At 62.3% G+C, this 56,341-nt stretch carries 53 protein-coding genes and 2 pseudogenes (2 of these 55 running past the window's edge); 28 read left to right on the top strand and 27 right to left on the bottom strand.

Going from position 1 to position 56,341, the window contains the following annotated elements:
- Positions 1–642 carry the 5' portion of a polyamine aminopropyltransferase gene (speE, locus tag ACWPW0_RS10320; RefSeq protein WP_454255270.1) on the bottom strand. 219 nt of this gene lie to the left of the window's left edge, so 642 of the gene's 861 nt are visible here — the first part of the coding sequence; the start codon lies at positions 640–642; the stop codon falls past the left edge of the window.
- Positions 643–970: 328 nt separating this feature from the next.
- Here speE and ACWPW0_RS10315 point away from each other — a divergent pair, with 328 nt between their 5' ends.
- From ACWPW0_RS10315 to ACWPW0_RS10285, 7 genes are all read left to right on the top strand, one after another.
- Positions 971–1,237: a hypothetical protein gene (locus ACWPW0_RS10315; RefSeq protein WP_454255269.1), complete on the top strand. Its 267-nt coding sequence runs from the start codon at positions 971–973 to the stop codon at positions 1,235–1,237.
- A 192-nt stretch (positions 1,238–1,429) separates the two neighbouring features.
- Entirely contained in the window at positions 1,430–1,714 is a 285-nt protein-coding gene (locus ACWPW0_RS10310; protein ID WP_454255268.1) for a DUF1652 domain-containing protein, read from the top strand.
- A gap of 11 nt (positions 1,715–1,725) precedes the next feature.
- Complete coding sequence (locus tag ACWPW0_RS10305) at positions 1,726–2,418, top strand: DUF421 domain-containing protein (RefSeq protein WP_454255267.1); 693 nt, start codon at positions 1,726–1,728, stop codon at positions 2,416–2,418.
- Positions 2,415–3,503, top strand: a complete 1,089-nt coding sequence (locus tag ACWPW0_RS10300; RefSeq protein ID WP_454255266.1) for a DNA topoisomerase IB — start codon at positions 2,415–2,417, stop codon at positions 3,501–3,503. The genes ACWPW0_RS10305 and ACWPW0_RS10300 overlap by 4 nt, the downstream gene beginning before the upstream one ends.
- Before the next feature lie 84 nt (positions 3,504–3,587).
- Positions 3,588–4,607: a GlxA family transcriptional regulator gene (locus ACWPW0_RS10295; protein WP_454255265.1), complete on the top strand. Its 1,020-nt coding sequence runs from the start codon at positions 3,588–3,590 to the stop codon at positions 4,605–4,607.
- Complete coding sequence (locus tag ACWPW0_RS10290; RefSeq protein ID WP_454255264.1) at positions 4,600–4,842, top strand: DUF1272 domain-containing protein; 243 nt, start codon at positions 4,600–4,602, stop codon at positions 4,840–4,842. The genes ACWPW0_RS10295 and ACWPW0_RS10290 overlap by 8 nt, the downstream gene beginning before the upstream one ends.
- Before the next feature lie 327 nt (positions 4,843–5,169).
- Complete coding sequence (locus ACWPW0_RS10285; RefSeq protein ID WP_447592080.1) at positions 5,170–5,679, top strand: HPP family protein; 510 nt, start codon at positions 5,170–5,172, stop codon at positions 5,677–5,679.
- Between the two features lie 21 nt (positions 5,680–5,700).
- Here ACWPW0_RS10285 and ACWPW0_RS10280 read toward each other — a convergent pair whose 3' ends face one another.
- From ACWPW0_RS10280 to ACWPW0_RS10265, 4 genes are all read right to left on the bottom strand, one after another.
- Positions 5,701–6,657 carry a diguanylate cyclase gene (locus ACWPW0_RS10280; RefSeq protein ID WP_454255263.1) on the bottom strand — a complete coding sequence of 319 codons (957 nt, stop codon included), beginning with the start codon at positions 6,655–6,657 and terminating at the stop codon, positions 5,701–5,703.
- A gap of 3 nt (positions 6,658–6,660) precedes the next feature.
- A complete protein-coding gene (locus tag ACWPW0_RS10275) occupies positions 6,661–7,656 on the bottom strand; it encodes a response regulator (protein WP_454256723.1) in 996 nt (331 codons plus the stop codon).
- A 255-nt stretch (positions 7,657–7,911) separates the two neighbouring features.
- A complete protein-coding gene (gene nfuA / locus ACWPW0_RS10270) occupies positions 7,912–8,496 on the bottom strand; it encodes a Fe-S biogenesis protein NfuA (RefSeq protein WP_447592083.1) in 585 nt (194 codons plus the stop codon).
- 219 nt (positions 8,497–8,715) lie between these two features.
- Positions 8,716–10,995 carry a fatty acid cis/trans isomerase gene (locus ACWPW0_RS10265; protein WP_454255262.1) on the bottom strand — a complete coding sequence of 760 codons (2,280 nt, stop codon included), beginning with the start codon at positions 10,993–10,995 and terminating at the stop codon, positions 8,716–8,718.
- Positions 10,996–11,213: 218 nt separating this feature from the next.
- On the opposite strand from ACWPW0_RS10265, the gene metH reads away from it, so the two are divergent.
- From metH to ACWPW0_RS10245, 4 genes are all read left to right on the top strand, one after another.
- Entirely contained in the window at positions 11,214–14,924 is a 3,711-nt protein-coding gene (metH, locus tag ACWPW0_RS10260) for a methionine synthase (protein ID WP_447592084.1), read from the top strand.
- A gap of 142 nt (positions 14,925–15,066) precedes the next feature.
- Positions 15,067–15,630, top strand: a complete 564-nt coding sequence (gene pnuC / locus ACWPW0_RS10255) for a nicotinamide riboside transporter PnuC (protein ID WP_447592085.1) — start codon at positions 15,067–15,069, stop codon at positions 15,628–15,630.
- Positions 15,627–16,148: an AAA family ATPase gene (locus ACWPW0_RS10250; protein ID WP_454255261.1), complete on the top strand. Its 522-nt coding sequence runs from the start codon at positions 15,627–15,629 to the stop codon at positions 16,146–16,148. The genes pnuC and ACWPW0_RS10250 overlap by 4 nt, the downstream gene beginning before the upstream one ends.
- A 66-nt stretch (positions 16,149–16,214) precedes the next feature.
- Positions 16,215–16,868, top strand: a complete 654-nt coding sequence (locus ACWPW0_RS10245) for a potassium channel family protein (RefSeq protein ID WP_454255260.1) — start codon at positions 16,215–16,217, stop codon at positions 16,866–16,868.
- 155 nt (positions 16,869–17,023) lie between these two features.
- On the opposite strand, the gene ACWPW0_RS10240 is transcribed toward ACWPW0_RS10245, so the two are convergent.
- Entirely contained in the window at positions 17,024–17,563 is a 540-nt protein-coding gene (locus tag ACWPW0_RS10240; RefSeq protein ID WP_454255259.1) for a hypothetical protein, read from the bottom strand.
- Between the two features lie 273 nt (positions 17,564–17,836).
- On the opposite strand from ACWPW0_RS10240, the gene ACWPW0_RS10235 reads away from it, so the two are divergent.
- The 5 genes from ACWPW0_RS10235 to ACWPW0_RS10215 all read left to right on the top strand — a co-directional run bounded on the left by ACWPW0_RS10235 (position 17,837) and on the right by ACWPW0_RS10215 (position 20,549).
- Positions 17,837–17,983 carry a hypothetical protein gene (locus tag ACWPW0_RS10235; RefSeq protein WP_447592091.1) on the top strand — a complete coding sequence of 49 codons (147 nt, stop codon included), beginning with the start codon at positions 17,837–17,839 and terminating at the stop codon, positions 17,981–17,983.
- Positions 17,980–18,243, top strand: a complete 264-nt coding sequence (locus ACWPW0_RS10230; protein ID WP_447592092.1) for a hypothetical protein — start codon at positions 17,980–17,982, stop codon at positions 18,241–18,243. Before ACWPW0_RS10235 ends, ACWPW0_RS10230 begins: the two co-directional genes overlap by 4 nt.
- 188 nt (positions 18,244–18,431) lie before the next feature.
- Positions 18,432–18,992 carry a PQQ-dependent catabolism-associated CXXCW motif protein gene (locus ACWPW0_RS10225; protein WP_454255258.1) on the top strand — a complete coding sequence of 187 codons (561 nt, stop codon included), beginning with the start codon at positions 18,432–18,434 and terminating at the stop codon, positions 18,990–18,992.
- Between the two features lie 61 nt (positions 18,993–19,053).
- The gene (locus tag ACWPW0_RS10220) at positions 19,054–19,716 is read left to right on the top strand and encodes a response regulator (protein WP_447592094.1); all 663 of its coding nucleotides are present in this window, start codon (positions 19,054–19,056) and stop codon (positions 19,714–19,716) included.
- Positions 19,716–20,549, top strand: coding sequence for a DMT family transporter (locus ACWPW0_RS10215; protein ID WP_454255257.1), 834 nt, complete (start codon positions 19,716–19,718; stop codon positions 20,547–20,549). The genes ACWPW0_RS10220 and ACWPW0_RS10215 overlap by 1 nt, the downstream gene beginning before the upstream one ends.
- Positions 20,550–20,618: 69 nt before the next feature.
- Here the strand turns inward: ACWPW0_RS10215 and nahK are convergent, their stop codons facing one another.
- The 18 genes and pseudogenes from nahK to ACWPW0_RS10125 form a co-directional block, all read right to left on the bottom strand.
- Positions 20,619–23,255, bottom strand: a complete 2,637-nt coding sequence (gene nahK, locus ACWPW0_RS10210) for a hybrid sensor histidine kinase/response regulator NahK/ErcS' (RefSeq protein WP_447722265.1) — start codon at positions 23,253–23,255, stop codon at positions 20,619–20,621.
- A complete protein-coding gene (nosP, locus tag ACWPW0_RS10205) occupies positions 23,185–24,348 on the bottom strand; it encodes a nitric oxide-sensing protein NosP (RefSeq protein ID WP_447592096.1) in 1,164 nt (387 codons plus the stop codon). Before nosP ends, nahK begins: the two co-directional genes overlap by 71 nt.
- Before the next feature lie 119 nt (positions 24,349–24,467).
- Positions 24,468–25,064 (bottom strand): annotated as a pseudogene (locus ACWPW0_RS10200) (methyl-accepting chemotaxis protein); the annotation flags it as partial.
- A gap of 261 nt (positions 25,065–25,325) precedes the next feature.
- A pseudogene (locus tag ACWPW0_RS10195) lies at positions 25,326–25,973 on the bottom strand (cache domain-containing protein); the annotation flags it as partial.
- 385 nt (positions 25,974–26,358) lie between these two features.
- Positions 26,359–27,363, bottom strand: a complete 1,005-nt coding sequence (locus ACWPW0_RS10190) for a CDP-6-deoxy-delta-3,4-glucoseen reductase (RefSeq protein WP_454255256.1) — start codon at positions 27,361–27,363, stop codon at positions 26,359–26,361.
- A gap of 10 nt (positions 27,364–27,373) precedes the next feature.
- Entirely contained in the window at positions 27,374–27,814 is a 441-nt protein-coding gene (locus ACWPW0_RS10185) for a PaaI family thioesterase (RefSeq protein ID WP_454255255.1), read from the bottom strand.
- Positions 27,815–27,827: 13 nt separating this feature from the next.
- Positions 27,828–28,859 carry a 4-hydroxy-2-oxovalerate aldolase gene (dmpG, locus tag ACWPW0_RS10180; protein ID WP_454255254.1) on the bottom strand — a complete coding sequence of 344 codons (1,032 nt, stop codon included), beginning with the start codon at positions 28,857–28,859 and terminating at the stop codon, positions 27,828–27,830.
- Positions 28,856–29,821, bottom strand: a complete 966-nt coding sequence (locus tag ACWPW0_RS10175) for an acetaldehyde dehydrogenase (acetylating) (protein ID WP_454256722.1) — start codon at positions 29,819–29,821, stop codon at positions 28,856–28,858. The genes dmpG and ACWPW0_RS10175 overlap by 4 nt, the downstream gene beginning before the upstream one ends.
- Positions 29,814–31,688: a feruloyl-CoA synthase gene (locus tag ACWPW0_RS10170; protein WP_447592101.1), complete on the bottom strand. Its 1,875-nt coding sequence runs from the start codon at positions 31,686–31,688 to the stop codon at positions 29,814–29,816. Before ACWPW0_RS10170 ends, ACWPW0_RS10175 begins: the two co-directional genes overlap by 8 nt.
- Before the next feature lie 117 nt (positions 31,689–31,805).
- Complete coding sequence (locus ACWPW0_RS10165; protein ID WP_454255253.1) at positions 31,806–32,588, bottom strand: 2-keto-4-pentenoate hydratase; 783 nt, start codon at positions 32,586–32,588, stop codon at positions 31,806–31,808.
- A gap of 38 nt (positions 32,589–32,626) precedes the next feature.
- Complete coding sequence (locus ACWPW0_RS10160) at positions 32,627–33,604, bottom strand: NAD(P)H-dependent flavin oxidoreductase (protein WP_447592104.1); 978 nt, start codon at positions 33,602–33,604, stop codon at positions 32,627–32,629.
- A gap of 44 nt (positions 33,605–33,648) precedes the next feature.
- Positions 33,649–34,461 (bottom strand): 3-(cis-5,6-dihydroxycyclohexa-1,3-dien-1-yl)propanoate dehydrogenase, encoded by an 813-nt coding sequence (gene hcaB, locus ACWPW0_RS10155; protein ID WP_447592106.1) that lies wholly within the window; start codon positions 34,459–34,461, stop codon positions 33,649–33,651.
- Between the two features lie 10 nt (positions 34,462–34,471).
- On the bottom strand, positions 34,472–35,002 hold the full coding sequence (locus ACWPW0_RS10150) for a 3-phenylpropionate/cinnamic acid dioxygenase subunit beta (RefSeq protein ID WP_447592108.1): 531 nt from the start codon (positions 35,000–35,002) through the stop codon (positions 34,472–34,474).
- Between the two features lie 11 nt (positions 35,003–35,013).
- Positions 35,014–36,363, bottom strand: a complete 1,350-nt coding sequence (locus ACWPW0_RS10145; protein ID WP_447592109.1) for an SRPBCC family protein — start codon at positions 36,361–36,363, stop codon at positions 35,014–35,016.
- A gap of 48 nt (positions 36,364–36,411) precedes the next feature.
- Positions 36,412–36,768: a non-heme iron oxygenase ferredoxin subunit gene (locus tag ACWPW0_RS10140; RefSeq protein ID WP_447592111.1), complete on the bottom strand. Its 357-nt coding sequence runs from the start codon at positions 36,766–36,768 to the stop codon at positions 36,412–36,414.
- Entirely contained in the window at positions 36,768–37,619 is an 852-nt protein-coding gene (locus ACWPW0_RS10135) for a DODA-type extradiol aromatic ring-opening family dioxygenase (protein WP_447592113.1), read from the bottom strand. Before ACWPW0_RS10135 ends, ACWPW0_RS10140 begins: the two co-directional genes overlap by 1 nt.
- Before the next feature lie 4 nt (positions 37,620–37,623).
- Positions 37,624–37,920 (bottom strand): extradiol ring-cleavage dioxygenase, encoded by a 297-nt coding sequence (locus ACWPW0_RS10130; protein ID WP_447592115.1) that lies wholly within the window; start codon positions 37,918–37,920, stop codon positions 37,624–37,626.
- Positions 37,921–37,925: 5 nt separating this feature from the next.
- Positions 37,926–38,741 carry an alpha/beta fold hydrolase gene (locus tag ACWPW0_RS10125; RefSeq protein WP_454255252.1) on the bottom strand — a complete coding sequence of 272 codons (816 nt, stop codon included), beginning with the start codon at positions 38,739–38,741 and terminating at the stop codon, positions 37,926–37,928.
- A gap of 47 nt (positions 38,742–38,788) precedes the next feature.
- Between ACWPW0_RS10125 and ACWPW0_RS10120 the strand changes: the two genes are divergently transcribed.
- The 7 genes from ACWPW0_RS10120 to ACWPW0_RS10090 all read left to right on the top strand — a co-directional run bounded on the left by ACWPW0_RS10120 (position 38,789) and on the right by ACWPW0_RS10090 (position 46,625).
- On the top strand, positions 38,789–39,103 hold the full coding sequence (locus ACWPW0_RS10120; protein WP_454255251.1) for a hypothetical protein: 315 nt from the start codon (positions 38,789–38,791) through the stop codon (positions 39,101–39,103).
- A gap of 305 nt (positions 39,104–39,408) precedes the next feature.
- Positions 39,409–39,990, top strand: coding sequence for a TetR/AcrR family transcriptional regulator (locus ACWPW0_RS10115; RefSeq protein ID WP_447592117.1), 582 nt, complete (start codon positions 39,409–39,411; stop codon positions 39,988–39,990).
- A 542-nt stretch (positions 39,991–40,532) separates the two neighbouring features.
- Positions 40,533–41,570 carry a branched-chain amino acid ABC transporter permease gene (locus ACWPW0_RS10110; RefSeq protein WP_447592119.1) on the top strand — a complete coding sequence of 346 codons (1,038 nt, stop codon included), beginning with the start codon at positions 40,533–40,535 and terminating at the stop codon, positions 41,568–41,570.
- Positions 41,570–43,336 carry a branched-chain amino acid ABC transporter ATP-binding protein/permease gene (locus ACWPW0_RS10105; protein ID WP_454255250.1) on the top strand — a complete coding sequence of 589 codons (1,767 nt, stop codon included), beginning with the start codon at positions 41,570–41,572 and terminating at the stop codon, positions 43,334–43,336. Before ACWPW0_RS10110 ends, ACWPW0_RS10105 begins: the two co-directional genes overlap by 1 nt.
- Positions 43,333–44,085 (top strand): ABC transporter ATP-binding protein, encoded by a 753-nt coding sequence (locus tag ACWPW0_RS10100; RefSeq protein ID WP_454255249.1) that lies wholly within the window; start codon positions 43,333–43,335, stop codon positions 44,083–44,085. The genes ACWPW0_RS10105 and ACWPW0_RS10100 overlap by 4 nt, the downstream gene beginning before the upstream one ends.
- An 87-nt stretch (positions 44,086–44,172) precedes the next feature.
- Entirely contained in the window at positions 44,173–45,309 is a 1,137-nt protein-coding gene (locus tag ACWPW0_RS10095; protein WP_447592125.1) for an ABC transporter substrate-binding protein, read from the top strand.
- Between the two features lie 35 nt (positions 45,310–45,344).
- Positions 45,345–46,625 carry an OprD family porin gene (locus tag ACWPW0_RS10090; RefSeq protein WP_454255248.1) on the top strand — a complete coding sequence of 427 codons (1,281 nt, stop codon included), beginning with the start codon at positions 45,345–45,347 and terminating at the stop codon, positions 46,623–46,625.
- Positions 46,626–46,801: 176 nt separating this feature from the next.
- Here the strand turns inward: ACWPW0_RS10090 and ACWPW0_RS10085 are convergent, their stop codons facing one another.
- From ACWPW0_RS10085 to pqqF, 3 genes are all read right to left on the bottom strand, one after another.
- Positions 46,802–47,191 carry a hypothetical protein gene (locus tag ACWPW0_RS10085; RefSeq protein ID WP_447592128.1) on the bottom strand — a complete coding sequence of 130 codons (390 nt, stop codon included), beginning with the start codon at positions 47,189–47,191 and terminating at the stop codon, positions 46,802–46,804.
- A gap of 114 nt (positions 47,192–47,305) precedes the next feature.
- Entirely contained in the window at positions 47,306–48,502 is a 1,197-nt protein-coding gene (locus tag ACWPW0_RS10080; RefSeq protein WP_454255247.1) for a porin, read from the bottom strand.
- Between the two features lie 392 nt (positions 48,503–48,894).
- Positions 48,895–51,309: a pyrroloquinoline quinone biosynthesis protein PqqF gene (pqqF, locus tag ACWPW0_RS10075; protein WP_454255246.1), complete on the bottom strand. Its 2,415-nt coding sequence runs from the start codon at positions 51,307–51,309 to the stop codon at positions 48,895–48,897.
- A 219-nt stretch (positions 51,310–51,528) separates the two neighbouring features.
- On the opposite strand from pqqF, the gene ACWPW0_RS10070 reads away from it, so the two are divergent.
- From ACWPW0_RS10070 to tssC, 5 genes are all read left to right on the top strand, one after another.
- Entirely contained in the window at positions 51,529–51,759 is a 231-nt protein-coding gene (locus tag ACWPW0_RS10070; protein ID WP_447592134.1) for a hypothetical protein, read from the top strand.
- On the top strand, positions 51,759–52,463 hold the full coding sequence (locus tag ACWPW0_RS10065; RefSeq protein WP_454255245.1) for a YoaK family protein: 705 nt from the start codon (positions 51,759–51,761) through the stop codon (positions 52,461–52,463). The genes ACWPW0_RS10070 and ACWPW0_RS10065 overlap by 1 nt, the downstream gene beginning before the upstream one ends.
- A gap of 426 nt (positions 52,464–52,889) precedes the next feature.
- Positions 52,890–54,452 (top strand): type VI secretion system protein TssA, encoded by a 1,563-nt coding sequence (gene tssA, locus ACWPW0_RS10060; RefSeq protein ID WP_454255244.1) that lies wholly within the window; start codon positions 52,890–52,892, stop codon positions 54,450–54,452.
- Between the two features lie 80 nt (positions 54,453–54,532).
- Positions 54,533–55,039 carry a type VI secretion system contractile sheath small subunit gene (gene tssB / locus ACWPW0_RS10055; protein WP_447592139.1) on the top strand — a complete coding sequence of 169 codons (507 nt, stop codon included), beginning with the start codon at positions 54,533–54,535 and terminating at the stop codon, positions 55,037–55,039.
- A 25-nt stretch (positions 55,040–55,064) separates the two neighbouring features.
- On the top strand, positions 55,065–56,341 hold the 5' portion of the coding sequence (gene tssC, locus ACWPW0_RS10050) for a type VI secretion system contractile sheath large subunit (RefSeq protein ID WP_447592141.1). Its footprint extends 199 nt past the window's final position; only the first 1,277 of its 1,476 coding nucleotides appear in the window; its start codon is at positions 55,065–55,067; its stop codon lies beyond the right edge, outside the window.

Below are 56,341 nucleotides of genomic sequence, written 5' to 3'. Positions count from 1 at the left end.
GTGCCAGTCACAGAACAGGCCATCCATGCGGCTGGCGGTGGTCTGCACGTCATTCAACTGCATGAACGGCGTACCGTTCTGGGTCACCAGGATTCCGCCATCACTCAGGCAGCGGCGGCAGGCCTGGTAGAAGTTCTCCGAAAGCAGCCCCTCGCCCGCGCCGACCGGATCGGTGAAATCGGAGATGATCACATCGAAGGTCTCCGTGGTATGGGTCACGAAGTTCATACCGTCATCGATCAGCAGGTTCAGGCGCGGGTCATCGAACGCGCCGCAGGAATGGTTCGGCAGGAACTTCTTGCATATGTCGACGACCGCTCTGTCGATCCCGACCAGGGTAATGCTCTCGACAGTGTGATGACGACGTACTTCACGCAGGATGCCACCGTCCCCCCCGCCGATGATCAGCACGCGCTGGGCGTTGCCATGGGCAATGATCGGCACATGGGCCAGCATCTCGTGGTAGATGAACTCATCGGCCTCGGTGGTCTGGATAACGCCGTCCAGCGCCATGACGCGACCCATGCGGGCGTTCTCGAAAATAACCAGATGCTGATGTCCGTTACGCACCTCGTGCAGCAGCGTGTCCATGCGAAAGCGCTGGCCGTAGCCGTCGTAGAGCGTTTCCTCGTAATCGTTCATGGGTAGTCCCCCTGCGAGCTGGTGGCTTCGGACGGCGCAGCAAAGCCACCCGCCCATGAAGACTCGAATTGTAGAGGCACCCTCCAGGGGGCTCTAGCGTCTTGCTGCCACAGCATGTGTAGCGATACCGACAGGGCTTTCGATAAGCCGGGACTGTCCTGCACCATCGGCAAACATGAGGGAAAACGGTTACATGCGACATATTTCTATGTTTTTACGACAGGATGTGACTTTAAGGTCATGTTCCGTCATCAACGCTATACAGGCCACCGGTAGCGCGTTCTCTCGATGGCCAGATTGCCTATCGGGCCCCTTGGAGAATGACCCTATGAACACCCAGCTCCGCGAAAACGAAGCACTTATTATCGCCGGCCGCGCCTTTCAACCTTTTCAGTGCGTAGCCTGGTCCCAACAAGATGGCAGCGGCGAACTCAACCTCACCGTCATCGACCGCACCAGCACCCGTGTCGGCCAGACCCGTATCGCCAGCAGCGCCTACCGCGACCCCGCCCAACTGGCCACTGTGCTGCAACAATCGCGCGAACAGCTGAGCCAGCAAGGCTACAACCTCGAGCCGTGGAGCATGCCCGAATAAGGCATCTCCAGGCGCCCACGCCAGGCGGGTAGATCACTACCCGCCATGCGTTTCCCCGCATAGATCCTCGCGTTTCCTCCCTTTCGGTTCTTTTCCCGCCCGGCGTCGCCTCCGCGCCAGCAAAATCAGCAGCGAACCTATTGCCGCACCATCACGTCTATCCCATAGACCCCGATAGATGGAGGAGCAGGCATGAGCCTCACTTTGAGTCTCGACGAAGCGCTTGGCGTCATCCAACAGGCGTTCCTGCCGCATTGCTGCGAAACCACGGTGCACAACGACGACGCCAGTTTCGCCTTCCGCGTATTCGACGATAGCGACGTGGAGCTGCTCTCCCAGTGCCATGTCGCCCGCAGCCAGTACAGCGACGCCACACGCCTGGCCGGGCTGATCGAGCTGGCCCGCCTGGAGCTGAGCAAAGACGGTTACGAACTGACACCCTGGTCCATGCCCGGCAGCAACCCACAGCCCTTCTGAAGGAGCCCTGCATGGAAGCGTTCGACTGGCAGCGTATGCTCCTGGATGAGGTTCCCGCGGCCTTTCTCGGGGAAGTCGCAGTGCGTGTGCTGTTTGCCTACCTCGCTGTCTTCATCTTCCTGAAGATTTCCGGAAGGCGCGGTGTACGCCAGCTGTCGCTTTTCGAAGTCGTGGTGATCCTGACACTGGGCTCGGCTGCCGGTGATGTTGCCTTCTACGAAGACGTGCCGCTGCTGCCCATCGTGGTGGTATTCGCCACCCTGCTCCTGCTCTATCGCCTGACCACCACCCTGATGAAACGCAGCGCGCGTTTTGGTAGCTGGGTCGAAGGCCAGCCGGTGGTGATCATCCGCGATGGCGTCTATGAGCTGCCTGTGCTCGCCGAGCAGAACATCTCCAGCGACGAGTTCTACATGGAGCTGCGCCAGGCCGGTGTCGAGCACCTGGGTCAGGTGCGCCTGGGCATTCTCGAGGTCAACGGTGACGTCAGCCTGTATTTCCAGGATGCCGGCGACACCCGCCCAGGCCTCTCGGTGTTACCCGATCCCCTGCGTGCGACCTTCCACCTCCCCCCAACCAAAGGTCTGTATGCCTGCACACATTGTGGCAACACCCAGGTGCTGGTCGCCGGCCAGTCCGCCGCCTGTGTTCGCTGCCGCACTACCTTGTGGAGCGAAGCACTGGAGCGGGAGCGTAGCCGATGACTGCCAATGCACCACCGTTGGCCAAGGGCACTCGCCCCGTCCCCGAGAGCGAAGCGGGTGATACCGGCACCCTGCTCTGCCCCGCGTTGCCGCCTGACCTGCATTACGTTGACGACCGCCAGGCGGGCATTCGCAGGCGCAAGCTGCGTGGCACATTCGCCTACTTCAATACCGAGGGCGAGCGCATTCGTGACGAAGAGGAAATCCGCCGGATCAACCAGTTGGCTATTCCTCCGGCTTACAGCGACGTGTGGATCTGCGCCGACCCACAAGGTCATCTGCAAGCCGTGGGGCGCGATGCGCGCGGGCGCAAGCAGTACCGGTACCACCCACGCTGGCGGGAAATCCGCGACAGCGACAAGTACGAGCGCCTGCTGGATTTCGGCCGTGCGCTGCCCAAGCTGCGCGAACAGGTCGACCAGCATCTGCGTTTGCGCGATCACGGCCACGATAAAGTCATGGCCACGGTGGTCGCCCTGCTCGATTCGACACTGATTCGCGTCGGCAACCAGCAGTACGCGCGGGAGAACAAGTCCTTCGGCCTGACCACCCTGCGCAACCGCCATGTCGATGTGGCCGGCAATTCGATCCGCTTCCACTTTCGGGGCAAAAGCGGCATCGAACATGAGGTCAGCCTCAACCACCCTCGCCTGGCTCGCGTGGTCCGCCGCTGCATGGAGCTGCCCGGCCAGCACCTGTTCCAGTACCTCGATGACAATGGCGAACGCCGGGCGGTGAACTCTGCGGACGTCAATTCGTACCTGCAGACCCACACCGGCAGCGATTTCACGGCCAAGGACTACCGGACCTGGGCCGGTACGGCCCTGGCCCTGCAGCGCATGCATGAGGCAGCACTGGCATCTGGCGGCAACACCCGGCAGGAGGTGGTGGAGATCGTTAAACAGGTGGCCAAGCAACTGGGCAACACCCCGGCCATCTGCCGCAAGTGCTACATCCATCCCGCCGTGATCGAAGCCTTCCTTGCGGGCGAGCTGGCCGCTATCCGCGCAGGTGGCGTACGCAAGGGCCTGCGTGAAGAAGAAAGCATGCTGATGCGTTTTCTTGAACGGCTGAACGACGCCTGATTGGCAATATCTGTGGGCTTATTGTCCTTGTGACCATAGGGGACGACAGACACACTGCATCCATCCCCATGCCGAGCCTGCCTCATGGACGCCGCCAGAACCATTGCCAGCCTGATCTACCCCGATGTCATGAGCCTGGATGTCACCGGCCCCCTGCAGGTGTTCGCCTCGGCCAATGTCGAGTGCGAACGCCAAGGCTTACCGGCCGTCTACCGCTTGCGCCTGCTGGCCGATATGCCCGGCCCTGTCGCGACGTCCGCCGGCTTCCAACTGGTGGCCGAACAGGCCTGGAGCACAACGGACCCGGCCAGCCTGGACACCTTGCTGATTCCCGGCGGCATCGGTGAAGCCACGCAATGTGAAAATCAGCCGCTACTGGCCTGGTTGCGCAAGGCTGAACCGCAGATCCGGCGCTTTGGCTCGGTATGCTCCGGCGCGCTGATCCTCGCGTCCGCCGGCCTGCTCGCCGGGCGCCGTGTTACCACCCATTGGGCGGATACCGATGCATTGCGCAGCTACGCGGGAGTCAAGGTCGACGCCAACTGCCTGCACACCTACGACCCCGACGATCACGACGGTGATGGGCACGTCTTCACGTCTGCTGGCGTCACCGCCGGAATCGATCTCGCGCTGGCGCTGGTAGAAGCGGACCTTGGGCGTAGCATGGCCCTCGCCGTTGCCCGCCGGTTGGTGTTGTTCCTCCGTCGCCCAGGCGGGCAGGCGCAGTTCAGCGCACTGCTGGTACCGGAACCCAGCCGTACGCCGAAGCTGGCCACGCTGCTCGACTGGATTCCGGCGCACCTGGGGGAAGACCTGTCGCTGGAGGTACTGGCTGGCAAGGCCGGAATGTCACCGCGCAGCCTGTCGCGGGCGTTCACCCATGAACTGGGTGTCGGCCCGGGGCGCTATGTCGAGCGTGTCCGCCTGGAAGCCGCCCGGGCCTTGCTGCAGGACGCCCAGGCATCGATCAGTACCGTGGCGCGGCTGACTGGCTTCGGTCATCCGGAAAACCTGCGGCGCACCTTTCACAAGTACCTGTCCATCAGCCCTCAGGAATACGCCGAGCGCTTCGGCAACGCCTCGCAGGGGAAACGCCATGCTTGAACTGCGCCCGGGTTGCGAGTGCTGCGATTGTGATCTGCCTGCCGATTCGACCGAGGCGCTCATCTGCTCCTTCGAATGCACCTTCTGCCTCGCCTGCGCACAAGCCTTACAGCTGTGTTGCCCGAACTGCTCGGGCGAGTTGCTGCGCCGGCCCATACGCCCGCCCCATGAGCTCGTCGACAACCCTGCCTCCAAAGTGCGCACTCACAAGCCGGGTGGTTGTATGCATCAGTAGGCTCTGTTGACGTTTCGACATGGATGGCCGGAGCGAGGCAGTTGTGGACACTGAAGCTGGTGGGCTGAAGCCCACCCTACAGAGCCTGAACCCTACGTAGGGTGGGCTTTAGCCCACCAATTGGTGCGTCATGACACGGAAAAGTTGAATGTCCGCACCTGCCTCAAAGAGGCCCGTTTCAAGGGCTGTATCGGACTATATTTCTATCCGATTCAATGAGTTAAAGCGAAATATCAAAAGATTCCAACCATGCAGGATGTGCCGCGCAGACCATAGCCTGGGCGCCCCGCTGGCCTGCATCCCCGAACCATGCCCGGAGAACTTTCCATGCTGTTCCTAATACGCAAATTTCGCGGTGATGCCGTGGCTCTTCCACCTCGTGCCAGCCTGCGTCAGATCGCCCTGGCATGGCTCGGCGGTGCGCTGGCCATTGGCTGCGTCGCCAGTGCCGGGGATGCCCTGTCGATGACCCTGTTATTGGGGTCTTTCGGGGCTTCGTGCGTTCTGGTTTTCGGCTTTCCCGACCTGCCCTTTTCGCAGCCGCGCAATGTGATCGGCGGGCATGTGATCAGCTCGCTGGTGGGTCTGGTCTGCCTTCATGTCGGTGGCCCCCACGGCTGGGCCCTGGCATTGGCCGTTGGGAGTGCCATCGCCTTGATGATGCTGACCCGCACCGTGCATCCGCCAGCCGGCTCCAACCCGGTGATCATCTTCCTCGCTCAACCAGGCTGGAGCTTTCTGCTGTTCCCCACCTTGATCGGCGCGGCACTGCTGGTACTGGTCGCCCTGTTCTACAACAACGCTACGCGCAGTGGGCGTTACCCGAAATACTGGTAAACCGCCTCGCTTCAGGTCAGGTCAGCTGCCGTGCACGCTGACCTGGTTACGCCCATTGCGCTTGGCGTTGTACAGCGCGTGATCAGCTCTCTCGATCAGTTGCTTGTGGTCGGTGCAGTCAGGCGTCATCTCGGCAATACCCAGGCTGATGGTAAAGGGGATGACGTGCCCATCATGGCTGACCCGCTGCTCTTCGATCGCTACACGCAGGCGTTCGGCAAACAGGCGGGCCTTCTCGAGGCCACTGTCTGGTAGCAGGATGACGAACTCTTCGCCGCCATACCGACCGGCAATATCGGTATCGCGAATTTCATGGCGCACCACATCCGCCACCGTCTGAATCACCCGGTCACCTGCCTGGTGCCCGTAGGTATCGTTGACCTTCTTGAAATGGTCGATATCAAAGATCACCAGGGCCGCGGTATTGCCATAACGCAAGTGACGGGAATACTCGCGTTTGAGTTCCTCCTCCCAATGGCCACGGTTGTTCAGGCCGGTCAGGCGGTCGGTGCGCGACAGGTGCTTGAGCTGATTGTTGGCCGACTCCAGCTGGTGCTTGTTCACCGCCACATCGGTCACGTCATAGATGATCAGGCAAACGTGCTCGATCTGGCTGTTGGTCGCCTGCAGCGGCAGGATGGTGGTGTTCTGGTACATGAAATCTTCCTGGCCGGTAATCGGCTGGTAGTTCTTGAACCGCACCAGATAAGGCCGCTGCTCCCAGATGGTGAAAGCCGGCGTGCCCAGGGTGACGACGCTTTCCACCTTGTGCCGGAACCAGCGCTCTTCCACCTCGGGAAACAGGCTGAAGAATGACTTCTGCAAGGCATCCTCCGGTCGGCGCCCGGAGCGGTTTTCCATGAAGCTGTTCCAGACCTCCACGCGGTAATCACGGTCCAGCACCACCACGCCAACATCGATGCTCTGCACGATGGCCAGCAGCCAATGAAACTCGTTGAGATCCATATTCGTGGCCATGCATTACCCCATCAGGTAGGCGAGTTTGTGGGTCAGCAGCGGCACCGAGTCCTCGGTGAACAACAGCAGCAGGTCGAAGTGGATGTCATAGCCCTCGATGCTGTAGCTGATTTCCACGGCCAGGGTTTTCTGCCAGCGCTGCTGGTTGAGGCGGATCAGTTCATCGATCGAGGCATGCTCGCCGAGTATCTGCGGATGGCCCTGGGAGAACTTCACATTGATCTGCTCGGCGATGCCACTGAGGCACGCGCCGATCAGCACACTGGACATGTCCAGGAGCATCTCCATGGAGGAGTACTGATCGTCTTGCCAATGCATGAGCTTGGCCATGTCGGCCACTTCGGAGTCATGGAAGATCAGCAGAGCTTCGCCACAGATGCCACCGCCGATGTAGCCCTGACAGACCGCGGTCAGACCGTCGCCGACCTGGGCGTCGGCCAGCGCCATATGCAACTCGCCCACTTCGAGGATATTGACGTTGGGTAGCGGCAACTGCACGAACACGCCCAGTACGCGCGCCAGCAATGCCGCCGCACGCCCCATGGCGACATTGATGACCTCGCGGAAGGCATCTCGAAACGACACCATGGGCTCGCTGATTGCCCCACGTGCCTGGACCGCGCCACCGGGCGCCAGCAAGCCAAGCTGCAAAAGCGTCTGCTTCAGTTGCGCGGGGTCGGCAGGTTTCTTCAGGAAAGCCAACGCGCCCAGTTCCATGACGCGCCTGACGGCCTCCTCCTGGACATCCCCGGACACCACGATGACCTGGCACGGCAAGCCTTCTGCACGAATGGCCGCGAGCACACCATAGCCGTCGAGAACCGGCATGGTCAGGTCCAGCAGCAGAACGTCGAAGGTTCCCTGGCGCAGCAAGCCGAGCGCTTCCTGGCCATCAGCAGCCTGGGTAACGGTCACCGGCCATTCTGCAGGCAAGGCACGCAGCAGTTGTTTGCGTGCCATGTTCGAATCATCACAGACAAGCAGGGAAAGTGTGGACACCGCCAACCCCTCAAGACCTATCGACATGTAGCAGATTTTCCTGGTTTTTCTTGCTTTTACCCGCCCTTATCCAGGGCTGTCGGCACCTGGTGGATGGGTATCCGGACAGAGGCGCGGCACAAGAAACCACTTTTCACCCAATAGGAACATAGCAATATGCCATTACCGTATGGGTATATCGGCATTTTGCGAAGAAACGCAAGCTTCAGAAACGAACAAGGCGACCGAAGTCGCCTTGTTTTACGCCGTTACCACTCAGTAGTACGCGTTTTCGCGGTCACTGTGGTCAGTAACATCACGCACGCCCTTGAGCTCGGGAATACGTTCGAGCAAGGTCTTCTCGATGCCTTCCTTGAGCGTGACGTCAGCCTGGCCACAGCCCTGGCACCCCCCGCCGAACTTGAGCACGGCAATGCCTTCATCGACCACGTCGATCAGGCTGACCTGGCCGCCATGGCTGGCCAGACCGGGATTGATCTCGGTCTGCAGGTAATAGTTGATGCGCTCGTTGATCGGGCTGTCTTCGTTGACCATCGGAACCTTGGCATTCGGTGCCTTGATGGTCAGCTGGCCGCCCATGCGGTCAGTGGCGTAATCGACAACCGCATCCTCGAGAAACGGCTCGCTGACCGCATCGATCCAGGCTGTGAAACTGGGCAGTGACAACGCCGTGTCTTCGACCTTTTCCTCACCCGGCTTGCAGTAGGCGATGCAGGTTTCCGCATACTGGGTGCCTGGCTGGGTAATGAACACGCGAATGCCGATCCCGGTGGTGTTCTGCTTGCTCAGCAGGTCAGCCAGATAATCGTGGGCAGCAGGGGTAATGGTGATGGCGCTCATGGCAACTCCTCGCAAACATGGGCGCAGTGTACGCCAGTCAAGGGCATGGATAAAGTCCTAGTAATTTAGTAGGAATAATCCTCAACTGCGTTGGATCACCGCTCAAGTGATCCAGCGCAGCTCTGCCCTTAGGGCCTGTCACGATCTTCTGAATTAGAACCAGACAAGGTTGGTTTTAACGCGGTATGCGCCGACAGTCAGAAGATCGTAAACAGGTTCTTATAGGTTCTGGTAGCGATTCATATCCAGCACACCCGCTTCGATCGGCTCGGTTTCGCCAATATAGGCGCTGAGATCATTGAAATAACGCCAGAAGTCCGGGTGGCTGCGGCGAATGCCCCAGCGCTCGACAATCTTGTCGAAAGCAGCCTGATCACGCGCCTGCTCCATGGCGGCCACAAACTCGGGAACCTCCTCGCCGCGCAGGTTGAACATGAAGTTAGGGTAACTGCTGAGTACCCCCGGATAGACGGTCAAGGTATCCAGCCCTGGCTGATAGCGCAGCGACTCACCGGCCATGAAGGCCACGTTACTGTGAGCACGATTGCGCAACACACTGTAGACCTCACGTTTGCCGTCTGGCAGTTCGATGCGCAGCATGGTCGCTTCCGGGAGCTGCCTGATGACCTTCAACCCGGCAGCCGGGCGCTTCGTCAGGCGGCTGAGCGCCTGCTCGGAACTGCGCAGCAAAGGCGATAGCCCGTTGCGATAGCAATGCGCCCCGGAGCAGCGGTTGATCGGGTCAGGACGGGCATTGATGTCGGCATAACGCTCGATCAGCGCTTCGGCGAAGGCACGCTTGGGGTCACCGCTCGTCCAGATGAACCCGGTCGGCTTATCCATGTCGGCCTCGGTGTAATCCAGCCACATCTTCAACTTGCCACTGTTCTGGTACCAGTCATCCAGATAGCCCTGGCGTGACTCCGGCGGCATCAGGCGCAGGAAATTCAGCTCGGCGCCGTTGCGGATCAGGTCGAAGTACAAACGCGTCTGCGCCTGGTGCGACACGTTGCCGAACACGTCGAAATTGACCACCAGTTGGTAATAGGTGCGCTCCAGCAATGGGTAATCCATCAACCAGATGGTCTGTGGAATCTCACCGATCAGCCCTTTGCGCACCGACGCGCTGTCGAACTGGCGGAAGATCGACAGCAGCGCATTGTCATTGCCCGCCCACAGTGTCGACCAGCTCGGCGCCGGGGCATCGGAGTACGCATCCCGGCGCAGGTCCTCGTATTCGTTGCGTTTGTTGCGGTAGCTGTGCCACAGGCCAAGCAAATCGCCGATTTCATCCAGCTGGCCCGGCATGGACAGCAGCGGCGTGGCCTCGGCGCGGTAATCGGCATCGGTGATGTACAGGTCTCGCTCCGGTGCCTGGAACAGCGCCCAGAAATTGTCGCGAATCACATCCGTGGCGATCTGGCCACGGCACACCGGCCCGCGAATGAAGGTACGCACGAAGTACTCGGCGTTATCCAGCATGAACTGGTAACGCGCCTGCGCCGGGATCGCGGCAAAGGTCTCGAACGGGTTGGCGCGGCGCTGCAGGCCGTAGCCCGGCACCTGATCGGTCGTCCAGTTATCCGCATAGAACAGCGACTTCACCCGTGCCAGCTTCTTCGCGCTGAGCGGATAGGTGATGTGCGTCTTGTGCACGATCACACCCTGGATGGGCCACAGGCGGTAGTAGAAATCATTGCCCGGGTCGTCATTCGGCCGGCGCGTGGCAATCGGGTCGATGGGCTGACCGCTCGGCGTGCGTGAACGGACCATCTGGAAGAAATGCCCGCGCTCGCCGCCTTCGAAATACAGGTGAGCGAGGAACAGGTGTTCATACAGCCAGCGCCCGACCAATACCTCACGGGCCCCGCGGGCATTGAGCAATGCTTCCCAATCGGCGATCTGTTTCTGCTCCGCCGCGTTGGGTTTCAGCTCCGAACTGTCCACCGGAGCGCCCTGCTCCAGCCAGCCCTGCACGGTTGCATATTCGTCATCGCTCAGGCCGGTAACGGCGAACGGCATACCGGCATGGGCGAATTTCTTCGCGTATTCATCGAATTCGCCCGGTAGCGGGCACTGGTTTTCTCGGGAAATGGAGAGGTCAAGGTCCGCCGGTAGCTTGGCATTCGGCTCGGGCGGATTGCTGCGACCCAGCTCGATCATGCGCGCCATCAGTGCGACCTGATCGTCCTGGCTGTCCAGCACCGAAGCGAATCCCTTGCGCCGCCAGGCGGCTTCGCCATGGGCATCGAGAAACAGGCGGGTCGTCGGCTGCGCCTTGGTGCGCGCACCGTCGTAGACCGGCACCTTGCTCGCACCACGCAAAATCCCTTCATCACTGCCCAGGTTGAGCTGGCAAGGCGCGTCATAGCAGGCATGACAGGCTACGCACTTGGCCGTGAGGATCGGCTGGATATCCCGGCTGTAGGAAATGGGTTCGGCTTGCGACCAGACACTCGTCAGACAAACAACTACGGCGAACAACAGTCGGCTGGTCATCGGCCAGCGCCCTCCATGGAAGTGGTCCTGCATTCTATGGCATCCCACATGCCTGGCAGTAGGTTGCCCGGGCATCTTTTAAAGTAGAGCGCTGTTTGCCGAGCAACAAACCCTTCAACATGAATGAAATTCATGCACAGCACCAAGGCGCTTAGAGCGGCCTCAGCTTTGCTATCATGCGGCCCCTGTTTCAGCTGCATTCTCAGGTAGTTCTTCCCATGTCCGATCGCGCCGCTCGCCTGTCCGCCCTCCAGCAAGCCCTGAAGGAGCGCATCCTGATCCTCGACGGCGGCATGGGCACCATGATCCAGAGTTACAAGCTGGAAGAAGAAGACTATCGAGGGGCGCGCTTCGCCGATTGGCCGAGCGACGTCAAAGGCAACAATGACCTGTTGATCCTCAGCCGCCCGGACATCATTGGCGCCATCGAGAAAGCCTACCTGGATGCCGGTGCCGACATCCTCGAGACCAATACCTTCAACGCCACGCAAGTGTCCCAGGCCGACTACGGCATGGAAGCGCTGGTGTATGAGCTGAACGTCGAGGGTGCACGCCTGGCGCGCAGCGTGGCTGATGCCAAGACCCTGGAAACCCCGGACCGGCCGCGCTTCGTCGCCGGCGTGCTCGGTCCGACCAGCCGTACCTGCTCGATCTCACCGGACGTCAACGATCCCGGCTACCGCAACGTCACCTTCGACGAACTGGTGGAAAACTACACCGAGGCGACCAAAGGCCTGATCGAAGGTGGCGCCGACCTGATCCTGATCGAAACCATCTTCGACACCCTCAATGCCAAGGCGGCGATCTTCGCCGTGCAGGGCGTGTTCGAAGAAATCGGCATCGAGCTGCCGATCATGATATCCGGCACCATCACCGATGCCTCCGGCCGCACCCTGTCCGGCCAGACCACCGAAGCCTTCTGGAACTCGATCGCCCACGCCAATCCGATTTCCGTGGGCCTCAACTGCGCCCTCGGTGCCGCTGACCTGCGCCCCTACCTGGCCGAGCTCGCGGCCAAGGCCGACACCCATGTCTCCGCGCACCCCAACGCCGGCCTGCCCAACGCCTTTGGTGAGTACGACGAAACCCCGGCACAAACCGCTGCGGTCATCGAGGAGTTCGCCCAGAGTGGCTTCCTCAACATCATCGGCGGCTGCTGCGGCACCACACCGGCGCATATCCAGGCCATCGCCGAGGCCGTGGCCAAGTACCCGCCACGCGTCATCCCTGAGATCCCCAAGGCCTGCCGCCTGTCTGGCCTCGAGCCATTCACCATCGATCGCAGCTCACTGTTCGTCAACGTCGGTGAGCGCACCAACATCACCGGTAGCGCCAAGTTCGCCCGGCTGATCCGCGAGGAGAACTACACCGAAGCCCTGGAAGTCGCCCTGCAGCAGGTGGAAGCCGGCGCCCAGGTGATCGACATCAACATGGACGAGGGCATGCTCGACTCCAAGGCGGCGATGGTGAAATTCCTTAACCTCATCGCCGGCGAGCCGGACATCTCCCGCGTGCCGATCATGATCGACTCGTCCAAATGGGACGTGATCGAAGCCGGCCTCAAGTGCATCCAGGGCAAGGGCATCGTCAACTCGATCTCGATGAAGGAAGGTGTCGAGCAGTTCAAGCACCATGCCCACCTGTGCAAGCGCTACGGCGCTGCCGTGGTGGTGATGGCCTTCGACGAAGCCGGCCAGGCCGACACCGAAGCGCGCAAGGCGGAAATCTGCCAGCGCAGCTACGACATCCTGGTCAACGAAGTCGGTTTCCCACCGCAAGACATCATCTTCGACGCCAACATCTTCGCCGTGGCGACCGGTATCGAGGAGCACAACAACTACGCGGTCGACTTCATCAACGCCTGTGCCTACATCCGTGACAACCTGCCCTACGCGCTGAGCTCGGGCGGTGTGTCCAACGTATCGTTCTCGTTCCGCGGCAACAACCCGGTGCGCGAGGCTATCCACTCGGTCTTCCTCTACTACGCGATCCAGAATGGCCTGGCGATGGGTATCGTCAACGCCGGCCAGCTGGAAATCTACGACGAGATTCCCAAGGAGCTGCGTGATGCCGTCGAGGACGTGATCCTCAACCGCACCCCGGAAGGCACCGAAGCCCTGCTGGCCATCGCCGACAAGTACAAGGGCGATGGCAGCGTCAAGGAAGTCGAGAACGAGGAATGGCGCTCGCTGCCGGTGGACAAGCGCCTGGAACACGCGCTGGTCAAAGGCATCACCGCCTTCATCGTCGAAGACACCGAGGAATGCCGCCAGCAATGCGCGCGCCCCATCGAGGTCATCGAAGGCCCATTGATGAGTGGCATGAACGTGGTCGGCGATCTGTTCGGCTCGGGCAAGATGTTTCTGCCCCAGGTGGTGAAATCCGCTCGGGTGATGAAGCAGGCAGTGGCGCACCTGATCCCCTTCATCGAGGCGGAAAAAGGTGACAAACCCGAGGCCAAGGGCAAGATCCTCATGGCCACGGTCAAGGGCGACGTACACGACATCGGCAAGAACATCGTCGGCGTGGTTCTGGGCTGTAACGGCTACGACATCGTCGACCTCGGTGTGATGGTGCCGGCAGAGAAGATCCTGCAGACGGCAATTGCCGAGAAGTGCGACATCATCGGTCTGTCCGGCCTGATCACCCCGTCGCTCGACGAGATGGTGCATGTCGCCCGCGAGATGCAGCGCCAGGGCTTCACCCTGCCGCTGATGATCGGCGGCGCCACCACCTCCAAAGCCCATACCGCGGTGAAGATCGAACCCAAATACCAGAACGACGCGGTGATCTACGTCACCGACGCCTCGCGGGCCGTGGGCGTGGCGACCCAGCTGCTGTCCAAGGAAATGAAACCGGCGTTCGTCGAGAAGACCCGCGCCGAATACGTCGAGGTGCGTGAGCGCACCGCCGCACGCAGTGCGCGCACCGAGCGCCTGCCTTACGCCGCTGCCGTGGCCAACAAGCCGAAGTTCGACTGGAGCGGCCACCAGCCGACCGCACCGACCTTCACCGGCGCCAAGGTACTCGACGACATCGACCTCTCGGTGCTCGCCGAATACATCGACTGGACGCCCTTCTTCATCTCCTGGGACCTGGCCGGCAAGTACCCGCGCATCCTCACCGACGAGGTGGTTGGCGAAGCCGCCACGGCGCTGTTCGCCGATGCCCAGGCGATGCTGAAGAAGTTGATCGACGAGAAGCTGATCAGCGCCCGGGCGCTCTTCGGTTTCTGGCCCGCCAGCCAGGTCGAGGATGACGACATCGAAGTCTATGGCGACGACGGCCAGCCCCTGGCTCGCCTGCACCACCTGCGCCAGCAGATCATCAAGCCGGACGGCAAGCCGAACCTGTGCCTGGCCGACTTCGTCGCCCCCAAGGGCAGCGGCGTGACCGACTATGTCGGAGGTTTCATCACCACCGCCGGCATTGGCGCCGAGGAAGTGGCCAAGGCCTATCAGGATGCGGGCGACGACTACAACTCGATCATGGTCAAGGCGCTGGCCGACCGCCTCGCCGAAGCCTGTGCCGAGTGGCTGCACCAGGAAGTGCGCAAGCATTACTGGGGCTACGAGCCGGACGAGCAGTTGACCAACGAGGAGCTGATCAAGGAGGCCTACAAGGGCATCCGCCCGGCTCCCGGCTACCCGGCCTGCCCTGATCACACCGAGAAGAAGACCCTGTTCGCCCTGCTCGACCCGCAGGCTGAATTCGACAAGGCCGGACGCAGCGGCGTGTTCCTCACCGAGCATTACGCCATGTTCCCCGCCGCTGCGGTCTCCGGCTGGTACTTCGCCCACCCCGAGGCGCAGTACTTCGCCGTGGGCAAGGTCGACAAGGATCAGGTGGAAAGCTACACCGCGCGCAAACAGCAGGAGTTGTCCGTCACCGAACGCTGGCTGGCGCCAAATCTGGGCTACGACGACTGACTGGCGCACTCATGAGCAGGAGGAGCAAGCAGCCACTGTTCGCGTCCAGGCGAACAGTGCGGACTGGTACTCTGTCTCTATGATTGACCAACGCGGTTGGTAGACCTGCCAGCATGAGCCATCTCAAACGCCTCACCACCGAATGACACCCATCGAACTGCTCGCCTCGGGCCTGGGCATCGTCGCTGTCTGGCTGACCGTGCGCCAGAATCCCCTGTGCTGGCCTATCGGCCTGGTCATGGTGCTGCTCTACGCGGTCTTTTTCTTCGATGCCCGCCTGTATTCGCTGGTGCTGCTGCACGGCGTATTCGCCACCATGCAGGTGTACGGCTGGTGGCAATGGCGCCTGGGCGTGGACGAGAGTGGACGGCGGCCGGTCAGCAACACCAGTCGTACCGAGATCCTGACCGGGCTGAGCGTAGCCCTGGCGCTTGGCCTGCTACTGGGGCTGCTCATGGCAACCTTCACCGAAGCCATTTATCCCTGGCCAGACGCCCTGCTAACCGCTTTCAGCCTGCTCGCCCAGCTGTGGATGGCGCTCAAACGCTGGCAGTGCTGGCTGCTGTGGATCGTGATCGATGTGCTCTATGTCGTGTTCTTCGCCTTCCAGGACTACTGGCTGACCGCCGGGCTATATGGCGTATTCACCGCTCTGGCCCTGCTTGGCTTACGCGAGTGGCATGCAGCCTGGAAGCCCGCCCGATGAACGTCGTGGTGCTGACCGGCCCCGAGTCCAGCGGCAAGACATTTCTCGCCCAGCGTCTGCAAGCGCATTTCGGCGGCGTGGTGGTCGGCGAGTACGTGCGCCACTTCATCGAGCAGCAACAGCGCGATACCTGCCTGGCGGATATACCCGCTATCGCCCGTGGCCAACTGGCCTGGGAAGATGCAGCGCGCGCAAGCACGCCGGCCCTGCTGATTCTCGATACCCACCTGCTCAGCAACATCCTCTGGAGCCGAGCCCTGTTTCGCGACTGTCCGGCCTGGCTGGAGCCGGAACTGCTGGCTCGTCATTACGATCTGCACCTGCTGCTCTCACCGCTGGATGTCGAGTGGGAAAGCGATGGTCAGCGCTGCCAACCCGATCTGGCCGATCGTCTGTGCTTTCAGCAAAACTGCCGCGACTGGTTGCAGCAACGTAACCAGGCCTACGTCGATATCGGCGGCAACTGGCCGGAGCGCGAACGCCAGGCCCTGGAACAGGTACGTCGGCTGGTCGGCTAAAACCCGGAAACCTGCCCTACACTGCTGGTGAGTCACCCCACAGGCTGTAGACACAGCAGGAAGCCCATGCTGCCCATCACCTACGTGCGCCGCCACCCCTCCGCTGGCCTGCTGTTCGTGCAGTTGCTCGGTGTACTGCTCTATCCCTGGATGGAAGACACGCCGATAGGTCGCGCACTGTTCGGTGCCTTCGGCCTGTTGGTACTCGGGCTGGCACTGCATGTGGTCAAGCGTAGTGCAGCGCAGACCTGGATCGCCGCGCTGCTGGCGCTGTTCGTGCTGGTGCTGTCACTGATCGACGTACTGATGCCCAGCCTGTTTCTCGAGTGGCTGATCGCGATACTGGAGGCGGTGTTCTATTTCTATGCGGCGACCAGCCTGATCATCTACATGAACCAGGATCAGCGCGCGACCACCGATGAGCTGTATGCCGCCGGTGCGACCTTCACCCTGCTGGCCTGGGCCTTCGCGCACCTCTACACCTTCTGCCAATTGCTGATCCCGGGCAGCTTCACCGCGATGCTCGACCCACAGGCTGCGCGCAGCTGGATGGAACTGCTATTCCTCAGTTTCACCACCCTCTCCGGCGTAGGCCTGGGCGATATCGTGCCGATTACGCCCATGGCTCGCTCCCTGGTCATGATCGAGGAGTTCGCCGGCGTCATGTACCTGGCCCTGGTGGTGTCACGCCTGATCGCACTCACGGTGATCAGGCGATAGCCTGACGCCTGCGCTAATACCATTCATGTAAGTCAGAGCGCCTAGAGCGTGGGAGCGGGCCATGCCCGCGAGTCACGCGCGTAGTGTGCTTCCACATGCGAAAGAACTATCAGGCGAATTACGTGAATACGAGCCTTTCCTGGCTCGGCACCAGGCTATTTCTTCACGTTGAAGTCGCGTCCCCACAGGCGAATCGCCTGCACTTCCTCGCCTTCACTGTCGAAAATGAACTTCTGCCGCACCCCAACCTTGGCGGGAATGGTCACATGGTCCGGATTGACCAACCCCACCTGCAAGGCACTGGAATAGCCATCTTTGTCGATAGCGATCAAGGCACCAGTCTGGGTCAGGTTGATCAAACGCAGTGGCTTGTCCGACTGGTTCTTGAAGCCCAGCGTCGCCACCACGCCCCCCTCTTGTGACTCGACCCGCAGCAGATCCACGGTCCCGAGCCCTTCCAGTTGTTCGAAGGTAGAAATACTCGTCGCACCATCGGCGCCTTCTGCCGCTTCGCGTCCCTCGGTCACGCCTTCCGTCAACCCACCCATGAGATTCTTGCCGGCGCTGATGGCGGTGGACATGGTGCTCTTGGCCGAATCACGAAGGCTACTCGCCGATGGAGCCGCCTCCTCCGCGACACTCGCCCCAGCCCACAGCAACGCCATGCAGGCACAGGCGACGATTGAATGTTTCATGCTCACTCCTTGAATGTACTGCCGACGATGGTGCCATGATCACCCAAGCGATGAAGTGCGGCAATGTCGCTTCATCAGCAAGACGAAGACGTTCACATCGCATGGGAATACCTGGATCAAGGTGCAGAGAACATGACTGCCCGCAGAGTCAGCCTTGATTCCACATCAGGACATTTTTACGACCTAGGTATCGGCAGACTGGTACTTTCTGCATATTCCCCAGGAAGGCCATGCTTTCTATGCTGGTGAAAAAACAATCAGGAAGTCTGGACCATGCCGTTCTACGCCACGTACCTCCTGCTTTACCTGAGTGCCATAGGCTGCGCCAGCCTGGTGGCGACCGACCTGTATGCCGTTGACCAAGCCATGACGCGTGGCAGTGTGCTGCAAAGTGCCCTTGTCCCTGGCGGCCCTCGATGAAACTGCTTCTGGCAGGCCTGGTCCCGGTTCTGCTTGGCAGTGGCATGGCCCTCAACGCCACACCACCCGAACCTGCCCTGCGCAACGCCATGCTGGTCAGCAGTCAGCGCCTACCTTGCCTCTATGCACGCCTGGCCGCTGAACGTGGCGAAGACACCCGCGCGCGCCTGAGCGTATGCGCCAGCCAATGGCGTGATGAGAGAGCGGCACAGACACTGGCTAATCTGCCGGATGCCTTGGGCAGCGAACCTGAGCGCTGATCTGCCACAGCCCTTGCTGAGTCGATTGTAGAAACCAGTACTTTGGTAGTAATCCACCCTCCCCAACGTAGCATTCCCAGGTACCCCCACTTATGGCTCTAATGACCCATGGCTGGCTTACTGCGCGCGCGACATTCAACACCGCCGCACAAGCCAGACCCCCAATAAAATCGACTCGGAATACAGCCATGCGAAAGTCGATCACCCTGCCCTTGCGCGCCAGCCTGTTCTGCCTGGGGTTGCTCTGTGGTCCGCTGCTCGCCGCCGAGCCGACGGAGCTGTTCAACGCCGACGGCTACCGCCAGGGCCAGTACCGCAGCCCGACACCGGCGAGTGTCGAAGGCGCAGAGACCGTGGACACACCAGCCCTGCAACAACTGCTGCGTGACGAGCCACAGGTCGTGCTGATCGACGTATTCCGCCAGCAATGGCTCAACGAGCGCTTCATCGCCGACCGCCCCGCACACACCAACCTGCCGGGCAGCGCCTGGTTGGCCAATACCGGTGACGGCAGCCTGGAGCCACGCTGGCAGACCTATTTCGAAGACAACCTTGCCCGCCTAAGCGAGCAGCGCAGGGACCGGCCACTGGTGTTCTATTGCAAGTCCGATTGCTGGTTGTCCTGGAACGCCATCAAACGTGCCCGGACACTGGGCTACACACGTCTGTACTGGTACCGTGACGGCACCGATGCCTGGCAACAGGCAGGCATGTCGCTGGTCCCGGCCGAACCTGTGCCCATGCCCTGAAACATGCGCCCCCGATACGCTGCCCTACGACACGATAATCATAAGAAAGAGGTCAAAGACCATGTACAAGATACTGATTGCCGACGATCACCCGCTGTTTCGCGAAGCGATTCATAACGTCATTCGCGACGGGTTTCCCGACAGCCAGATCATGGAAACCGCCGATCTGGACAGCGCCCTGGCGCTGACCCAGGAACACGACGACCTCGACCTGATCCTGCTCGACCTGAACATGCCGGGCATGCATGGGCTGGGCGGCCTGATCAACCTGCGCAACGAGGCGCCAACCATCCCGGTGGTGATCGTCTCCGCCGAGCAGGACAAGCAGATCGTGCTGCAAGCCATTACCTATGGCGCGGTCGGCTTCATCACCAAGTCCTCGCCGCGCGCACAGATGACCGAGGCCATCGAGCAGATCCTCAACGGCAACGTTTACCTGCCCTCCGACATCATCCGCACCCAGAAGAATCCAACGCGTCGCACGCAGAACGAGCCAACCATTCCGCCGGAACTGCTGCAGGCACTGACACGCAAGCAACTGCTGGTGCTCGAGCGCATGACCAAGGGCGAATCGAACAAACAGATTGCCTACAACCTCGACATCGCCGAGACCACGGTCAAGGCCCACGTCTCGGCAATCCTGCGCAAGCTCAACGTGCACAATCGGGTGCAAGCCATTCTCTCGGCAGGTGATATCGACTTCGCAGCCTACCTACGCCGCTGATGCTGCGGATCGTCGTTTTCACCACCCTGGCTATGCTGGCATTCGCCGGCAACTCCGTACTCTGCCGGGTCGCCCTGCGCGACAGCCAACTGGACCCGGCCAGCTTCACTGCCATCCGCCTCGCCTCCGGTGCCCTGGTGCTGTGCCTGCTGGTGCTGCTGCGCGGCAAGGGCCAGCTTCAGGGCAACTGGCGCTCGGCCCTGGCGCTGTTCGGTTATGCCGCTGGTTTCTCCTTCGCCTACGTCGACCTGGACGCAGGTACCGGGGCACTGATCCTGTTCGGTGCGGTACAGGCAAGCATGATCGGCTATGGCTGGCTGCAAGGTGAGCGTTTGCGACCACTACAGATTCTCGGTTTACTGCTGGCCATCGGCGGCCTGCTGTTCCTGCTGCTGCCAGGAGCCCATGCGCCACAGCCCAAAGCCGCCGCCATGATGGTTCTGGCTGGCGTGGCCTGGGCCTTCTATTCGCTACTGGGGCGTGGCAGCACGGACCCACTGGCCGCCACAGCCGGCAACTTTCTGCGCAGCCTGCCGGCACTGCTGCCACTGGCCGCGCTGTACTACGCCCACCTGAGCTGGGATGGCCTGGGCGCGCTCTATGCGATGCTCTCCGGCGCCCTCGCCTCGGGCATCGGCTACGCCATCTGGTACGCCGCGCTGCCCCACCTGAAAGCCATGCAGGCAGCCAGCGTACAGCTCAGCGTCCCGATCATTGCGGCCATCGCCGGCAGCCTGCTGCTCGGTGAGCAGCTTAGCCTGCAACTGTTGACGGCCAGCGTTGCGGTGCTTGGTGGTATTGCGTTGATATTGCTGATCAAGGCCAAGGCCTGACACGTACGTTGCCTAGCTCAGGGGCACACGACGCACCCTACGGACATCCAAGCGCCGTGCTTTTGCCCCCTACCGGCGCCCCTGCATCAACAGATGGCTCAAGGTGGTTTTCAGCTTCATCGGCTTGACCGGTTTGTGCAGCAGCGTATGGCCGAGTTCGCGCAGGTGCTGCTTGAGTTCGTTGCTGTAGTTGGCAGTCACCATGAGCGCAGGCAGTGGTTCGGCGCGGCGGGCGTTGATGTCGGTGACGGCCTGCACACCGTCGCGGCCATCGTCGAGGTGGTAGTCGGCGATCAGCACATCGGCTTCGGCGTGGTAGTTGTCGACCTGTCGCGCCAGGTCGTCCTCGGATAGAGCGGTGACCACCTCGCAGCCCCAGGCTTCGAGCAGCGTACGCATCCCGGCGCAGATCGCCGCGTCGTTATCCAGCACCCAGACCCGTGCGCCCTGCAGGCACTCCACCGCCATAGGCAACACCTCCGGCGCCTGACGCAGCACGCTGGCGCGCTTGGTCAGCGGCACCTCGATGGCAAACATCGAGCCACGTCCGAGCTGTGACTTCACGCGGATACGGTGACCGAGCATACGCACGATCTTGTCGACGATGGCCAGGCCCAGGCCCAGGCCACGGTCCTGGTGGCGCTGGCCTTCGCCGCGCTTGAACTCCTGAAATATCTCCGTCAGCTTGTCGTCGGCAATGCCCATGCCGGTGTCCCACACCTCGATGGACAACGCGTGCCCACGGCGTCGGCAGCCCAGCAGAATGCGGCCCTTGGCCGTGTAGCGGATGGCGTTGGTCAACAGGTTGCGCAGGATTCGCGCAAGCAGCTGGATATCGCTGCGCACGCAGGCCGAGCTGGGCACGAACGCCAGCACCAGTCCTTCGCTGATGGTCAATTGGCGGAATTCGGCGGCCAGGTTGTCCAGCAGGTCACCAACGGCGAAGCTGGAGATATCCGGTTTGATCACCCCGGCATCCAGCTTGGAAATGTCCACCAGGGTACCGAGCAGATTTTCCACGTCTTCCAGCGAGTTGCTGACGTTGCGGATCAGCCCGTGGCTGGCCTCATTGTGGCGCTGCTCGAGCAGTGCGCCAGTGAACAGGCGCGCCGCGTTCAGCGGTTGCAGCAGGTCATGGCTGACCGCCGCGAGAAATTTGGTCTTCGACAGGTTGGCCTGGTCGGCTTCCTGCTTGGCCTCGCGCAGGCGCGATTCGACGCGGGTGCGCTCGTCGATCTCGCCGACCAGTTGGCGGTTGAGGCTGGTCAGTTCGGCGGTGCGTTCACGCACTCGCAGCTCGAGGTTCTGATAGGCCTGGTGCAACGCCTCGGACGTGCGCCGGCGCTCGGTGATATCGCGGATCAGCACGAACAGGCCGACCACCTCGCCGCTGGCTTGGCGGTTCGGCACATAGGAGCGCAGCATGTAGCGCTGTTGGCCGATGAAGTTGGTCTCGGCCATCTCGAAGGTCACACTCTCCCCGGACAGCGCGCGCTCCATGTAGGGTTCCAGGCGCCGCCAGTGTTCCTCGCTGTGCACCTCGCGCAGGCTCTGGCCCAGCAGACCGCCGTGCGGCCAGTGGTACCACTCCTCGTAGACCTTGTTGGTGAACTCGTAGATCAGGTCGGCGTTGAGGTAGGCGATCAGCGCCGGCACGTGGTCGGTGATCAGGCGCACCCAGCGCTCGCTCTCACTCAGGGCTTCGGCCTGGCGGAAGCGTTCGGTGATATCGGTGAAGGTGTTGACGAAGCCGCCGGTGGGCAACGGGTGGGTACGCACTTCCAGCATGCGCCCATCGAACAGGCGCTGCTCCAGCTCACGCAGGGGCGCGCCGTATTCGTCGCGACTGTCCGGGGTCAGCAGGGGCAACTCGCTCTCGCTCATCACCTCGGCAAACGGTCGGTGTGCCTCGATGGGCGCCAGGCCGCAGAGTTCGAGGAAACGGTGGTTCCACAGCTCCAGCGCGCCCTCGGCATTGACCATCGCCATGCCCTGGGAGAGGTTGTCCACGGCGCGTTGCAGCAGGCGCGAGTTCTGCGCCAGGGCCTGTTCGCGGCGCTGGGTCTCGCTTTGCTTCAGCTCGGTGATGTCGGTGTAGAGGATCACCAGCCCGCCTTCGCGGGTTGGTCGCTCGCTGACCTGCACCCAGCGCCCGTTCATCAGGCGATAGACCATGTGGTCCTCGCCGCGCCCGCGCTGTTCCTCGACGATCAGCCCGGAGCTTTCCGCCAGGCGCTTGATTTCCGACAGGCGCGTACCGCTGGCGACCCGTGCACGGGTGCGTGACCAGAGTTCCTTGAAGCGGCTGTTGAACAAGACGATGCGCTGGTCGCGGTCGAACAGCACGAAGGCGTCGGAGATGCTTTCGATGGCATCGATCAGGTGCTGGTGGGCGGTTTCGGCGCGCAGGCGTGCATCGCTGAGCAGGTGGTTGCTGGACTTCAGCTCGGTCATCGCCTGGTTCAGCGCGTCGGTGCGCTCGCGCACCTGCTCGGCCAGCACCACCGAGTGCTGGAAGGCTGCGTAGCCATCGGAGCGCAGCGAATGGCCGGACTCGACCCGCTCGATCAGCGCGGCGTTGATGGTCCGCAGCCGGGCATTCTCCGCCTCGAGCGCGGCCAGCCGGGCTTCGAGTTCAGTCGTCCTGGCAGTGTTCTGGACGTCCAATGGCAACCCCGGTGAAGGTCTGGTTGATGTGCATGCCATTGAACTGCTCCCCGTAGGTGTTGAAGCCGATCACCCGCTGCTCGCGGAGAAACTCGGAGACTTCGTTCAGGTTGCTACCACCCGACACTTCCAGGCGCCGCAGCACACAGTCGCAGCCGATGGTCAGCAAGGGCTCGCCCAGGCGTGTGCGCAGGCGCTGGAACAACTGCTGCAGGTTGGGCATCAGCGGGCCGGGCGTCATCGCCGTGAGGACGATGCCGTTCTCCACGGCGCAGTAGAAGGTCAGGCTGTTGTCGGCATTGACCTGCTGGATGGCCCGCACGTAGTACTGGTCATTGATGCGCACCGCCAGCGGATGCGCGGCGAAGGTGCGCATGTCCAACTCGGCGCGCGGCACGCCGATCAGGCGGGCGTACTCCTCGGCAGCCGGTGCGGCATTGAGCTCCAGCACACGGCGCGACTGGGAGTCGGCGTGTGTGACCACCAGCTTCTCTTCCCGCGGGTCGATGTGATGGGTGGTGAACACCTCGAATTCGAGCCAGGTGTTGAACAGCACCACCACCGCTGCGCCGCTGTGGAACTGGCCATCGCAGTACACGTGGGTACAGGTCAGGTGGTTATCGTCGCCAGCCGAGCCGCCGAAATGGGGAATGTTACCCAGCGCTGCGCTGAGTGCGGCCAGGACCACTTCCTCGCGGCTGGACAGGCCGTCGAGCAGGGTCAGGCCGAAGGTATGGCCCTTGATCGGCGCCAGCGCGTTGCTGCGGCAATCCTGTACCAGGCGCTCGACCAGCTGCTGGGCGTCGATCAGGTTGAACCGGTCCATCTCGTCGATCAGCACGCTGGCGATGGAGAAGCTGCGGTGATCGAAGCCGATGGCGCTGATGCAGCCCTGGCCATAGCCTTCCGGGGTGATCTCGCCGGCCGTGGTGCAGCCGATCATGCGGATGCCGCCGAAATACGCTTCCAGGGTCGGGCCCAGGGTATCGAGGTCATACTCGGCAGAGCAGAAGAACAGCACAAAGCCCAGGTGCGGGTGCATCAACTGACGCGCCAGTTCCTGGGCCGCTTCCTCTGCCTCGCGGGCGTACGATACGGCGGTCACCACGTATTCCGATTGCCCTTGCCGCATCCGCCCTACCCCATACATACATCTATTGCTTGTGGGGTCATTCTAGGAAGGTGGCCGGGCCGGCCCCATGCTACTTGGGTAGCGAAGGTCCTAGTCCGAAAGTAGCGAAATTGCGCCCTTCATACGCGAAGTTGCTCGACTTGCTCATGCAGCACCGCCGACAGCTCACGCAGGGCATCACTGGAACCCCGGGTCTTGCCGATCGATGCGCCGCTCACCGCCGCCACTTCGTGGATGCGCGCGATACTGCGGTTGATCTCATCCGCCGTCGCCGCCTGCTGTTCGGCAGCACTGGCGATCTGCAGGGTCATGTCGCTGATGGTCGAGGCCGATGAGGTGATCAGTTCCAGAGCGCTGCCGGCACGCGCCGAGGTGGCCACCGGCTGCCGGGCCGTCTCGACGTTGGCGCCGATCCGCTCGACCGCATCGCGCGCACCGTCCTGCACACGCTCGATGATCTGCTTGATCTCCAGGGTCGACTTCTGCGTGCGCTGGGCCAAGGTCCGTACCTCGTCGGCGACCACGGCAAAGCCGCGCCCGTACTCGCCCGCCCGCGCCGCCTCGATGGCGGCGTTGAGGGCCAGCAAGTTGGTCTGCTCGGCGATCGAGCTGATCACATCCAGCACGCTGCCGACCTGGCTGGAGTCGGCCGCCAGTTGCTCGACCACCTCATGGGTTGAAGCCAGCGCGTCCACCAGCTCACGAATCGACTCGATGGTGGCCTCGACGATCTGTTGGCCATCGCTGGCCTGCTCTTCGGCCTGGCGCGTCGCATCCGCTGCCACCGAGGCATTGCGCGCCACATCCTGCACGGTGGCCACCATCTCGGTCATGGCCGTCACCAGGCTGTCGGTCTCGAGCTGCTGGCGCTCCATACCGGTCTGGGCCACGGCGGTAATCTCGTCGAGGTCTTCGCTCAGGCGCGACACCTGACCGCTGGCCTGCGTCATGCCCCGGCTGATCTCATGGGCCGCCTGGATCAGGCTGTTGAAGCTGCGCCCCAGTTGCGCGAGTTCATCATTGCCAACGGTGGACAGGCGCAAGGTCAGATCGGTCTGGCCATTGACCGCGCCACTCAGCGCCTCAACGGTTTCGCGCAGCGGACGGGTGATACTGCGGATCAGCAGCCAGGCAAACAGTCCCAGGCCGAGCAACACCAACACGCTGACGACCACCGGCGCCACCAGCACCCGGTTGACCACGCCCTGCACATCGCTGGGGTAGATGCCGCTGGCGATCACCCAGCCCCAGGGCTTGAACAGGCGCACCTGCGACACTTTGTATTCCGGCTCCGCGCCGTTGTCGCGCGGGAAGTAGTAGTCAATGACCGCCTTGCCGTGGTCACGGGCGCCCTCCACCATCTGCCGAGAAAAAGGCTTGCCGTTCTTGTCCTTGAAGTCCGCCAGTTGCTTACCGACCAGCGCGGGCTCGGTCGGGTGCATGACCATGCGGTTGTCCAGGTCGAGAATCAGCAGGTAATAGCCGCCCAGGTAGCGGATCGTCCCTACCACTTCGGCCGCCTCGCGCTGCGCCTGCTCCAGGCTCATGTAGCCGTTCTCGACCTGCCGGGCGTAGTGGTCGAGCACATTGCCTGCGGTTTCCAGCGCCGTGTCGACACCAGTCATCTTTTCCTCGAGCAATGTGCGGTGCAGCACCGTGCCCAACCAGGTGGCCAGGCAGATGATCAGCACACCCATGCCGATGGCCAGGAAGCCGATGCGAGTGGTGATACGCAGTTTTCTGAGTATGAGCATGGGACTCTCTTGTTTTTGTTATGCGGCACAGCCAACAGCACAACGCCGAAGCGCCAGGGTCTGTTGAGGCTCTGGCATGGATGGCCTCTTCGAGGCACAAGCGGACACCGCAATTGGTGGGCTGAAGCCCACCCTACGCGGGGGTGTAACTCTGTAGGGTGGGCTTTAGCCCACCAATCGGCGCGTCATGAAACGCAAAGGTCGAACGTCCGCAATGGCCTCAAAGAGGCCCGTTAAGGCGAAACGTCAACAGCCCCTAGACGAAGGCGTCCGCGTAGAAGTTCGCCTCGTCCAGCTGCCGCTGGGCGACATAGTCGCGCCGCGCCGAATCGACCACGATGGGCGCGCCACAGGCGTAGACCTCGAAGTCCTTCAGGCTCTGGAAGTCCTTGAGCACCTGCTGGTGGACGAATCCGGTGGCGCCCTGCCAGTCACACCCGGCCTGCGGTTCCGAGAGCACCGGGGTGTAACGCAGCCAGGGCAGCTCGGCTTCCCAGGCAAGCAGTTGCTCATGCCGGTAGAGATCCGCCCGCTGCCGCCCGCCCCAGTAGAGGTAGACCGGCCGGCGGTTGTCACCGCGTGCACGCAGTTGCTCCAACAGCGCCTGGATAGGCGCGAAGCCGGTGCCGCTGGCGAGGAAGATCATCGGCCGCTCGCTGTCGCGCAGGAAGAACGAACCATACGGGCCTTCCAGGCGCAGCAACGTCTTGGGCTTGAGCTGCTCGAAGACGAAGCCGCTGAACAGCCCGCCGGGCATGTGGCGGATGTGCAGCTCGAGCTGGTTGTCCACCGGCGTCACGGTCGCCATCGAATAGCTGCGGTGCCCGCCATCCTTGAGCAACACCTGCACGTACTGGCCCGGGTAATAGGCGAAGGTCGACGCCGGCGGCAGCGCCAGGCGCAGCACCGCGACGTCATGGCTGACCTTGTCGATGCTCATCACCCGCGCAGCGGTCTGCTGGATACTGATGCCGCGCAGCTCGGTCACCTCGGGCGCCTCGATCACCAGATCGGACATCGCCCGGGCGCAGCAGAACAGCGCCAGGCCTTCGGCCCGCTCGGCCTCGGTCAGCACTTCCAGCGGGCTGTCACCATGATCGACATCGCCGCTCAGGACCTTGCCCTTGCAGGAGCCGCAGGTGCCCTCGCGGCAGCTGTGCTTGAGCATCAACCCATCGGCGAGCGCACCATCGAGGATGCTGCTGTCCGCCGCCAGCTCGTAGGCCAGGCCGACCGGCTGGATCTGTACCTGAAATGTCATGGCTGGCTCCTCAATACAGACTGGGCTTGTCCAGCACGGCCATGGTCACGCGCGACACGCAGACCAACTTGCCGGCCTCGTCATGGATGCGCACCGTCCACACCTGGGTCTTGCGGCCCAGCAATTCGGGGCGTGCCTCGCCGTAGACCATGCCGCCGGCCATCGCCGGGCGCAGGTGGTTGCCGTTGATGTCCAGCCCTACGCACTGCTGGCGGGCCGGGTCGACGACAAAGGTCGACGCCCAGGACGCGAGGGTTTCGGCGAACACGATGGACGCGCCACCGTGCAGCACGCCGGCCGGGTTGACCGTACGCTCGTCCACCGGCATGCGGCCCTTGAGCACGTCTTCACCGGCTTCGGTGATCTCGATGCCGAGGTTGGCGTTCAGCGTGTTGCTGCCACGCTCGTTGACATAGGCCAGGGGGAATTCGTCGTTGAACCAGATAGACATGACTGTTTCCTCCTCAGTGGTTCTTGCCAGCGGCCAGCAGGTCCAGCGCCACGTCGACGATCATGTCTTCCTGGCCACCCACCATGCGCCGACGGCCCAGCTCGACGAGGATGTCGAGGGTCTTCAGGCCGTACTTCTGCGCCGCCACTTCGGCGTGACGCAGGAAGCTCGAATATACGCCGGCATAGCCCAGGCCCAGGGTTTCGCGGTCCACGCGCACCGGGCGGTCCTGCAGCGGACGCACCAGGTCGTCGGCCGCATCCATCAGGCGATACAGGTCGGTGCCGTGGTTCCAGCCCATGCGTTCGGCAGCGGCGATGAACACTTCCAGCGGCGCGTTACCGGCACCGGCGCCCATGCCCGCCAGGCTGGCATCGATACGGTCGCAGCCTTCTTCCGCCGCGGTGATCGAGTTGGCCACGCCCAGGCTGAGGTTGTGGTGGGCGTGCATGCCGGTCTGGGTTTGCGGATCGAGGATGGCCTTGAATGCCCGCATGCGGTCGCGGATGTCGCTCATGTTCATCGCGCCACCGGAGTCGGCCATGTAAATGCACTGGGCACCGTAGCTCTCCATCAGCTTGCCCTGTGCGGCGAGCTGCTCGGCCGGAATCATGTGGCTCATCATCAGGAAACCGACGGTGTCCATGCCCAGGCTGCGGGCGTACTCGATGTGCTGTCTGGACACATCCGCTTCGGTGCAATGGGTGGCCACACGCACGGTGCGCGCCCCCGCGTCATAGGCCGCTTTGAGGTCATGCACCGTGCCGATGCCCGGCAACAGCAGGACGGCGATGGTCGCGTGCTCAATCACATCGGCGGCGGCTTCGATCCATTCCAGGTCGCTGTGGGCGCCGAAGCCGTAGTTGAAACTGGAGCCTTGCAGGCCATCACCGTGGGTGACTTCGATGGAGTCGACCTTGGCCGCGTCCAGCGCGCGGGCGATGTCCTGCACGTTCTGGATCGAATACTGGTGGCGAATGGCGTGGCTGCCATCGCGCAGGGTCACGTCGGAGATGTACAGCTTCTTGCTCGGATCGAAGGTCATGCGGCGTCTCCCGAACCGTTGGTCGTGGCAGTGTTCAAAATCGACTGAGCCATGCGCTCGGCGGTGGCCAACGCGGCGGACGTCATGATGTCGAGGTTGCCGGCGTAGGCTGGCAGGTAGTGGGCGGCACCTTCGACTTCGAGGAACACCGAGGTCTTCAGGCCGGAGAAACGCCCGTGGCCGGGGATGTTCAGCGGCGCGTCCTCGGGGATCACGTCGAACTGCACCTTCTGCTTCAGGCGGTAGCCCGGCACATAGGCCTGCACGGCGGCAGCCATTTCTTCAATGGAGGCTTCGACCTTGGCCTGGTCCACGGCTTCGGACAGCACGAACACGGTGTCGCGCATGATCAGCGGTGGCTCGGCCGGGTTCATGATGATGATCGCCTTGCCCTTGGCCGCGCCGCCGATCACTTCAATGGCTTTGGAGGTGGTTTCGGTGAACTCATCAATGTTGGCACGCGTACCCGGGCCCGCCGACTTGCTGGCGATGGAGGCGATGATTTCGGCGTAATGCACCTTGGCCACACGCGATACCGCCGCCACCATCGGGATGGTCGCCTGGCCACCGCAGGTGACCATGTTGACGTTGAGCTGGGCCAGGTTCTGCTCCAGGTTCACCACCGGCACGCAGTACGGGCCGATGGCCGCCGGGGTCAGGTCGATCAGGCGGATGCCGGGCTTGATGCTGCGCAGGAAGGCATCGTTCTTCACGTGAGCGCCAGCCGAGGTGGCATCGAAGACGAAGTCGATATCCTCGAACACCGGCAGGCGCGTCAGGCCTTCGACACCTTCATGGGTGGTGGCCACGCCCAGGCGTGCCGCGCGGGCCAGGCCGTCGGAGGCCGGGTCGATACCGACCATGGCGCCCATTTCCAGGTGCTTGGCGTTGCGCATGATCTTGATCATCAGATCGGTCCCGATGTTGCCGGACCCGACGATGGCGACTTTCAATTTACCCATGGTTGGCATGCTCGAGTGCTCCTCTGGTTTCGCTGAGCAGAATGACGGCGTCGTCGGTGATCTCGGCATACAGGCGCAGGACCTGATCGGCACGCAGCCCCAGTACGAGACGTTGGTTGATGTAACCCTTGTCGGTGATTTCCCCGGCATCCAGGCTGGGCGGTGTGTCGAGAATCAGCAGGCGAGCGGCATGCCGCGACGAGGCCGGGCTCTCCTGCTCCAGCTTCGCCAGCCCCGCGAGCAGCGCCTCACGCACGGCAGGCACAGCGGCCAGTTGCTCGCCGCTGAGGCCCGCCCCATCGGCACCGGCCAGGGCACGCAGTGCCGGCGACGGGAACAGCAGTACGCCGATGTCGTCGCGGTCATGCCCGGTGATCACGCAATCCTGGGCATAGGGCGACAACGCACTGACGATGCGCAGACGCAAGGTGCCTACCGACACCCAGGTCCCGCTGGTGAGCTTGAAGTCTTCGGTGACACGGCCGTTGAACTGGATCCCGCGCTCGGGGCGTTCGGGGTCGATCAGCAGGCCGGCATCGCCGATCATGTAGAAGCCTTCTTCGTCGAAGGCCTGGGCGGTGAGTTCCGGGCTGTTGCGGTACTCGCGGAAGACCGACTCGCCACGCACGCGCATCTCCAGCTTGTCGCCGCTGGGCACGAACTTGATTTCCACACCCGGCACCGGCAGGCCGATGTTGCCGGCACGCTCCAGGCGGAAGTGCACGTTGGTCAGCACGGGCGAGCTTTCCGTGCAGCCCCACTCCGAGGTGAAGAACAACGGCTTCTCGCGCACCTCGGCGGCCACGGCCACCAGGCGGTCCCAACTGCTCTGCGGCAATGCCGCCGCCGCGTAGAACAGCATGTCGAGCCGTTCGAACAGGGCCTGGGCCAGCTCGCGGTCAGCCTCCAGGTACGGCAGCAGCACTTCGTAACCACGCGGTACGTTGAAGAACAGCGTCGGACGGATGTCCTTGATGTTCTCCACGGTACGCTCGATCAACCCCGGCACCGGGCGGCCTTCGTCGATATACAGCGCGCCGCCGTTGCGCAGGATCAGGTTGAAGTTGTGGTTGGCACCGAACACATGGCTCCAGGGCAACCAGTCGAGCACCACCATTTCCGTGGTTTCGACGAAGCGCCAGCACTGCGCGATGGCCTGCTGGTTGGCGCAGAGCATGCGCTGGGTGGTCACCACCACCTTCGGTGTACCGGTCGAACCGGAGGTCAGCAGGTAGCGTGCATGGCTGTCCGGGCCGAGCGTGGCGAACGCCTGCGCCACCGCAGCGGTTTCCACGGTCTGGTAGAGGTCGGCCAGGGCGATGGCGCCGGCAACGTGCTCGGTATTGCGCGCCACCAGAACCGGGCAATTGACGCCCGACAACTCCAGCGCACGGCCATAGGCCTGGCCATCGCTGACGAAGACCGCGCCCGGCGCCAGCGTCTCGACAATCTGCCGCAGCTTGGCGCAATCGCCAGCGGACAGCGAATAGGCCACTGAAATGGTCGCCACCGGAATGCCGACATGCATCGCCGCCAGCGACAACAGCGCATGGTCGATATCGTTTTCCGACAGCACCACCAACGGCTGGCCGGCAGGCAGGCGCAAATTCAGCAGCCCCTGCGCCAGTGCACCGACCTGGCGACGCACCTCGGCATAGCCGAGGCGGTACCACTGCCCGTCACGGCGCTCGGCAAGAAAGGTGTGTTCGGGACGCTCGACCGCCCAGCGCTCCAGCCATTCCCCGACACAGCGCGCATAGGCTTGCAGCGGTTCGGGGGAACGCAGGATGAAACTGCCATCGGCACGCGATTCGCGCTCGACACGGGCCGGCGCCAACCGGGTGGGGTCATTGAAGTAATCGTTCACAGCACGCCCTCAGGGCTCAACAGGCTGCAAGGCCCATTGCCCATCGTTTTTGTTGTCAGCCGCCTTCTGGCAGAAGGCGCCGTTATGCACACGCAAGGCCGGTGATCCGGCTCTGTATCAGGCGAAGCGGCAGCTCACCTCGCCCAGGCGGGTCAGGCGCAGCCGCAGGCTATCGCCCGCCGCCGCCGTGACCATCGGCCCCAGAGCGCCGGACAGCAGCACATCGCCGGCCTGCAGCGGCCGACCGACTTCCGCCATGGTCCGTGCCAGCCACAGGCAGGCATCCAGCGGGTTGCCCAGGCAGGCCGCGCCGACGCCAATGGACGCCTGCGCGCCGTTCTTCTCCAGCAGCATGCCCTCCAGCGCCAGGTCGAGACCCGACAGCGGCACTGGGGTCTTGCCCAGTACATAGAGGCCCGAGGAGGCGTTGTCGGCGACGGTATCGACCAGCGTGATCTTCCAGTCCTCGATGGCCGAGTCGACGATTTCCAGTGCCGGCACCAGGTAGTCCACAGCGCGCATCAGCTCGCCCAGGGTGGTGTCCGCGTTGGGCAGGTCACGTCCGAGGACGAAGGCGATCTCGCCCTCGGCTTTCGGCTGGATCAGACGCGAGCTGTCGATGGCCTCGCCGTCACGCACTTCCATGTCGGCGAACAACATGCCGAAGTCCGGCTGATCGACACCCAGTTGCTGCTGCACGGCCAGCGAGGTCAGGCCGATCTTGCGACCGCTCAGGCGCCGCCCGGCCGCCAGCGCGGCCTGGGTGTTGAGGTCCTGCACGGCATAGGCGTCGGCCAGGGTGGAAATCTGGAAACGTTCGGATATGCGGCCACAAGGGCGACGTGTCTGGCGTGCCTCGGCGAGTGCCGCGGCGGCAGCCTGGATGGAATCGTGGTTCACCGGAAAACTCCTCGGTCGTTAAGGTGGAAAGCAGGTGCTCAGATGCGGCGATCGAGACTGGCGCGGTAGTCCGTACGCAGTTCCTCGACCAGCTCGGCAACGCTGTAGCTGCGGCCGATCTGGCCAACGCCCTGGCCTGCCGACCAGACGTGTTTCCAGGCCTTGTTGGCGCTGGCGATGTTGCCGGAGAAGTCGACGCTGGCGCTGTTCTGGGCCTCGGGGTCGATACCGGCGCGCTCCAGCGACGGCTTCATCCAGTTGGCCAGCACACCGCTGACGGCCTTGGTCGCGACCAGATCATCCATCGAGCACTCCACCAGCATCTGCCGGTAGTCGTCGCCGACCAGGCTTTCCTGCGCCGCGACCAGGCGCGTGCCCACCACAGCGAAGTCACAACCAAGCACCTGCGCGGCATGCACGTCACGCCCATTGGAGACCGCACCGGCCAGCCCCAGCGGGCCATCCCAGAACTGCCGCACTTCGGCGATGAAGGCCATCGGGTTGTAATGGCCGGTATGCCCGCCCGCGCCGTTGCACACCAGAATCAGGCCATCGACACCGGCGTCGGCCGCCTTGCGCGCCATGGCCGGGGTGATCACATCGGCAATCACTACGCCGCCGTAGGCATGCACTTCATCCAGTACACGCTTGGGGCTGCCCAGTGCGGTGGACACCACCGGCGGCTGGTAGCGGCGGACCAGTTCCATCTCGGCGGCGAAGCGGTCGTAGGTGCTGTGCACGATCATGTTCAGCATCCACGGCGCCAGGGTCTCGCCCTGCGCCTCGGCAGCCTTGCGCTCACCGACGATCTGGTCCAGCCACTGCTCCAGTTGCTCGATGGTGCGGGCGTTCGGTGCCGGCATGCTGCCGATGATCCCGGCCTTGCAGCAGGCGGTCAGCAGGTCCGGACCGGAGACCAGGAACATCGGCGCGGCGAGAATCGGCAGTGGCAGGGCCTGGAACAGTTCCAGGACGTGGCGCTGAGACGCGCTCAGGGACGTACGGTTGGCACTCATTGTTCTGTCTCTTTTGTTGTACTTATCAAAGACCGCAAGGTCATTCAGGTCTTGCTGTGCTTGCGCGGTCCGGCGCTGCGAATTTCCCAGCCACCATCGCTGTGGATGATGTTCGCGGTGGTCAACCCGGCATTCGCTTGCGAGGCCAGCAACACGTAGTGGCCGGTATGGTCCTCCGGCTCGGCGATGCGCTGCAGCGGCACGGCCTGGGCCGCACCATCCTCGAAACCGGGGATCTGGTTGAGGGGCACACTGCGTTGGTTGAGCCCATCCAGGCTCTTCATCGGCGTGTTGGTGGCACCCGGTGCCACGCCATTGACGCGAATATCCGGCGCCAGCTCGTAAGCCAGCTGACGGATCATACCGACCAGCGCATGTTTGGCGGTGACATAGAGGATGCCACCACCGCCCGCGTAGAACGCGCTGTTGGACAGGGTGAAGATCATGCTGCCCCGGCTGGCTCGCAGCGCCTCGGTGCTGCAACGTGCGCCCAGCAGGTAACCCTGCACGTTGATGGCGAACAAACGCTGGAACGCGCTCTCGAAATCTTCGGGCGCGATACGGTCCAGGCGGGTGAAATAATCGAACACCGCCGCGTTGCCGACGAAGGTGTCCAGCTTGCCGAACGCCTCCAGAGTGGCGGCCACGGCGCGCTGGTTGTCCTGGTAGCGAGACACGTCGCCCTGCACGGTAATCACCGCATCGCCCAGTTCACTGCGCAGCGCCTGTAGCTGTTCGTTGTCGCGCGCCATCACGCAAACGCGAGCGCCCTCTTCTACATAACGCCGCACGATGGCGCTGCCGATGCCACCCGTGCCGCCGGTGACCAGTGCTACTTGTCCTTCAAGCCAACCCATGGGCGTGTCCTCAGAGGAAGGTGTTGATGTTCTTGCACAGCAACATCGCGTTGGGGATGAGGATCTTGCGCTTGAGCAACTTGAGGCCATCGGCCTCGAGGCGCAGCACGTCTTCGCGGCGACCTACCAGTTGGTGCGACTCGTCCAGGCCACGGCTGCGCAGGTTGATGAAGCAGGAATAGGCAATGAATTCGCCCTCCTCTTCGCCGGCATACACCTCGATGTTGCTGATCAGGTGCACATTGCGCGTGGCCGGGTTCTCGGCCCAGGCCGACGGCTGCTTGAAGCGCGCGACGCGACGCTGCAGGTCACGCAGGCTGTCGTCGAAATAGGCCATGTGTTCCAGGCGATACGGCCCGGAACGGTCTTCGCGGCGGCGGTTCTCGATCCCCGGCATCCAGTAATGAATGGCTTCGGAGAGACCGGCCAGCCAGTCGTCCCAGCGCTCGTCATCGAGCAGGCGCGCCTCGCGCAGCAGGAAGGCTTCCACCGCGCGCGCATCATCCAGAGCGACCGGCTGTTCGTGTTGCAAAGCAGTCATCATCGGTCTCCTCAGCGCATCGTGCCGTTACGGTCGGGCACGTCCGCCCAGGTCGGGGATTCCAGCAGGTCTTTCCAGCGCTGGTAGAAGGCACGGGCGTTGCACTCGTTGAGCTGGCCTTTGAACACGTTGCCCGGCAGCTCGCTGTTCTCCAGGCGCGTATCCATGCCCAGGCCGACGTATAGGTCCTGGTAGCGAGTGACCATGCCGCGGCTGGTCTTGGTGCAGTATTCCCAGTTCTCGCCGTCGTCCATCTCGAACACGCCTGTCGGCGAGAAGGTCATCATCGCGCCACGGCGCCACTTGTCCTTGATCTCCTGCGGGGCGTTCTTGTTGACGATCACCCAGGTGTACAGCTCGATCTTGTTCGGCCCGCGCGGTTGCCAGATGCGCACGGTGTTCTGCCCGGGCAGGAAGGAGAAGTTGGGGAACACGGTGAACGAGGAGATCGAACCGATCAGCTTGGAGCGGAACTCGCCCAGGCGCTCGGCGACCTTCGGCCGCAACAGGTGCAGGTATTTGTTGATCTCGCGCTCGCCGAGGGTCGCGGCATTGCCGACCACATCGGTGGCGAACTCGTAGCCGTGGCCGTTCCAGTTCACCGAGTAGGACTCGGGCAACTCGCTGACCTGGGTCACCGGACCGCCGAGCATGGCCTTGGCGGCCGAGTCGTGGGTCCAGCCGCCGTGCAGGATGTCGCCGACGAAGTTTTCCGCGGCGATCTTCCAGTTGCACTCGATGGTCGAGCGGATGCAGCCGCCGTGGAACTCGCTGCCGCCCTCGTCCATGTCGAGCATCACGTCGAGGTACCAGGTCATCGGGCCGAGGTATTCCTCGAGACTCGGTGCATCGGCGGCAAAGGTGGCGAACACCAGGCCTTTGTAGCTGGCGACACGCGCCTGGCGCAGGCCATGGCGGGACTTGTCGAAGTGGCTTTCTTCGTAGCACTTGGATTCGTGCATGCCGAGCAGACGACCGCCATCGGCACCGAACGACCAGCCGTGGTAGTTGCAGATGAAGCCACGTGCATTACCCGCCTCGGCGAAGCACACCTTGTTGCCACGGTGCGGACAGGCGTTGAGCATGACCCGGATGGACTTGTCTTTCTGACGAACCACCAGGACTTCGTCTTCACCCATGGTGGTGGTCAGATAGTCACCGGCTTTCGGCAGTTGCGATTCGTGGGCGACGAACAGCCAGCAGCGAGCGAAGATCTTCTCCAGCTCCTGCTCGTAGATCGCCTGGTCCCAGAAGACCTTGCCGGACAGGCGGCCTTCCTGCATGTCGCAGAGGCGGTCCAGGTTGGTCAGGGTCGGGGTCGCTTCGATGGGTCTAAGCGGTATCAGCGTGTCGTTGTCCATGCTGTTCACTCAAAAGGCAGTCGGTTGAAAGAGTCGCAGGAGCAGCCGTCAGATCGGGCTGTCGGCGTCCGCCAGGGCTTCTTCGGCCTCTTGCGTGACGTCAGCGAACACTTCTTTATCGGTAACGATGATGCGGTAGGTGCGCAGGTGCTTCTCGCACGGGAAGGTCACGGCCTTGCCACTCGGCACATGGAATTGCCCCCAGTGCACCGGGCAGGTGATCAGGTCGTCTTCCAGATCGCCCTCGGCCAGCGAAGCGGTGGCGTGGGTGCACATGTCGGCGGTGGCGTAATAGGTGCCATCGAGGTTGTACACACAGATGTCACCCACATCGGCGTTGGCGACTTTCTTCAGGGTTCCGGGTTCCAGCTCTTCACGCTGGCAAAGCAGTACGCGGGATGTCATCACAGGTTCTCCCCGGCAATCAGTTGCAGGAAGCCCAGCCCGGTAACCCAGGCCGGCACCGCCTCATAAGCGATCACTTCACCGCGGGCACCAGGCACGGCGGCCATGGCGCAGGCGAAGTTGCGGATTTCCATGGCGCCGTTGCCGGCGCGGCGCAGGATGTCCTCGTCGCGGTAGGCGCACAGGCCTTGCAGGTCACCGGCGACACCCAGGGCGAGAATTTCCTGATCGAAGTCTTCGGCGACCTGGCCCATCTCGGCAGTGCCGACCCAGTGGCTGATGCCACCGCTGCCGATGATCACGACGCGCTCGTCGTCATCGAATGCTTCCACCGCCGCGCGGATCTGCCGGCCGAGGTCGGCGGCACGCTGCAGCGAGATGTACGGATCGACGCCACAGGCCAGGTACACCGGGATGCTTGGCAGCGAGCGGCCCAGAATCTCTTCGGCCGGTTGCACCACCAACTGGTAGGGAATGGCGAAGGAATGGTCGATGGTGAAGCTGCGCGACACCGTCCAGTCGATACCGTTGGCCACACCATGGCTGGCGATATGCCCGGCCAGCTGTTCCTGGTTGATCACCACGCCACGCTCCAGGCCCGGCAGGCGGTCGATGGGGCCGTCCACATCGCCGGTACCGATGACATAGGGCGGCAGGCAGTGGGTGCCGAACAGGATGTAATGGTCGCAGCCGACGATGATCACCGACGTCGGCTTCAGCTCGGCCAGGCGCTGCGCGCACTGGGTGAAGGCGCCCCACACCGTCTCGCGCTGCGCCTGCGGCGGCGCCTCGGGGGCGACGAACATCACCGGGTCATGCGGCATCCAGAAGCCGCCTACGATCTTGCCCATGTCCTTACCCCTTCAGCGCGGCGGAAAAGCCGGCACGTTGTTCATCGGTGGCGCCCAGCCGTTCCTTGTAGCGGCGCATGCTACGTTCGGGCGACAGCTCCTGCCAGAAGCCCATGGTCAGCATCGGGTTGACCCCGATGGCCTGGAGCGCGCCGACGTCGAACGTCACCACCATCTCCACTTCTTCCGGGCTCAGCGCGAAGCGCTCCAGAAACAGGCGCGCATCCTCGCGAAAGCGCTCCTTGGCGGCGCGCTCGACGGACAGTTGCCAGAGCACTCGCTCCAGTACATTGCGGCTCATGGCACTTACTCGGCGAGGAAGTCGCGCACCAGCGCAACGAAACGGCGGGGCTGCTCGCTCTGTACCCAGTGGCCGCAGTGGCCGAACAGGTGCAGGTCGGCATTGGGCACGCTATTGGCGATCAACAGGCCGCATTGCGGCGGCACCACGCGGTCTTCGCGACCATGAACCACCAGGGTCGGCGCGGTGATCTTGGCCAGGGCGCCCGCCGGGAATCCCTTGACGATGGTTTCGCCTTCGGCAGCCGGCTGCGGGATCAGCTTGCGCAGGGCTTCCTGGGAACCGACACGGGCACTGGCCTCGTAGCGGGCTTGCACCAGCTCGGGGGTGATCAGCGAAGTGTCGTAGGGGAACAGCTCCATCAGGCGGCGCATGTTGTCCAGCGATGGCTCGTACTCCCAGGCGCCACGCAGGCCCGGTGTCTGGACGAATTCGCCAGCCGGCGTGCCGAGCAACACCAGCTTGTTCACGCGCTCCGGAGCAAAGACAGCCAGGCCGATGGCCACGGCGCCGCCGAAGGAGTTACCGACAAAGGAGGCCTTCTCGATATCCAGCGCATCCATGATGCCAACCAGATGATTGACCCACAGTTTGATGTCGTACTTGGTGCCTTCCTGGAACTCGGTGAAACCGAAACCGGCGATGTCCGGAACAATCACCCGCCAGTTATCAGAGAAGGCAGCCATGCTCTTCGACCAGTTGGTCCAGCCCGACACGCCGGGGCCCGAGCCATGCAACAGGAACAGCGCTTCGCCCTCTCCCGCTTCGTGATAATTGGTCTTGTGTCCTGCCGCGAGCAGGGTTTTGCCAATTCCGTCCATAAGGCCTCCGGTTGCTTGTTCTTATGAAGATACAGATGTGTATCTGTATGCTATGGACGAATTTGATCTGCGTCAATACCAGGCCGCGCGTAAAGGCCATCCAACAAACACACGGGCATGCCGGCCAGCCGCCTTCAGCGGCTGGCAAAAACAGCCGACAAGACAATTCGCTTCAGTCTCTAAAAATGGCTAAACCGCTGTATTTACTTGGCTTTCATCGAGATCAGGAATGCCGAGGAGAAACCATTGCCGTACCAGCCTGGCGCCAGCACGGAACGGAACCCAACCAAAAGAAAGGCGCCGAAGAATCAGACGAGAATGGCAAAAGCAGCGCAATAACCTACACAAATGTATTGCAATAAGTGGCAGCGGAATGCCCACAAAGACACGTGCAATCGCCCTTGCGCACCGTGCAGAAGCTGCAGAGGTAATCCATCAGCCCCAAGACCCTGATCACCATGTGTTGACATCCATCAATGCATTCGGGATACCGCAAGGGCATGCTATGAAAGCTCAACAGGACGATCCACCAGCAGACACCCTTGCATGTCATTAGCGGCTGCCTGAGGCGTCGGTTGACGCTAGAATGCGCTCTGTAACCAATCGGCGCTTGACAGGCTGTCACTCGCCCGTAACCCAATTCGCTTGCTGGACAAGGCTTAAAACAATGTCATCACGCACCAATCTCACCCGAGAGGATTGGATCCAAGCGGCCCAGAGTGTTCTGGTCAAGAGCGGCGTGGATGCCGTTCGGGTCGATACCCTGGCCAAAGAGCTGAAGATCACCCGAGGCAGCTTCTACTATCACTTCAAGAGCCGTGGCGAACTGCTCGAGGGTATCCTCGGCAACTGGCGCGCCCGAGCCACCGAAGATGTGATTCACCACCTGCGCAATGCCCAGACCTCGCCCCAACAGCAACTGCAGCGCTTGCTGGAACTGCCCTTCCATGGCCAGACCGCCCGCGAGGCGGCGGCCATCGAGCTGGGTATCCGCGCCTGGGCACGTCGCGACAAACAGGCACGTCAGGCCATCGATGAAGTCGACCGGCACCGCCTGAGCTATATCGAAAGCCTGCTGATGCAAGGCCACATGGACGAAAGCGAAGCCCGCGATCGCGCCTACCTGATCTACGCCTACCAGATCAGCCTGTCCCTGCTGCACAGCGACGACACAGCCCAGGAACGCCTGGAACGCAACACGCGCATGTCGCACATCCTGATCCCCGAGCCGGATCTGCTACCCGCCTAATTCCCCTCCAAGCAGTACCAACAGCGGGCAACCAACAGGTTGCCCGTTGCGTTTTGCCGTGCACAAAACAGCCCTCACCCAGCCCAACCACCCTCCAACCGCTAACTGGCACCAGCAAAATCACCCATAAAGATACAGTACAAAACTGTATCCAAATCTCACATAACCTCGACCAACGAGACTTCTTGGAAGATTTCAATCAGCTCCGAATGAAATATATTTTTCCTTCTATATCAGTGCATTAAATAAAATCTACGGGCCCTTTCAGGTTTTCTACCCCCTCCCCTGTTGACAACCAGACATCGCCTAAACGTAAGCTATAAATACACATTCACATGTGTATTCAAAAGCTCTAGAAGCCGATGAAAAACAAGAACAACAGATGGATAAAGCCTATGCACGTGCATGCATGCCCCGACCCTAGCCGGTCGATGGCCGCCCTTCGGGCGTCCCGACACTCAGCCAGTGGCATACCGCCCTCCACCGCCCGCGTTCGACCCACCCTGGTCGAGCGCACCCCTGTGCTCGACTGAGGCCGCCCCATGGATATCTCGATTCTGGCCTTCCTCACGCAGGACGGTCTGACCACGGGCGCCATCTACGCGCTGGTGGCCCTGGCTCTGGTCCTGGTCTTTGCCGTTACCCGAGTGATCCTGGTCTGCCAGGGTGATTTCGTCGTCTACAGCGCACTGACACTGGCCACCCTGCAGGCCGGCGTACTGCCCGGCACCTTGTGGCTGTTGCTGGGTTGCTCGCTGGCCGGTTGCGCACTCGACTGCGCGATTGCCCTGCGCCATCGCCACGCCTGGCGCCTGCCCGGCATTCTGGCTCGCTACCTGACCCTGCCATTGGCGCTGTGGGGAATCCTCAGCGTGTTCGACCTGAACACCCTGCCTGGCCTGGCCCAGATCGCGTTGGCCATCGCCATCGTCACCCCGCTCGGCCCGCTGCTGTATCGCCTGGTCTATCAGCGTGTCGCCGAAGGTTCGGTGCTGTTGCTGCTGATCATCTCGGTGGCCCTGCACATCGTGCTGCTCGGCTTCAGCCTGCAGATGTTCGGCGCCGAAGGCTTCCGCACCGACGCCCTGAGCACCGCCGGTGTGATGGTCGGAACCCTGCCGGTGAACCTGCAGAACCTGCTGGTGATTGGCAGTGCACTGCTGCTGATCGCCCTGCTCTACCTGTTCTTCGGCCACAGCCTGTATGGCAAGGCCTTGCGTGCTACCGCCTTCAACCGTAACGGCGCGCAGCTGGTGGGTATTCCCACACAACTGGCGGGCAAGAGCGCCTTCGTTCTCGCAGCATTCATCGGCGCCTGCTCTGGCGTGCTGATCGGCCCGTTGACCACGCTGTACTACGACTCCGGCTTCCTCATCAGCCTCAAGGGTTTCGTCGCCGCCATCATCGGCGGCCTGGCCAGCTATCCGCTGGCTGCAGGCGGTGCCTTCCTGGTCGGCCTGCTGGAAAGCTTCGCCAGCTTCTGGGCCTCGGCCTACAAGGAGGTGATCGTCTTCACCCTGGTTATCCCGGTGCTGGTCTGGCTGTCGTTGAAACACCCCCATACCGAGGATGAGCACTGATGATCCGCCGACTGCTTCCCCTGCTTCTGCTACTCGCGGCGATCATCGTGGCGCCTCTGGTGCTGCCGCCGTTCTACGTCACGCTGCTCAACTATGTCGGCCTGTACAGCTTGGTCGCCCTCGGCCTGGTACTGCTGACCGGCGTCAGTGGCCTGACGTCCTTCGGCCAGGCTGCCTTCGTCGGCATCGGCGCCTATGCCACAGCGGTGCTCAGCAGTTCGCTGGGCCTCTCGCCCTGGCTCGGCCTGCTTGCCGGCCTGGCCATCACCCTGCTGATCGCCACCGTGCTCGGCCTGCTGACCTTGCGTCTGGCCGGCCATTATCTGCCCATCGGCACCCTGGCCTGGGGCCTGGCGCTCTACTACCTGTTCGGCAACCTGCCGGGCCTTGGCGGCTTCGGCGGCATCCACGACCTGCCACACATCGAAGTGTTCGGCTGGCGCATCGATACCGCCGCGGACTTCAGCCTGCTGATCGGCGTGCTGCTGGTCGCCACCCTGTGGCTGCTCGGCAACCTGCTGCACAGCCGCCAGGGCCGCGCCATCCGCACGCTCAAGGAAGCCAGCGGCATGGCCGAGGCCATGGGCGTGAATACCGCCAGCAGCAAGCTGGTGGTCTTCCTCATCGCCGCCCTGCTGGCGTCGTTGTCCGGCTGGCTCTATGCGCACATGCAGCGTGCCGTGAACCCCACGCCATTTTCCGTGGTGATGGGCATCGAATACCTGTTCATGATCGTCCTCGGCGGCACAGCCAGCCTGTGGGGCGCCCTGCTCGGTGCCGCACTGCTGACCCTGATCAAGCAGGTGCTGCAGGATGTACTGCCGCAGATTTTCGGGCAGACCGACAACGTCGAGATGATCTTCTTCGGCGTGCTGATCATCCTGGTGTTGCAGTACGCCCGTGACGGACTGCTGCCCCTGTTGAGCAAGCGCCTGCCCGCTCCACGCCCACCGCGCCTGTCGCTCGACGATGCCGAACCACTGCCACGCCGTGAACCGCCAATTGCCGGCCAGCCACTGCTGTCAGCCAAGGGCCTGGTCAAGCGTTTTGGCGGACTGGTGGCGAACAACGACATGAGCCTGTCGGTCAACGGCGGCGAAGTGACCGCGCTGATCGGCCCTAACGGCGCCGGCAAGTCGACCCTGTTCAACCTGCTCTCCGGGGTTCTGCCACCCACCGCAGGCGAGATCGAGTTCCGTGGCCAGCGCATTGACGGCCTGTCGCCACGCGCCATCGCACAACTGGGCGTCAGCCGCACCTTCCAGCATGTCCGCCTGCTGCCAACCATGAGCGTGCTGGAGAACGTCGCCCTTGGCGCCCACCGTCGCGGCCGTGCCGGTTTACTGCGCGCCATGCTGCACCTGGAGCGCCACGAAGAGACCCGCCTGCTCGCCGAAGCGGCTCGCCAGGTCGAGCGTGTCGGTCTTGGCGAATTCATGCACACCCCTGCCGGCAGCCTGGCGCTGGGTCAGCAACGCATCGTCGAAATCGCCCGCGCGTTGTGCAGCGACCCGTTGCTGCTGTTGCTCGACGAACCCGCCGCCGGCCTGCGCTATGGCGAGAAACAGGCCCTCGCCAGCCTGCTCGACCAACTGCGTGCCGAAGGCCTCGGCGTGCTGCTGGTGGAGCACGACATGGACTTCGTCATGAACCTGGCGGATCGCATCGTGGTGATGGAGTTCGGCCAGCGCCTGGCCACCGGCACGCCCACGGAAATCCAGGACAACCCGGCGGTCCTGGCCGCCTACCTCGGAGGTGTGGAATGAACAGCCTGCTGGAAGTACGCGGCCTATCGGTCGGCTATGGCAAGGTCGAAGCCGTGCGCACGCTCGATCTGCGTGTTGGCGAAGGCCAGATCGTCAGCCTGATCGGCCCCAACGGCGCCGGCAAGACCACCCTGATGGCCGCTTTGATCGGCTTGCTGCCCTGCTCGGGCGAAGTGTTCTACCAGGGCGAGCCTTTGCTGCCGCACCACGACGTGGCCCACCGCGTGGGCCTGGGCATGGCCCTGGTTCCGGAAAGCCGTGAGCTGTTCGCACCGATGAGCGTGGAAGACAACCTGTGCTTGGGTGCCTTCAGCCGCTACCGGCGTGGTGACCGGGACTACTCCGGCACGCTGGAAGAAGTGTTCGCCCTGTTCCCACGCCTGAAAGAGCGTCGCCAGCAAGCCGCCGGCACCCTCTCTGGTGGCGAGCGGCAGATGCTCGCCATCGGCCGCGCGCTGATGGGCAAGCCACGCCTGCTGATGCTCGACGAGCCAAGCCTGGGCCTGGCGCCACGCATCATCAGCGAAATCTTCACGATCATCGAAGGCCTGCGCCAGACCGGCGTATCGATCCTGCTGGTCGAGCAGAACGCCCGCGCCGCGCTGCGGGCTTCCGATTACGGCTACGTCCTCGAAGTGGGCGAGCTCGTGCTGCAGGGCCCGGCCGCCGAACTGGCCGAGGACCCGAAGGTGATCGAGACCTACCTCGGCCGACGCGCCACCACCACTCCCTCTCCCCAACCCGCCTGAGCGCTGCTCAGGCAAGGAGGCGACAAGCCCAGCACTGCATACCCGCGAGCATTCAGAACAACAACAAGACCAGATTTGGAGCTTCTCATGAAACGATTCCTCCCCTTGCTGCTGGCCGTATCCATCAGCGGTGCAGCCCATGCCGACATCAACGTTGGCGTCATCCTCTCGACCACCGGTCCAGGCGCTTCGCTGGGCATTCCTGAGCGCAACACGCTCAAGCTGCTGCCCAAGGAAATTGCTGGCGAAACCGTCAACTACATCGTCCTCGACGATGCCAGTGACAGCACCGCCGCCACCAAGAACGCGCGCAAACTGGTCAGCGAGAACAAGGTCGACCTGTTGATCGGCTCCAGCACCGTACCCACCTCCGCCGCCGTCGCCCAGATCGCCAAGGAAAGCGCCACCCCGCAGATCGCTCTGGCCCCCTTCGGCCCGAGCGGTGACGACAAGCACTGGATCTTCACCATCGCGCAGACCAACACGCTGATGGCCGAAGCGCTGATCGAGCACATGCAGGAAAACGGCGTGAAGACCCTCGGCTACATCGGCTACAACGATGTCTGGGGCGAAGACTGGCACAAGGTGCTCAGCGAACTGGCACCCGCTGCCGGTATCACCCTGGTGCGTGACGAGCGCTTCAACCGTACCGACTCCTCGGTCAGTGGCCAGGCGCTGAAAGTCATCGCCAGCCGCCCTGACGTCGTGCTGATCGGCGCCACCGGCACCCCGGCCGCGCTGCCGCACACCGAACTGCGTCGCCTGGGCTTCAAGGGCACCATCTATCACACCCACGGTGCCGCCAACAGCGCCTTCCTGCGCATCGGCGGCAAGGACCTCAATGGCGCCATCCTGCCGGTCGGCCCGGTCGTGGTGTGGGACAAGCTGCCCGACAGCCACCCGTCCAAGGCCCTGGCCAGCCAGTACGCCCAGGACTACGAAGCGCAGCACGGCCCAGGCAGCCTGTCGCCATTCGGTGCCTACATGTTCGATGCCATGCAAGTGGTCAAGGCCGCTGCCCCCGAGGCCCTGCAACAAGCCCGCCCGGGTACTGCCGAGTTCCGTCGCAGCCTGCGCGACCGCATCGAGCAGACCAAGGACGTAGCCGGCACCCACGGCGTCTACAACCTCTCCCCCGACGACCACTTCGGCCACGACCAACGTGCCCGCGCCCTGGTCAGCGTGCAGGACCAACAGTGGGTGCTGATCCACGCCCCTGAGTAACACCACCGCCACACAACAACAATAAGGAAACCTCGATGCACAACCGACACCTCATCAAGCGGGGCGTAGCTGCCTGCGCCCTGTTCAGCCTCAGCCCGGCTCTTCTGGCACAAGGTTTTGTCGAAGACAGCAAGGCCAGCCTGACCCTGCGCAACTACTACTTCGATCGGGACTACAAAGGCACTTCGGCACAATCGGCCCTGCGTGAGTGGGCCCAGGGCTTCATTCTCAAGGTCAACTCGGGCTATACCGACGGTCCGGTCGGCTTCGGCCTGGATGCCACAGCCATGCTTGGCCTCAAGCTGGACTCGTCGTCCGGCCGGACCGGCACCGGCCTGCTGCCCTTCGACAGCAGCGACCGCGACCCGCGCGATGACTATTCCGAGCTGGGCCTGACCGCCAAGGTCAAGGTGTCCAACACCGAGCTGCTCGCCGGTACGCTCAACCCCATGTTGCCCGTGCTGCTCTCACCGCCCACTCGGCTGCTGCCACAAACCGCTCGCGGCGTGCACCTGAACTCTAAAGACCTGGAAGGCTTCAACCTGAATGCGGGCTGGCTTGATCGGGTCAATCAACGCGACTCGACCAACTACCAGAAATTCACGATCGGCTCCCCCAACGGGCGCTTCAACGGTGCAGCCGAATCCGACCGCTTCCTCTTCATCGGCGGTAACTACCAGTGGTCCGAGCCCCTGACCCTGCGCTACTACCATGCTGAGCTGGAGGACCTGTACAAGCAGGACTACATCGCCTTTGTGGACAATCGCGCACTGGGTCAAGGGCGGCTGAAAACCGACTTCCGCTACTTCATCAGCAGTGAGGATGGCGCAGCCAAGGCGGGCAAGGTCGACAACCGCACCGTAGGCCTGATGCTGACCTACAGCCAGGGCTCCCACGCCCTGGGTGCCGGCTACATGCGCCTGGACGGTGACACAGCCATGCCCTATATCGCGGGCAGTGAGCCGGACGTCATCAGCGAGGGTGCGCTGAGCAGCGAGTTCCTCAACACCAAGGAAAGAACCTGGCAGGTACGTTACGACTATGACTTCACCCAAGTCGGCGTACCGGGCCTGAAAGGCATGCTGCGCTACCTGCATGGCAGCAACATCGAGTTGCCAGCACGCCTCGGTGGCTCGGGACTGACGGAAAGCGAGAAGGACATCGAGCTGTCCTATGTCGTACAGAGCGGCACGTTCAAGGGTGTGGGGCTGCGTCTGCGCCATGCCTGGTACCGCAATGACTTCGCACCCACCGCCAGCTTCCGCGACGACAACGAGCTGCGCGTGAACGTCGATTACACCATCGCACTCTGGTGACCCCCGCTCGTGGCCTGACGGTCACGAGCCCCTCCCCTCGCAAGATGGGAGGACACCCGACCCCGGCCACAAGCCAGGCGAGGGATCTAAACCTACTGAGCAAAAAAAGGGCCTCCACAAGAGGCCCTTCTGCATTTCGTGCCCTGGTAAACAGCCAGGTCAGTGCTAGACGGCGATCACGCCGGCCAGAACAACACCACCAGCGCAAACATGCCGGAGTACATGAGAATTTCCAGCGTCTCGCTGAGCGGCTGGATACGGCGGATGGCGCCATACACATGCACCAGCACCATCAACAAGGCAACTGCGCCCAGTGCCTCGAAAGCCACGACCAGCGCTTCACCGGTCAACGCTGCACGCAGCATCAGCGCTTCGATGATAAGAATGAACGCGCCCAGGCAACGGCCGAAATAGATGGCCAGGTGGGTTTCCTCGGGAATCTTCCAGCCCATCAGGCGCGCCCACAGCAGCGGCACCAGGAAAATCGGCAAGGCAAATACCAGCGTGGTGGCAATCACCAACCAAAGCAGGAAGTCCTGGCTGTAGCTACTCCAAATTCCAATCACGGCTTATCTCCTTCTTGTTATTAAAAAAGCGGATACGCACCGGCGTATCCGCTTCCACAATGTGCCCGCGCAACACCAGAAGTGCGCGGGCAGATGTCTACCCGAGGGGCTGGATTACCAGTTCAGCACAGCACCCAGGGCCAGGGTCTTGGTCTTCTCGTTCGGCAGGACACTGCGGTCATGAGCATCAACCTCATACAGGTTGTACTCGGCAACCAGTTTCAGGTTGTCGTTGACGGTACGGAAGTAGGCAATACCACGGGTTTCGAAATCGGCAGCGGTATTGAACACGTTGCTCTTGTTGCCGTCATCCTTGGTCTTGCCGTAAGACAGGGCAATACGGTTCTTGCCGAAGCTGTAGGAACCCTGCAGCAGGTAGCCGTCGCTTTCGATATCGCGCAGGTTGGCCTTGGTCAGGTTGTTGCTGAAGAACGGGTGCACGCCCTTGGCCTGGAAGCCCGAAGCGGTCAGCGACAGGCCGCCCATCTTGGCCTGCACACCGTAACCCAGGCCACGGCTTTCCAGATCCTTGACAGCGCTGTCAGTGTTGCTCGAGTTCTGGTAGGTGCCGTTCAGCCAGGTGTAGATAGCCGAGCCACCCAGATCAAACTGGTAGCTGACTTCGCTCTCGAAGCGAGGCGAATCCTGGTAGGACTTGCCCAAGGGACTGCTGTCGTTGGTATCCACCGGATCCATGATACCCACGGCAACTCGCAGGCCTTCGGTCAGGTTGTTGTTGCGGTAGGTGATCTGCGAAGTCGGGAAGGCATAGGGGTAGCCAGTACCGATGTTGCCGAAGGACACGCCACCGCCATCGACCAGAGCCAGGGTATCGCTGGCATTACCGAAGCCGGCCAGCAGTTCGTCGAGGAAGATGTTGGAGCGAGCGAACAGGCCGAAGTCCTTACCGATCAACACCTCACCCCACTCAGGGCTAGAGATGGTGCCGAAGAACTGACGTACGTCGATGGCGGTGGAAGTGCCGTTGTCATCGCCGTCGTTGATGGTGACCCAGAAGGAAGCACGTGCGCCCAGCTTGAGGCCGTCGACCTGCTTGCCGAAATTGAAACCAATGTAGTTGGGCAGGAAGCCCATCTTCACGCGGGACTGGTTGCGATCACGGCTGTCGTCATCGCTCTTGACGTTGTTGTGTACGTAGAAGGTGTTCACGTAGCCGTCGGTGGAGAAGGTGGTGTCATCCTTGTCGTACAGCACGATCTCGGCACTGGCCTGCTGAACCATGCCACAGGTCAGGGCGGTGGCGATGGCAAAGGGCAAAAGCTTGAGGTTGGCGATCTTTTTGTTGTTCATGGCGCTCTCCGAGGCATAGGGCGACTGACCGGGCAGTCGCGTCGGAGGGATTATTCGGAGCCACCCCCTTCGGCCATACGCTGCCTTGGGTGCAAAGCCCCTGTCCTTTGCGCGCACACCCGAGGTCTTGCGCCGTCCTGGCGCCAAAGCGCTACTTCCTCCGAGCTGAAAGTCGTACACCCAAGGGCAGCTACCCACTACTTGCGCAGGATGCGCAGGCACCTGGCAGCCGCCCAATGGGCACCCGGATAAAGAAGAGATGGAACGTGCAGTCGTTACGCCGGGCCGGTGTAGGGAAAGCGCCGTTTCACCGACCCACCATGCACGAGCCCACTGGATGAGGACACCTCATCCACACCGTAGGAAGTGACAGGTATATAGAGAGAAACTACTCAGCCCCAGGGGCAGGCAGCGCTACTCAGCACCAGGTGCGGACTGCGCGTGCGCAGGTGCTCCAGCCAGTCGGCCAGATCAAGAGGCGTCAATGCATCAAGCGCCGCAAGCAGCGCTTGAGGATAAGCCTGTACCTGACCGGACAACCAGGCGTGGTACTGGGTCTGCGCGCTGTCGTGCAAACCACTGCCCGCCCCTTGCAACTGATTGCGCAGATGCTGACCGATTACCTGCCACTCGGCAGGGGTCAGTTCGGTTATGCGCCTTACCTGTGCCTGGAGAAAACTATCCAGTGCCTGCCAGATGGCAGTCGCATCCGCACGCGCCGACTGCACGGCAAACAACAGCCCGGCACAGCCATCGAACTGGCGATAGCCACAGAACAGCGCATAGCCCAGTTGTTGTTCATCACGTAGCTGCCGCTGAAAGGCATCCGGCAGGCATTGGCCGAGCAGGCGCCAGGCCGCTTGGCCGATAACGCCCACCGGGGCGGCAACAAACAGTAGCAGTGCGCACTCAGCGCCAGGCAACGCCAGGTGCTGCCAGCGCCGATCGGTTGCCGTCGCTGACGCCTCGCCCGGCACCACGGCCTGCACCTGCAACGCCTGCGTGGCACATATCGCACCGACTTGGCCAGCCAATGCATCGTCGTGGCAAAGCAGCAGGCCGGAGCAGCGCCCAGGCAATTGCCGAACCTGATGACTATCGGCTGGATGCAGGAAACCCGGCAGCGCCTGCAACAACTGACGCAGGGCGATCCCCGCAACCTTGGGCGAAGCCTCATCCACGCCTTCTGGCCATGGCGCCTGCAATAACGGCAAAGCCTGCTGCAACACGCCCGCCATGACTGCCACGTTGCCGAGCAACTGCAGGTTCAAGGCAGCACCGGACTGACACAGATCGAGCTGTACCCCTATCCGTTCCGCCTCGCGCTGCAACGGCAACAGCAGCCTCTGCAAGGCGCGCAAACGGCCAGCCGACGGTGCGGCATCAACCCAGTGCAGAAACAGCGCCGCCACGGCTGGATCACGCCACTGCGGACGGATATGCATTCCTGACCAGAGCTGTGGCGACAGGGCTGTGCGCCACTCTCGATCCAGTGGATAAGGTGCAGCTCCCAGCCTGAGTGTTATGGGCTGAGTGAAGGGCAGTGGCGCTTGCTCCAGGGCCAACTCGAAACCACGCACTGTGCGCTGGCTCACTGCTCGCGCGTCGACACTGATTTCCAGGCACTGACCCGCCTCGATGGACGCCAGCCAGGCGGCGAAGCTGGCGTAGTAAACCGGTTCCGCACAGTCCATTCGCTCGAGCAGGTACTGTGCCTTGTCCAGGGCGTTGCACAGTGGCCATTGCCAGTGCTGCGCCTCACGCATGTGGGCCAGCCACCCCTCATCAAGAACATGAGACTGACAGGCTCGCAACCAGTCGACCAAAACGCCACGCAAAGCACCACGCTGCGGCCAGCAGGTAGGTGACAGGGAAAAATCGAACGCCAGCAGCGCCTGTTCCCCTTGCGCATGCAGTACTCGCAGGCGCATCCGGGTTTCTATTCCAGCCTCCAGCAATCGGGCCGCCAGGTTTTCCGAGGCGTTGTCCCTCAGCAGTTCAACCAGCCAGGTAGCCCCCTGCGCCTGGCTCTCTACAGCCACCACCAGCACATGGTGCAGCGAGCTACCATTTATGTTCAGGTGCAAGGCTTGAGGGCAGTCCAAACCCAGGATTGGGGGCGGCGCCAATCGCCACGACTGGCGGTCTTGCGCAGCTCGCTGCAATAAAGGCCGCAGTGCGCGCAGCCCCTCAGCTGCCGGTACGGCACTGACGACCACCAGGCGAACCGCTGCCTGCCGGTAGACCATCCGGTGATAGGCCTGCAAGGCCTGCTGGAAATCCGCCGACTCCACCGGCAAGCTGTCCCGGTTGCCCGCATGGAAACCCGCTGCACCATGCGCACTGTCTAGCGCCGTGCCAACGGCTGCATCGATCAACGTGTCAGGATCAGTGGCGCGCAAGTGAAACTCGGCGTCGATCACTTCACGCTCGGCACGCTGCAGGGCTGGGTCGAGCAAGGGCTCAAGCAACTGATCGAAGAGCCGCTCACTGGCACTCAGCAATGCCTGTTCGGCAACCTGGAAATGAAACAGCGTGCGGCTGCCCCGCGTACTCGCATTGACCGAGCCACCCACCTGCTGCACATGGCTCATCAAGCCATCGCCCACGGCATAACCGCGGCTGCCGCGAAACACCATATGCTCAAGGAAATGCGCCAAGCCTGGATAAGCCGCTGGCTCATCATGGCTGCCGCCATCCAGCTCCAGCGCCAACGCCGCCTGCAAGCTGTGAGGCGCATGCAGCCACAGCAGCTCTAACCCGGCACCCAACCGTTCGCGATGGACCTGCTCGCCTGACGCCAGCACGGAGTACTCCTCATACCTTGATGACCGCTAGATTCAGCCCTGCACCACAAGCTGGCAATAGTCCTTTGGCAGCAGAGGCTCTAGCAGTCTGATTCAGGCAGTATGGGGACAGGCGACATGGCTCAATACCCGCCGGGCTGTAATGCCACATACTTGGGGCATGCGCCTGGACCGCTGCAGGCTCACTTCAACCTTTTGACAGAGGCACTGTGTATCTCCATGGGAATGAAAAAATCATCGCAAGAGCTGAAACGCGACCTCAACGGCATCGCCGTCAATCTGGAACGTACAGCCAGTGAAATCAGCCGCCTGGCCGAGCAGATCAAGGGCGTGGATGTCGTGGCCGTGCTGCACCTGATGAACCGGCTGTACCGCGATGCCGACCTGCTCAAGGCCTACACCGATGAGATCCGGGCCGGGCGCATCGTACGTGGCAAAGCTGAATCCTGATGCTGCCTACCCTTCACCACGCTCCACACAGCCCTCGCCGCCAGCGCATTCGCGTATTGCGTGGCCGTATCGGCCTGGGCTTGGTGGCGGGCCTGTCAGTCCTGGCAGGCATGACCGACGCGATCGGCTTCATGGCTACCGGGGACTTCGTCTCGTTCATGAGTGGTAACACCACGCGACTGGCCATTGCTATCAGTGAAGGCGATCTGACGCTGGTACTGCGCCTCACTGTCGTGGTCATGGCGTTCATCGTGGGTAACGCAGCAGGCGTAATTCTCGGGCGCCTGGGTGGCCGTCGCGCCCTGCCTCTGATGCTCGCCGTGGCCACCCTGCTCTGTATCGGCGCGGCTCTCCCCCTGGCATCCACGTTTGCCACGCTTATCCTGGCCGTGATCGCCATGGGCATGCTCAATGCCGTGGTCGAACAGGTCAACGGCCTACCTGTCGGGCTCACCTATGTAACCGGCGCACTGTCGCGCTTCGGCCGTGGCCTGGGTCGCTGGATACTGGGTGAACGAAAGGATGGCTGGCGCGTGCAGTTGATCCCCTGGGCCGGCATGCTGGTGGGCGCCATTCTGGGTGCCTTGCTCGAAATACACCTGGGTATCCGCGCCCTGTTGGTGAGTGCCTTGCTCGCTGCCATCCTGGGAGTGATCGCCCTGAGCATCCCTCCTCGTTGGCAGATGGGCTATAGATTGCGCTAGCGCTTCATAGCGCGTGGTTGGGCTCCATGGAACTGGCGCACCAACACCCACGTAAAAAAACAACCTCGGAAATAACGATGTAAATAATATTATTTATTCATGTCCAGAATAAATGACAAACACCTTCTCACCTAACATCCAGCACTGTACTGAATAGCGTTTATTTACCTGACCCAAGCAACAAGATTCAGAAATCATTATTAAAACCCTCGTCGCAATTAATATCCCCCACTGTTAAACACCTCACACTTTTTTGGCTTGCCCCCTTATCCATCAAGGGTCTAGGATGCGCTCCTCTCTAAGGGATGCGCAATTAATTGCACATCTTAGTGCGCAACTTTTTGCGCACCTTTCTTTAAACAAGGGCCTGCATGATGCCGAGCCGCGTTTATCGAAAGTTACAGGCTTCTATAACAGAGTCATGGAATGACCTATTCAAGCAAGCTCACCGCTCATTATCTGGAACTGGCCAGTACTCCTATTGAACAGGGGAACTTCGCGGGTACAGATGTCCGTTATTCTTCTGAATATGAAGTACTTGAGGGCGAGCTCGGCAAAGCCACGGCTCTGCATGAAACAGGCGCTATCGACTGGCAGAAAATCCGCGAAAACAGCGAAACGCTGCTGCGTTCTCACTCCAAGGATCTACGGGTTGCTGCCTGGTTGATCTGGGGGCTGTACCAGCGCGAATCCTTCGCTGGACTGCAAGCCGGCTTCGGCCTGCTGCACCACCTCTGCCTCAATCACTGGGCCGAACTGCATCCACGCAAACCACGCACCCGTGCTGCGGCTATCAGCTGGCTGATCCCACGCCTGGAACAGGCACTTGCCGACCACGTCCCCATGGGCGAACAACTGGCACTGTTCCGTGCCCTCGCCGAGCAATTGCGGACACTGGAGGGTTGCCTGGCTGGGCATCTGGGCGAGGAAGCGCCCTTGCTGCTACCACTGTGCCGGCGCCTTGATGAGCTGGTAAAACGGGCCAGCCAAGGCCAGCCGGAGCCCGGCTCGGTGGGCGCTGCAATTGCCCAGGTCAAGCAGGCTGCCAGCCAGATACTCACACCTGGCAGTCCTATCGAGAACGAGAAGGAAGCCCACAAAAGCCTGCGCAGCTTGCAGGATCAAGTCCGCCCTCTCTGTGCCTACTGGCTCAAGCAGAAAGCCAGCGATCTTCGTGCCTTGCGCCTCGCACGCACCCTGCTCTGGCTGCCGATCGATAGCCTGCCGGAACGAAACAGTGAGCAGATCACCGCCTTGCGTGGCGTGCCTGTCGACAAACTGACCAGCTATCAGGAGCGCTACCTGCAAGGTCAGTACGCAGACCTGCTGGTTGACCTGGAAGCCAGCATCGCCCGCTCGCCCTTCTGGCTCGATGGCCAGCACCTGGTCTGGCAATGCCTGCAGGAACTGGCCGCTGAACAAGCCATGCGTGAAGTGGAAATTCAACTGGCGCTGTTCATGCAACGCATGAGTGGCCTGGAAGAACTGCGCTTCCATGACGGCAGTGCCTTCGCCGATGCGCAGACACGCGCCTGGCTCAGCTCTCATGTGATGCCCCACGTCCAGCCGGAAAAGACCGAAAACGCCACGCCAACACCGACTCAAGGCACTCAGCCGGCCTGGGACTGCGCCCTGCAGGATGCGCTGCCCACCCTGCGCAAGGAAGGCTTGAAGTCCGCCGTACAGCAACTCAAATCCGGCCTGAGCAGTGCTCGCAGTGGCCGTGAGCGGTTCTTCTGGCAACTGACGATGGCGCGCCTGTGCTACAGCGCCAAGAAATACGAACTGGCCAAGACCCAACTCGAATCACTCGACCAGCTGCTGCAGGCCAATGGCATGGGCAACTGGGAACCTGATCTCGTCCTCGACGTCCTGCGCATGCTGCACAGCTGTTGCGAGCTGCTACCGCAGAACCATGCCGTCCGCGAATGCAAGGAGGAGATCTATCGCAGGTTGTGCCACCTCGATCTTGAAGTGGTACTGGAATAAGGCGTGTCAGGTCACGGGAATCCGCCTTGACCTGCACATGTCTCTAGGCCCTCGGGCCATCACCATAAAGGAGAAAGACCATGGCCAAAGAAGGCTCGGTAGCCCCCAAGGAACGCATCAACGTCACGTTCAAACCCGCCACGGGCGGCGCTCAGGAAGAAATCGAACTGCCGCTGAAACTGATGGTACTCGGTGACTTCACCCAGCGTGCCGACGAGCGCAAGATCGAAGATCGCAAGCCGATCAGCATCGACAAGAACAGTTTCGACGAGGTGTTGGCCAAGCAGGAGCTCAACCTCACCTTCGGCGTTCCTAACCGCCTGCTCGACGAAGCCAGCGACGACGACCTCGCCGTGCAGCTGCGCATCAACTCGATGAAGGACTTCAACCCCGCCAACCTGGTCGAGCAGGTTCCCGAGCTGAAAAAGCTGATGGAACTGCGGGACGCGCTGGTCGCCCTGAAAGGCCCACTGGGCAACGCCCCGGCCTTCCGCAAGGCAATCGAGAGCGTACTTGCCGACGATGACTCGCGTGACCGCGTACTCGGTGAACTCGGCCTGGCTGCCCAGGGCAAGCTGGACTCCTGATCTCAATTAACAAGGAAGCTAATTCATGAGCACTAGTGCAGCAGTGGAAAACGGCCGTAGCGCCGCCGAACTCGGCATTCTCGACCGCATCATCGCCGAAACCAAACTGACCCCGGACGACGAAGCCTATGACATCGCCAAACGTGGCGTGTCGGCCTTCATCGAAGAGTTGCTGAAGCCGGACAACCAGAACGAGCCGGTCAAGAAGGCCATGGTCGATCGCATGATCGCGCAGATCGACGCCAAGCTCAGCCGGCAGATGGACGAGATCCTGCACAACGCCGAATTCCAAGCCCTGGAGTCCTCCTGGCGCGGCCTCAAGCTCCTGGTAGACCGCACCAACTTCCGCGAGAACATCAAGCTGGAGATCATCAACGCCTCCAAGCAAGACCTGCTCGATGACTTCGAGGACAGCCCGGAAATCGTCCAGTCCGGCCTGTACAAACACATCTACACCGCCGAATACGGCCAGTTCGGTGGCCAGCCGGTCGGCGCGCTGATCGCCAACTACTTCTTCGACCCAAGCGCCCCGGACATCAAGACCCTGCAATACGTTGCCAGCGTCGCCAGCATGTCCCATGCGCCCTTCATCGCCGCTGCCGGCCCCAAGTTCTTCGGCCTGGAAAGCTTCACCGGCCTGCCGGACCTGAAAGACCTCAAGGACCACTTCGAAGGCCCGCAATTCGCCAAATGGCAGAGCTTCCGTGAGCAAGAAGACGCCCGTTACGTGGGCCTCACCGTGCCGCGCTTCCTGCTGCGCAACCCGTACGACCCGGAAGACAACCCGGTGAAGACCTTCGTCTACAAGGAAAACGTCGCCAACAGCCACGAGCACTACCTGTGGGGCAACACCGCCTACACCTTCGCCAGCCGCCTGACCGACAGCTTCGCCAAGTTCCGCTGGTGCCCGAATATCATCGGCCCGCAGAGCGGTGGTGCGGTGGAAGACCTGCCCCTGCATCACTTCGAAAGCATGGGCGAGATCGAAACCAAGATCCCGACCGAAGTACTGGTCTCCGATCGTCGCGAATACGAGCTGGCTGAAGAAGGTTTCATCGCCCTGACCATGCGCAAGGGCAGTGACAACGCGGCATTCTTCTCGGCCAACTCGGCACAAAAGCCGAAGTTCTTCGGCATCAGCGAAGAAGGCAAGACCGCGGAACTGAACTACAAACTCGGCACCCAATTGCCGTACATGTTCATCATCAACCGCCTGGCCCACTACCTGAAAGTGCTGCAGCGCGAGCAGATCGGTGCCTGGAAGGAACGCACCGACCTTGAGCTGGAACTCAACAAGTGGAT

The sequence above is a fragment of the Pseudomonas sp. Marseille-Q8238 genome (assembly GCF_965111915.1).
The sequence above is the reverse complement of the archived record's forward strand: the minus strand, read 5'-3'. Positions and strand labels throughout refer to the sequence as shown.

What these genes read in the sequence shown, in the direction of transcription:
- ACWPW0_RS10105 (WP_454255250.1), top strand. Translation starts at nt 41,570, where the DNA reads ATGATCCGCCGACTGCTTCCCCTGCTTCTGCTACTCGCGGCGATCATC.
- ACWPW0_RS10305 (WP_454255267.1), top strand. Translation starts at nt 1,726, where the DNA reads ATGGAAGCGTTCGACTGGCAGCGTATGCTCCTGGATGAGGTTCCCGCG.
- ACWPW0_RS10295 (WP_454255265.1), top strand. Translation starts at nt 3,588, where the DNA reads ATGGACGCCGCCAGAACCATTGCCAGCCTGATCTACCCCGATGTCATG.
- tssB (WP_447592139.1), top strand. Translation starts at nt 54,533, where the DNA reads ATGGCCAAAGAAGGCTCGGTAGCCCCCAAGGAACGCATCAACGTCACG.
- ACWPW0_RS10140 (WP_447592111.1), bottom strand. Translation starts at nt 36,768, where the DNA reads ATGACATCCCGCGTACTGCTTTGCCAGCGTGAAGAGCTGGAACCCGGA.
- ACWPW0_RS10095 (WP_447592125.1), top strand. Translation starts at nt 44,173, where the DNA reads ATGAAACGATTCCTCCCCTTGCTGCTGGCCGTATCCATCAGCGGTGCA.
- ACWPW0_RS10185 (WP_454255255.1), bottom strand. Translation starts at nt 27,814, where the DNA reads ATGTCTATCTGGTTCAACGACGAATTCCCCCTGGCCTATGTCAACGAG.
- ACWPW0_RS10300 (WP_454255266.1), top strand. Translation starts at nt 2,415, where the DNA reads ATGACTGCCAATGCACCACCGTTGGCCAAGGGCACTCGCCCCGTCCCC.
- ACWPW0_RS10090 (WP_454255248.1), top strand. Translation starts at nt 45,345, where the DNA reads ATGCACAACCGACACCTCATCAAGCGGGGCGTAGCTGCCTGCGCCCTG.
- metH (WP_447592084.1), top strand. Translation starts at nt 11,214, where the DNA reads ATGTCCGATCGCGCCGCTCGCCTGTCCGCCCTCCAGCAAGCCCTGAAG.
- dmpG (WP_454255254.1), bottom strand. Translation starts at nt 28,859, where the DNA reads ATGACCTTCGATCCGAGCAAGAAGCTGTACATCTCCGACGTGACCCTG.
- ACWPW0_RS10235 (WP_447592091.1), top strand. Translation starts at nt 17,837, where the DNA reads ATGCCGTTCTACGCCACGTACCTCCTGCTTTACCTGAGTGCCATAGGC.
- ACWPW0_RS10230 (WP_447592092.1), top strand. Translation starts at nt 17,980, where the DNA reads ATGAAACTGCTTCTGGCAGGCCTGGTCCCGGTTCTGCTTGGCAGTGGC.
- ACWPW0_RS10135 (WP_447592113.1), bottom strand. Translation starts at nt 37,619, where the DNA reads ATGGGCAAGATCGTAGGCGGCTTCTGGATGCCGCATGACCCGGTGATG.
- nahK (WP_447722265.1), bottom strand. Translation starts at nt 23,255, where the DNA reads ATGGCATGCACATCAACCAGACCTTCACCGGGGTTGCCATTGGACGTC.
- ACWPW0_RS10175 (WP_454256722.1), bottom strand. Translation starts at nt 29,821, where the DNA reads ATGGGTAAATTGAAAGTCGCCATCGTCGGGTCCGGCAACATCGGGACC.
- ACWPW0_RS10315 (WP_454255269.1), top strand. Translation starts at nt 971, where the DNA reads ATGAACACCCAGCTCCGCGAAAACGAAGCACTTATTATCGCCGGCCGC.
- ACWPW0_RS10310 (WP_454255268.1), top strand. Translation starts at nt 1,430, where the DNA reads ATGAGCCTCACTTTGAGTCTCGACGAAGCGCTTGGCGTCATCCAACAG.
- ACWPW0_RS10250 (WP_454255261.1), top strand. Translation starts at nt 15,627, where the DNA reads ATGAACGTCGTGGTGCTGACCGGCCCCGAGTCCAGCGGCAAGACATTT.
- ACWPW0_RS10070 (WP_447592134.1), top strand. Translation starts at nt 51,529, where the DNA reads ATGGGAATGAAAAAATCATCGCAAGAGCTGAAACGCGACCTCAACGGC.
- ACWPW0_RS10145 (WP_447592109.1), bottom strand. Translation starts at nt 36,363, where the DNA reads ATGGACAACGACACGCTGATACCGCTTAGACCCATCGAAGCGACCCCG.
- nosP (WP_447592096.1), bottom strand. Translation starts at nt 24,348, where the DNA reads ATGCGGCAAGGGCAATCGGAATACGTGGTGACCGCCGTATCGTACGCC.
- ACWPW0_RS10100 (WP_454255249.1), top strand. Translation starts at nt 43,333, where the DNA reads ATGAACAGCCTGCTGGAAGTACGCGGCCTATCGGTCGGCTATGGCAAG.
- ACWPW0_RS10160 (WP_447592104.1), bottom strand. Translation starts at nt 33,604, where the DNA reads ATGAGTGCCAACCGTACGTCCCTGAGCGCGTCTCAGCGCCACGTCCTG.
- ACWPW0_RS10280 (WP_454255263.1), bottom strand. Translation starts at nt 6,657, where the DNA reads ATGGCCACGAATATGGATCTCAACGAGTTTCATTGGCTGCTGGCCATC.
- ACWPW0_RS10240 (WP_454255259.1), bottom strand. Translation starts at nt 17,563, where the DNA reads ATGAAACATTCAATCGTCGCCTGTGCCTGCATGGCGTTGCTGTGGGCT.
- ACWPW0_RS10265 (WP_454255262.1), bottom strand. Translation starts at nt 10,995, where the DNA reads ATGACCAGCCGACTGTTGTTCGCCGTAGTTGTTTGTCTGACGAGTGTC.
- tssA (WP_454255244.1), top strand. Translation starts at nt 52,890, where the DNA reads ATGACCTATTCAAGCAAGCTCACCGCTCATTATCTGGAACTGGCCAGT.
- ACWPW0_RS10065 (WP_454255245.1), top strand. Translation starts at nt 51,759, where the DNA reads ATGCTGCCTACCCTTCACCACGCTCCACACAGCCCTCGCCGCCAGCGC.
- ACWPW0_RS10150 (WP_447592108.1), bottom strand. Translation starts at nt 35,002, where the DNA reads ATGACTGCTTTGCAACACGAACAGCCGGTCGCTCTGGATGATGCGCGC.
- ACWPW0_RS10245 (WP_454255260.1), top strand. Translation starts at nt 16,215, where the DNA reads ATGCTGCCCATCACCTACGTGCGCCGCCACCCCTCCGCTGGCCTGCTG.
- nfuA (WP_447592083.1), bottom strand. Translation starts at nt 8,496, where the DNA reads ATGAGCGCCATCACCATTACCCCTGCTGCCCACGATTATCTGGCTGAC.
- ACWPW0_RS10130 (WP_447592115.1), bottom strand. Translation starts at nt 37,920, where the DNA reads ATGAGCCGCAATGTACTGGAGCGAGTGCTCTGGCAACTGTCCGTCGAG.
- ACWPW0_RS10080 (WP_454255247.1), bottom strand. Translation starts at nt 48,502, where the DNA reads ATGAACAACAAAAAGATCGCCAACCTCAAGCTTTTGCCCTTTGCCATC.
- ACWPW0_RS10125 (WP_454255252.1), bottom strand. Translation starts at nt 38,741, where the DNA reads ATGGACGGAATTGGCAAAACCCTGCTCGCGGCAGGACACAAGACCAAT.
- ACWPW0_RS10225 (WP_454255258.1), top strand. Translation starts at nt 18,432, where the DNA reads ATGCGAAAGTCGATCACCCTGCCCTTGCGCGCCAGCCTGTTCTGCCTG.
- ACWPW0_RS10290 (WP_454255264.1), top strand. Translation starts at nt 4,600, where the DNA reads ATGCTTGAACTGCGCCCGGGTTGCGAGTGCTGCGATTGTGATCTGCCT.
- hcaB (WP_447592106.1), bottom strand. Translation starts at nt 34,461, where the DNA reads ATGGGTTGGCTTGAAGGACAAGTAGCACTGGTCACCGGCGGCACGGGT.
- ACWPW0_RS10120 (WP_454255251.1), top strand. Translation starts at nt 38,789, where the DNA reads ATGCTATGGACGAATTTGATCTGCGTCAATACCAGGCCGCGCGTAAAG.
- ACWPW0_RS10115 (WP_447592117.1), top strand. Translation starts at nt 39,409, where the DNA reads ATGTCATCACGCACCAATCTCACCCGAGAGGATTGGATCCAAGCGGCC.
- ACWPW0_RS10285 (WP_447592080.1), top strand. Translation starts at nt 5,170, where the DNA reads ATGCTGTTCCTAATACGCAAATTTCGCGGTGATGCCGTGGCTCTTCCA.
- pnuC (WP_447592085.1), top strand. Translation starts at nt 15,067, where the DNA reads ATGACACCCATCGAACTGCTCGCCTCGGGCCTGGGCATCGTCGCTGTC.
- ACWPW0_RS10190 (WP_454255256.1), bottom strand. Translation starts at nt 27,363, where the DNA reads ATGACATTTCAGGTACAGATCCAGCCGGTCGGCCTGGCCTACGAGCTG.
- ACWPW0_RS10215 (WP_454255257.1), top strand. Translation starts at nt 19,716, where the DNA reads ATGCTGCGGATCGTCGTTTTCACCACCCTGGCTATGCTGGCATTCGCC.
- ACWPW0_RS10110 (WP_447592119.1), top strand. Translation starts at nt 40,533, where the DNA reads ATGGATATCTCGATTCTGGCCTTCCTCACGCAGGACGGTCTGACCACG.
- ACWPW0_RS10220 (WP_447592094.1), top strand. Translation starts at nt 19,054, where the DNA reads ATGTACAAGATACTGATTGCCGACGATCACCCGCTGTTTCGCGAAGCG.